Annotated in this window: 33 protein-coding genes (1 of these 33 running past the window's edge); 20 read left to right on the top strand and 13 right to left on the bottom strand. The window is 54.2% G+C overall.

Going from position 1 to position 44707, the window contains the following annotated elements:
• Positions 1–991: 991 nt before the first annotated feature.
• From C5Y83_RS29040 to C5Y83_RS29030, 3 genes are all read right to left on the bottom strand, one after another.
• Entirely contained in the window at positions 992–1681 is a 690-nt protein-coding gene (locus tag C5Y83_RS29040) for a tetratricopeptide repeat protein (protein ID WP_105333315.1), read from the bottom strand.
• 388 nt (positions 1682–2069) lie between these two features.
• On the bottom strand, positions 2070–2732 hold the full coding sequence (locus C5Y83_RS29035) for a hypothetical protein (protein ID WP_105333314.1): 663 nt from the start codon (positions 2730–2732) through the stop codon (positions 2070–2072).
• Positions 2733–3517: 785 nt separating this feature from the next.
• On the bottom strand, positions 3518–4027 hold the full coding sequence (locus C5Y83_RS29030; RefSeq protein WP_105333313.1) for a SecDF P1 head subdomain-containing protein: 510 nt from the start codon (positions 4025–4027) through the stop codon (positions 3518–3520).
• Between the two features lie 199 nt (positions 4028–4226).
• On the opposite strand from C5Y83_RS29030, the gene truB reads away from it, so the two are divergent.
• The 7 genes from truB (at position 4227) to C5Y83_RS28995 (ending at position 16017) form a co-directional block, all read left to right on the top strand.
• Positions 4227–5102, top strand: coding sequence for a tRNA pseudouridine(55) synthase TruB (truB, locus tag C5Y83_RS29025; RefSeq protein WP_105333312.1), 876 nt, complete (start codon positions 4227–4229; stop codon positions 5100–5102).
• A 180-nt stretch (positions 5103–5282) separates the two neighbouring features.
• A complete protein-coding gene (locus C5Y83_RS29020) occupies positions 5283–8114 on the top strand; it encodes a DNA translocase FtsK (protein ID WP_105333311.1) in 2832 nt (943 codons plus the stop codon).
• 479 nt (positions 8115–8593) lie between these two features.
• Positions 8594–10216 carry a citramalate synthase gene (cimA, locus tag C5Y83_RS29015; RefSeq protein WP_105333310.1) on the top strand — a complete coding sequence of 541 codons (1623 nt, stop codon included), beginning with the start codon at positions 8594–8596 and terminating at the stop codon, positions 10214–10216.
• Between the two features lie 132 nt (positions 10217–10348).
• On the top strand, positions 10349–13507 hold the full coding sequence (locus C5Y83_RS29010; protein ID WP_105333309.1) for a valine--tRNA ligase: 3159 nt from the start codon (positions 10349–10351) through the stop codon (positions 13505–13507).
• 185 nt (positions 13508–13692) lie between these two features.
• Positions 13693–14094: a bifunctional nuclease family protein gene (locus C5Y83_RS29005; RefSeq protein ID WP_105333308.1), complete on the top strand. Its 402-nt coding sequence runs from the start codon at positions 13693–13695 to the stop codon at positions 14092–14094.
• Positions 14095–14496: 402 nt separating this feature from the next.
• A complete protein-coding gene (locus C5Y83_RS29000) occupies positions 14497–15426 on the top strand; it encodes a DUF1559 domain-containing protein (RefSeq protein ID WP_105333307.1) in 930 nt (309 codons plus the stop codon).
• Between the two features lie 156 nt (positions 15427–15582).
• A complete protein-coding gene (locus C5Y83_RS28995; protein ID WP_105333306.1) occupies positions 15583–16017 on the top strand; it encodes a carboxypeptidase regulatory-like domain-containing protein in 435 nt (144 codons plus the stop codon).
• An 87-nt stretch (positions 16018–16104) separates the two neighbouring features.
• Here the strand turns inward: C5Y83_RS28995 and C5Y83_RS28990 are convergent, their stop codons facing one another.
• From C5Y83_RS28990 to tdh, 5 genes are all read right to left on the bottom strand, one after another.
• Entirely contained in the window at positions 16105–17886 is a 1782-nt protein-coding gene (locus C5Y83_RS28990) for an aspartate kinase (protein WP_105333305.1), read from the bottom strand.
• A gap of 72 nt (positions 17887–17958) precedes the next feature.
• Positions 17959–19161: a cofactor-independent phosphoglycerate mutase gene (locus C5Y83_RS28985; protein ID WP_105333304.1), complete on the bottom strand. Its 1203-nt coding sequence runs from the start codon at positions 19159–19161 to the stop codon at positions 17959–17961.
• A gap of 157 nt (positions 19162–19318) precedes the next feature.
• On the bottom strand, positions 19319–20626 hold the full coding sequence (locus C5Y83_RS28980) for a homoserine dehydrogenase (RefSeq protein ID WP_105333303.1): 1308 nt from the start codon (positions 20624–20626) through the stop codon (positions 19319–19321).
• A 225-nt stretch (positions 20627–20851) separates the two neighbouring features.
• On the bottom strand, positions 20852–22039 hold the full coding sequence (locus C5Y83_RS28975) for a glycine C-acetyltransferase (protein ID WP_105333302.1): 1188 nt from the start codon (positions 22037–22039) through the stop codon (positions 20852–20854).
• A 227-nt stretch (positions 22040–22266) separates the two neighbouring features.
• On the bottom strand, positions 22267–23295 hold the full coding sequence (tdh, locus tag C5Y83_RS28970; protein WP_105333301.1) for an L-threonine 3-dehydrogenase: 1029 nt from the start codon (positions 23293–23295) through the stop codon (positions 22267–22269).
• A gap of 269 nt (positions 23296–23564) precedes the next feature.
• Between tdh and C5Y83_RS28965 the strand changes: the two genes are divergently transcribed.
• Positions 23565–23966 carry a VOC family protein gene (locus tag C5Y83_RS28965; protein WP_105333300.1) on the top strand — a complete coding sequence of 134 codons (402 nt, stop codon included), beginning with the start codon at positions 23565–23567 and terminating at the stop codon, positions 23964–23966.
• Positions 23967–24059: 93 nt separating this feature from the next.
• On the opposite strand, the gene C5Y83_RS28960 is transcribed toward C5Y83_RS28965, so the two are convergent.
• Positions 24060–24716, bottom strand: coding sequence for a PEP-CTERM sorting domain-containing protein (locus C5Y83_RS28960; protein WP_146117966.1), 657 nt, complete (start codon positions 24714–24716; stop codon positions 24060–24062).
• 574 nt (positions 24717–25290) lie between these two features.
• On the bottom strand, positions 25291–26592 hold the full coding sequence (locus C5Y83_RS28955; protein WP_105333298.1) for a Gfo/Idh/MocA family protein: 1302 nt from the start codon (positions 26590–26592) through the stop codon (positions 25291–25293).
• Between the two features lie 379 nt (positions 26593–26971).
• Between C5Y83_RS28955 and rpsD the strand changes: the two genes are divergently transcribed.
• From rpsD to C5Y83_RS28935, 4 genes are all read left to right on the top strand, one after another.
• On the top strand, positions 26972–27580 hold the full coding sequence (rpsD, locus tag C5Y83_RS28950; RefSeq protein ID WP_105333297.1) for a 30S ribosomal protein S4: 609 nt from the start codon (positions 26972–26974) through the stop codon (positions 27578–27580).
• Between the two features lie 199 nt (positions 27581–27779).
• A complete protein-coding gene (gene lpdA, locus C5Y83_RS28945) occupies positions 27780–29210 on the top strand; it encodes a dihydrolipoyl dehydrogenase (protein ID WP_105333296.1) in 1431 nt (476 codons plus the stop codon).
• Positions 29211–29496: 286 nt separating this feature from the next.
• On the top strand, positions 29497–32199 hold the full coding sequence (gene aceE, locus C5Y83_RS28940) for a pyruvate dehydrogenase (acetyl-transferring), homodimeric type (protein ID WP_409994605.1): 2703 nt from the start codon (positions 29497–29499) through the stop codon (positions 32197–32199).
• A gap of 93 nt (positions 32200–32292) precedes the next feature.
• The gene (locus C5Y83_RS28935; RefSeq protein WP_105333294.1) at positions 32293–33678 is read left to right on the top strand and encodes a 2-oxo acid dehydrogenase subunit E2; all 1386 of its coding nucleotides are present in this window, start codon (positions 32293–32295) and stop codon (positions 33676–33678) included.
• 312 nt (positions 33679–33990) lie between these two features.
• On the opposite strand, the gene C5Y83_RS29535 is transcribed toward C5Y83_RS28935, so the two are convergent.
• Together C5Y83_RS29535 and C5Y83_RS28930 are read right to left on the bottom strand one after the other, a co-directional pair.
• Entirely contained in the window at positions 33991–34167 is a 177-nt protein-coding gene (locus tag C5Y83_RS29535; protein WP_158262583.1) for a hypothetical protein, read from the bottom strand.
• Between the two features lie 20 nt (positions 34168–34187).
• Complete coding sequence (locus C5Y83_RS28930; protein ID WP_105333293.1) at positions 34188–35171, bottom strand: DUF1559 domain-containing protein; 984 nt, start codon at positions 35169–35171, stop codon at positions 34188–34190.
• Between the two features lie 567 nt (positions 35172–35738).
• Between C5Y83_RS28930 and C5Y83_RS28925 the strand changes: the two genes are divergently transcribed.
• The 7 genes from C5Y83_RS28925 (at position 35739) to C5Y83_RS28895 (ending at position 42438) form a co-directional block, all read left to right on the top strand.
• Positions 35739–36110, top strand: coding sequence for a hypothetical protein (locus C5Y83_RS28925; protein ID WP_105333292.1), 372 nt, complete (start codon positions 35739–35741; stop codon positions 36108–36110).
• 215 nt (positions 36111–36325) lie between these two features.
• A complete protein-coding gene (locus C5Y83_RS28920) occupies positions 36326–36916 on the top strand; it encodes a DUF6655 family protein (protein ID WP_105333291.1) in 591 nt (196 codons plus the stop codon).
• A 195-nt stretch (positions 36917–37111) separates the two neighbouring features.
• Complete coding sequence (locus C5Y83_RS28915) at positions 37112–37639, top strand: RNA polymerase sigma factor (RefSeq protein WP_105333290.1); 528 nt, start codon at positions 37112–37114, stop codon at positions 37637–37639.
• Complete coding sequence (locus C5Y83_RS28910; RefSeq protein ID WP_105333289.1) at positions 37623–38165, top strand: anti-sigma factor family protein; 543 nt, start codon at positions 37623–37625, stop codon at positions 38163–38165. Before C5Y83_RS28915 ends, C5Y83_RS28910 begins: the two co-directional genes overlap by 17 nt.
• Complete coding sequence (locus C5Y83_RS28905) at positions 38162–39124, top strand: secretin N-terminal domain-containing protein (protein WP_105333288.1); 963 nt, start codon at positions 38162–38164, stop codon at positions 39122–39124. Before C5Y83_RS28910 ends, C5Y83_RS28905 begins: the two co-directional genes overlap by 4 nt.
• A 459-nt stretch (positions 39125–39583) precedes the next feature.
• Positions 39584–41359 (top strand): sodium:solute symporter family protein, encoded by a 1776-nt coding sequence (locus tag C5Y83_RS28900; RefSeq protein WP_105333287.1) that lies wholly within the window; start codon positions 39584–39586, stop codon positions 41357–41359.
• 317 nt (positions 41360–41676) lie between these two features.
• A complete protein-coding gene (locus tag C5Y83_RS28895) occupies positions 41677–42438 on the top strand; it encodes a rhamnogalacturonan acetylesterase (protein WP_105333286.1) in 762 nt (253 codons plus the stop codon).
• Here C5Y83_RS28895 and C5Y83_RS28890 read toward each other — a convergent pair.
• A complete protein-coding gene (locus tag C5Y83_RS28890) occupies positions 42435–43925 on the bottom strand; it encodes a sodium:solute symporter family protein (protein WP_233207397.1) in 1491 nt (496 codons plus the stop codon). The two genes, C5Y83_RS28895 and C5Y83_RS28890, sit on opposite strands and share 4 nt — an antisense overlap.
• Before the next feature lie 423 nt (positions 43926–44348).
• Between C5Y83_RS28890 and C5Y83_RS28885 the strand changes: the two genes are divergently transcribed.
• Positions 44349–44707 carry the 5' end (the start) of a class I SAM-dependent methyltransferase gene (locus C5Y83_RS28885; protein WP_105333285.1) on the top strand. 373 nt of this gene lie beyond the right edge of the window, so only the first 359 of its 732 coding nucleotides appear in the window; its start codon is at positions 44349–44351; its stop codon lies off the right edge, out of view.

Below are 44707 nucleotides of genomic sequence, written 5' to 3'. Positions count from 1 at the left end.
CCCACTGCTCGTCGGTGAGCAGCACTTCACGTTTACCAGCCATCGAAGGACTCCTTTCGATGGTAGGTGTAACGCAAATCGTTACCTGGCGCAAGCTTATAACGTCAGGGTTTTGAAACAGCCTCTACTCTCTATCTGTTGTGTTGTCGCCATGATAACACCTGGGCAGAGTTAAGGTGTCCTGATTCTTCTCGCTTCTCAGTCGCCGCCCGAAACATACAAGCCCTGCAGTCAGCCCGGAAGCTTGTCTTGGCCAAAAAGCCGCCGATAGGTGTCTTGCGATCTCTTTTCATAGTCCAACATAAACAAAGAATCCTGACACCGTAAATCCTCCGGGCTTGCTTGTTCGGCTATGGCCATTTGGATGGCGGTACTAATTGGAGCGGGCATTGGTGCCATTCTCCTTGGACTTCTTGCAGGGGTTTGTGCGTTAGCGGCGATTGACTATGCTCGCACCTGCAGAGACTGACCATTGCAATTGCGTGAGAGATATTTGATATGCCAAACAAGTTGCCAATAATCTGCTGTTTAACAGCTACATTTGTTTTCTCTGTCAGTGCTGTGTTTTTCGGTATTGCAAGCGTTGATGCGAACCCAGTGAGTCGAAGCATATACATAACAACAGTAGTGTTTTCCGTGACTGGAGTTGCCTATTTATGGTATAATCAGTACTGGCGGTAGCGTCTTGTTTGCATGGGCTTCGAGTTATGGACAGTGTAAACGCTTATGGCAACTATATTCGAAAACACAGGCAAAACGGGAGCTTCTTCACCAAAACCACACACTCGCACGAAAAAATTGGTCCCTCAGGCTCTGTAGGATAAATTTAAGGTGTCAGGACTCTTTGTGTCCGTCTCACGTTTGCCCGGAAGCTTGTCTTGGCCAAAAAGCCGCCGATAGGGGTCTCGCCATCTCTTCTCATAGTCCAGCACAAACAAAGAGTCCTGACATCGTAAATCTTTCTGACACCTTAAAGAGACCCAGCGAGCTACTAAGATGACGACCGTGTCTCGCGAAGTGAAAGGGCTTTCTTCATATAGCCTGCGATTACTAAGTCTAGCCCGTGTTCGAAAGGCAACTTGTTCGCTTGCTCCAAGTAATAGATTGCTTGTTCGGGATTTCCGAGCTTCAAATACGATCTAGCCAAGTCGATAAACAATAACGTAGTGGGGCAGATATCCGAGGCACGTCGAAAGGACGCAATCGCATTTTCAAAGTCATCCATCGAAAAGTACGATTCACCTAGTCCTTTTAGAGCCAATTCACTAGTAGGCGAAAGAGTGACGGCAGCTTCAAAGCTGCTTTTGGCTGCATGAAATCTATGTTGCATTATCATGCAACGCCCCATGCAAATGTGTGACATAAAGTCACTTGGGTCAATCTCAATAGCAGTGTCAGCACTTTCCTGTGCCTGATCTAATTCGTTGAGACTTAAGTACGATAAACTGAGAAGTTGATGTAGTTCACAGCTCCGAGGTGTGAAACGCCTTGCCTCGAGTAAGTCAGCTATTGCTGCGGCGTGGTCTGAAAAGCGAAGTGACAGCAGTCGGCCTCGCATTATCAAATAGTCTGGGTCATAAGGAGCGGACAAAACTGCTTCGTTCAAAAGGTCCAATGCATCATCAAACAGCTCTGCTTCTTCAAGCTCTTCACAGCGATGTAGCGTGTCATCCTTATGCATGTAGCTAATCCTTGAACAAAAAAGGTGTCAGGACTCTTTGTGTCCTTCTCACGTTTGTCCGGAAGCTTGTCTTGGCCAAATAGCCGCCGATAGGGGTCTCACCATCTCTTCTCATCGTCCAGCACAAACAAAGAGTCCTGACACCTTAAATCCCTGACACCTTAAATCTTAAAATTCTCATTTACAGTGGTTCAGTGTTTCGGTTGCAGGTCACGAGCCGGCACGCTGCCAAGCACAAAATAAAGCTTCGGAAACGCCTTTAAGTAAGCTGGCGTGCCCCATCATACGCAGGCAGGCGTACTATTTCTTCGCCACGTCACGACTCCACAGCGTGAAGCTCCTGTCACTAAGAACATACTCCGATGAGCGGGAAAATGCAGGGGGATGATTAATCCAATAAAGCGATGCCAACGCGGCTTAGGTCTTGATCAAATGTTCGCAGCAAATCGAACGCTAACGGAGTGAATAGACAAGAGTTGTGAAATGACTCGTGCACGATATCTTCACCCGACCAACGTGATTTCCCATATCGAAGTGGACCGAATAATGTCGTAAACTTGGGAAGATTGCACTTGGAACATTCGCCGGAGTGCGCGACCACCTCATTATCGTGTAGGATCAACGGTCCTAGGTTACACATTGCCTGCAAGTAGAAATATCTTTCTTGTTGATCAAACGGAAGAAAACACGCTCCGACAAGTGATTCTTCGATTGCGGCTTTTACTTCCGCAGAGACAATCTTGAATTGGCCGTTGACACTGTGAAGTGGCTTCTTTGACTTCACTTCCGAGACACGGACGCTCGTGTCTACCACAATTCGCTTGCGTCCACATTCTCCACAAGTCGAAGAAAAATCAATCTCGTCAATCCAAAGATCGGGGAATAATACCTCCCACAGCGGAGCTCGCTGGTAATCGCTGTCGTCGTACTCTGGCCATATGGTCCGTGATACCTTAACATCCCAATGCTGATCATCGACAATTTCCTGAACCTTACTCAGGCGTGTCGGCTCATACGAACCAGTGAACTTAACACTTCTCTTGTTGCCCATGTCCTCGAAATAAAGGCCATGTTCGGAAAATATTCTCCGGAGTAATTCCAACGGCACCGGCAATGGCTTAGGAAAAGGCATTCCCTCAATGCGAATGGATTCTCGAATATCCATAGTTAAAGCCCTTGTCGAAGGATATCGCAAAGTGCATCATCTGCCATGCTCGGATAGCGAGCCTTATAGAAGTCAAACAATGCACCAGGAACAAAGTAAGGTGTCAACTCTTTGTGTCCTTCTCACGTTTGTCCGGAAGCTTGTCTTGGCCAAATAGCCGCCGATAGGTGTCTCACCATCTCTTCTCATCGTCCAACACAAACAAAGAGTCCTGACACCATAAATCTACTCCAGCGATAATAATACAGCACAACAGCAGACACGGCGAATATCGCAATGGCTGTGCCGACCAATCGACGCTTAGTTGTATCTGTTATTAGATTCCGAAACACTATGTCCTTCACCTTGATAGAATGTTCGTGTCACGGCCACTCGTGCCAACACATGCGTTATTACTAAGTGAGCAATTGTCATCTGGTGATGCATTGCAGGCACCCATCGGTGCAATCTGTGGTTCTCTTCACTCCCTCAGCATCGCATGGAAAACGTGAAACGCTTCCGCCCCAGTGGGCGGATGTAAACTTAAGAAAAAGTTTTTCACGGCCGTAAGCCTGCTGCCTGTACAGGCTTATCTCTGGCGTGCTCAAGAAAATGCTCGCAGGGCGTTTGAAGTTTGAAGCGCCTGGCTGGGATGCTTGAGGGAAGTCAAACGCGAAGCTTGCTGCGAGTGGCTATTTGCCGCCGGTGAGCATGCCGATTTGACGCTGGAATTCCCCTGTGTCGTTACCTCCCTGGATGACCATTTTATCACTGATTTGTGTCCGTACTTGGGCAACTGCGACGGTCACGCCATTGACGACGATGGCCAGCTCTTGCCCGCTCGGTGTGGCGGTCGCGGTGGCCATATTGGTGGCGCCGGTCGGGTTCAGGTTGATTTGCAGCGTGGCCGATTCGGAGTGAAGCGGGGGCGATTCGGAGTGAAGCGGGGGCGATTCGACCACCTCGGCGATGGTCGCGACATCGCTGGTAGCAATCAGCGGGGGCGTTTTCAGGAAGATCGGCTTGCCCGTCTCGGGATGCACGGCGGTGAGGCTGCTGGGGTCTTGCGTGGGATCAAGTTCGTAGATCTCGACCGTCATGCCTGGCGGCACGGCAACGGCGACTGGTTGTGGGGGAGGCGTTTTCCCACAGCCAGAGATCACGAACAGTGAAAACGAAATCATCAAAACAATACGAATCATGAAGTTCACAGGAAGATGCCTACAATGTTAGTTCTTAAGCAGTTCAATCGAAGTTTGAAGGGGCTCATGCGGCGGGCCAAGATTTATCAGTGGCGACGCGGCGATCGGAAGCGAACGTTGATTCAGACCCCTTGTTGTCTTCGGATATTGCGAGGAATAATTGTTCCTCGCCCCACAGTTTCGCACGAATTAGAGTCGCATGCACGGAATTCTGAATCTCAACAAGCCAGCCGGCAAGACCTCACGCGATATCGTGAACATCGTCCAGCGGTTGATTCGCCCAGTAAAAACAGGGCATGCGGGCACACTCGATCCCTTGGCAACCGGCGTGCTGGTTTGCCCTGTGGGGCACGGAACGAAACTAATCGAGTACATCCAGCGGCTTCCCAAGACGTACGTCGCGAAGTTTATTCTGGGAAAGAAGAGCGAAACGGAAGACATCGAAGGGCACGTCGAGACGCTCATCAATCCGCCCCAGCCATCGCGCGAGCAGATCGACGCGGCGCTTCCCTTGTTGCATGGCAAAATCATGCAAGTTCCGCCTGCCTTCTCGGCTTTAAAGATCGCTGGGAAGCGGGCGTACGATCTGGCTCGACAAGGAAAGAAGGTCGAGCTTGCAGCTCGCGAGATCGAAATCTATTCGATCGAAGTCCTGGCCTATCACTATCCCGATCTCTGGTTAGAGATCCGGTGTGGAAGTGGAACCTATGTCCGATCGCTCGGGCGCGATTTGGCCCAACAATTGGGGACCGAAGCGGTCATGGCCGAACTTGCCCGAACTGCGATCGGCAATTTTCGGCGGGAAGATGCGGTGAATCCATGCGAAGGGTTCGATCGCGCGACGATCGAACGATCGCTCTTGCCCACAGTGCAAGCCGTGCAGGGCCTGTCTCAAGTAACCGTTGGGCAGGAGGATATCGTGCGACTGGTGCACGGCAAGCTGATTTCGATCGACGTGGCCGAGGCCCGGGAAGCGGCTGTGGTCGATGCGGCCGGCAACCTGCTTGCCGTGGTCCAACCCGGCAAAGAGGGTGGTTGGCGATCGGTGCGGAACTTCGCCAACGACTACTTGTAGCGGCTGTAACGATGGTGCCATGCTTGTGGGATATGGCTTCTAGAGAATCGTTTGCGTGGGAAAAAAACGCATTGTGGCTTTGTCGCTAGCAAAGCCGAAGGAGGACAGTGGAGCGCCGGCTTCCGAGTTTTGGGTTCGGACTGGCTTCCATCGATCTCCCCGTTTTCCTGATAGCATCGCATGTTCGAAGAGCGAAGTATCCAGCGAGATTTGATCGCCATAGGATTGTCCGCGCTGACAATCTTCCTGGCGTTGTCGCTGTTGTCGTATCGCGCCGACGATGCGATCGGAGAACTTCCTGCTCCGCTGGCAAATTTTTATCAGCCTGATCAAGTTGTTTTTCCTCAACCGCAAGTCGTGCATAACCTGTGTGGTGGCATCGGCGCGTTGGCGGCTGACTTTCTGTTGGTAACGCTGGGGATTGGGGCTTACTTCGCCGTGGTTAGCCTCGGCACGCTCGATGTGGTCCTTCTCATGCGGCGCGAGATTACGTCGCCTGCGATTCGCCTGGCGGGTTGGCTGGCCACATTAGCTGGCATCACGACTCTGGTGACCATCGTCGTCCCTGGGGCTTCGCCAGGGCCGATCAGCGGTTCGGGTGGCAAGCTTGGTTTGGTCGGCCAGCAATTCCTCAGCGAGCACTTCGCCACAACCGGCAGCGTGATTCTTTGCCTCACGGTCATCGCTTGCGGGCTGCTGCTTTGTACCGAGTACGAACTGGTCCGCATTACTGTTTGGGGCCTCGTGAAGGCGAAGGAAAAGACTCAGGCCGGTGCGGCCGCCTGGAAGAGTCGTCGCGAACGCCTGGCCGAAGAGAAGCGTGCCAAACTGCGGGCTGAATTCGGTTTAGATGGCGAAGAAGATGAGTACGAATACGAAGAGGAAGAGGTCGACGAGAAGGGGGTTCGCATCAAGATCGGCGGTCGCCAGATCAAGACCGACGTTGACGAAGAGATTCCGTTTGAGGATGGCGAAGAAGTCCTAGGCGGCGAACAGGAAATCGACGAAGAAGAAGTCGACGAGGAGGAGCCAGAAGAGGAAGAAGAGATCGACGAAGAAGTCGAAGAGGAACTCGAGGAAGAGGAAATCGACGAGGAAGTTCCGATCACTCGCGTCGACAAGCCTCAGGAAACGTCACCTCTTTCGGTCAAGTCGCGCAAGAGCAAGAAGGAGAAACAGGACGAAGACCGCAAGTCGGTGATGAGCGAACTGGACAGCGCTGCCGATGGCCGATCGAATCCAAAGAACTACGAATTGCCGCCGATCGAACTGTTGATCGAGAGCGACGACTTCTCGTTCGAAGAACAGGAACGTGAAGTCCGCCAGAAGGCGAAAGTTCTCGAGAAAACGTTCCTCAACTTCGGCTTCAACGTGAAAGTGGTCGAAATCGAAACGGGCCCGGTCATTGCGCAGTACGAAGTCGAGCTCGAAGCAGGGCTGCGTTTGTCGAAAATCACCGGCCTGGCCGACGACCTGGCAATTGCCCTGCGAGTGCCCAGTGTGCGTATCGTGGCACCGATCCCCGGCAAGAACACCGTTGGTATCGAAGTCCCGAACGAAGAACGCCAGATGGTGCGTTTACGCGAGGTGATGGAAGAAGCCAGCGGTCGCATGAACAAGATGAAGGTGCCGATCTTCCTCGGTAAGGACGTTTCGGGGAACTCGTTGGCGGTCGACCTCGCAGCGATGCCTCACCTTCTGATCGCCGGTCGTACGGGTACCGGTAAGTCGGTCTGTTTGAACGCGCTAATCACCTCGATCTTGATGACGCGCCGTCCCGATGAAGTTCGCATGCTGATGATCGACCCGAAAATGGTCGAACTCTCGTGCTACCGCACACTGCCGCATTTGATGCACCCGGTGGTGACCGACATGAAGAAGGCCGAAGCGATCCTGGCTTGGGCCGTCGAAAAGATGGAAGAGCGTTACCAACTGCTTGCCCAGGTTGGTGTGCGTCACTTGAGTGCGTTCAACGCACTTGGTGAAGAAGAAATCTGGGATCGCATGGGCTGCGAAGATGAGGGGGAACGGAACAACGTCGCGACGCACTTGCCCTACATCGTGATCGTGGCGGACGAAATCGCCGACATGATGATGACTGCCGGTAAGGAAGTTGAACAACACATTATTCGATTGGCCCAAAAGTCGCGAGCGGTCGGTATCCACCTGATTCTCGCCACGCAGAAGCCGACCGTGGACGTTATTACCGGTTTGATCAAATCCAACTTACCAGCACGTATCTCCTTCCAGGTCGCCAGTCGTACGGACAGCCGCGTGGTTCTCGACGAAATGGGGGCCGACAAGCTGCTGGGCAATGGTGACATGTTATTCCTCTGGCCAGGCACGTCGACGCTGATGCGTGGTCAAGGTACGTACCTGAGCGACGAAGAGATCAACCGCGTCGTCGAATTCGTCAGTACGGGCGAGCAAGACTTCGTGAAAGAGCTCGTCCAACTGAAGGTCGAAGACGGCGCGACCGCCGACCCGGCCAAGATGAAGAAGCGAGACGAACTATACGAAGCAGCCGTCGACGTGATTGTCGCCGAGCAACGCGGAAGCGTGTCGCTCCTGCAGCGGGCATTAGGCGTGGGCTATGGTCGCGGAGCCCGCCTGATCGATTTCATGGCGGAAGACGGGATCGTTGGTCCCTATAACGGCTCACAGGCGCGCGAAGTGGTCATTACACCAGAAGAGTGGGAACTGATGAAATCAGGCCAGTCCGCCCCGACGGAAGTCGAGCCGGAACCGGTTGCCGCCGCGCCAAAGGCAAAACGATCGAACAAGATCAAGCCGCACATTCCTGAGGAGGAAGAGGAAGAAGAGGAAATCGACGAAGAGATCGAAGAGGAGTACGAGGAAGAAGAATACGAAGAGGAAGACGGCGACGGCGAAGAGTACGAATACGAAGAGGACGAGGAAGCCGAGTACGAAGAAGAAGAGTATGAGGAGTCGGACGAGGAAGAAGAGGAATACGAAGACGACGATGAAGAGTACTTAGAGGAAAGTGCTTAAATGCCAGTTGGCCATGTTCGTTGAAGCCTGCTGACGCGATGGGAGTACCCTTCCGCAGATTTCAGGCAGCTCCGATTCCCGCACCCCTCAGGGGAGAGGGGAACGTAATGGGCGAACCAGGCAACGGGTTACGAAGTCTCTAATTCAAGAGTTTGAAAAACCAACGGCCGAAAGCGGAACGGAGAAAACGTCCAACCACGCCTCAAGGGCGTCCCAACTTGACAGTTCTCATTGCCACTTCTAAACTTACGTCTTCAAATCGACCATTATGTGTCCCCTGGGACCCACCATGATTCAGCCCATCGTCAACCCTATCGTAATTCACATTGTGGGAGTACCTCCCATTTCGGCGTAGGGTCTGCGAACACGAATGATTCAAAGGTAAGCCCTGACGCCCCAACGGTTTCAGGGCTTTTTTGTTGAACCGCCTTTGTCTTGCCTGATGGCCGGCAAACGGTAGCACCCAAGCGGATCGCCCCATGAAGAAGATTGAAATTTACGACACGACCCTGCGTGATGGAGCCCAAGGGGAAGGCGTTAGCTTTTCTTTGCAGGACAAGCTGGCAATCACACAGCGTCTGGACGAAATTGGCGTCGACTTCATTGAAGGGGGCTACCCTCTTTCTAACGAGAAAGACGCCGAGTACTTCCGTCGCGTGCAAGAGCTCGACCTGAAGCAGATCAAGGTCTGCGCTTTTGGTATGACACGCCGCAAGGGGATGGAAGCCAAGGACGATCCCGGCATGCAGGCTCTGCTGAACTCCGGAGCACCTGTGGTGACGATTGTCGGTAAGACGCACGACTTCCATGTGACCGATGTGCTGCGGGTCTCGTTGGAAGAAAACCTTTCGATGATCGCCGATTCGATTGGCCTGATGGTCGCAGAAGGACGGGAAGCGATCTATGACGCCGAGCACTTCTTTGACGGCTGGAAGGCCAACCCTGACTACGCCGCTCAAACCATACAAGCTGCCGCCAAAGCTGGCGCCAGGATGGTCGTGCTGTGTGATACCAACGGGGGCAGTCTTCCGGAAGAAGTCGCCGAGTTGGTGAAAGCCGCAATCGATGCTTTGTCGGAATACAACGTGCCAGTCGGCATCCATACCCACAACGACGGCGAACTTGCCGTGGCCAATGCCTTGGCGGCTGTCGATGCGGGCGCGTTGCAGATCCAAGGAACCATTAATGGCTTTGGCGAACGCTGCGGTAACGCCGATCTGATTTCGTGCGTGGCGAACCTTGCATTAAAGAAAAAAGGTTACGAAGTGCTAGGCGGGGATGGGCTCGATCACCTGACCGAGTTGTCCCGATTTGTTTACGACACGGCCAACGTCAATCGCCGCAACAATCAGGCATTCGTCGGACAAAGTGCGTTCGCTCACAAAGGGGGAATGCACGTACACGCGGTGAATCGAGCTGCTTCCAGCTACGAACATATTTCGCCCGAGTTGGTTGGCAACGAACGTCGCGTGCTAGTCAGCGAACTCTCCGGTCGCTCGAACATCATGGCTCTCACCACCAAGATGAATATCGAGCAAGATCGCGAAGTGATGGATAAGATCCTCGCCCGCGTGGTCGAACTGGAAAACAAAGGCTTTCAGTTCGAGGCAGCCGAAGCGTCGTTCGAGCTTTTGGTACGCAAAATACTGGGAACGTTTACCTCGCACTTCGAGACGCTCAAGTACCACGTCGAGATCGAAGACTTCGTCGATCGACAAGACATGGAGTTGACCACCGAGGCAACGATCAAGCTGAACGTCAACGGCAGCCAAAAACATGAAGTGGGCGAAGGGGACGGCCCGATCGATGCATTGAGTGCCGCCCTGCGTAAAGCGCTCGACGTCGCTTTTCCGAACCTGAAACGTATGAAGCTAGTCGATTACAAGGTACGCGTGGTGAACAGCGAAGCAGGTACCGCCGCTCGCACTCGCGTTCAGATCGAATGCAGCGACGAGCACGACGTGTGGGGGACAATCGGCGTGAGTGAGAACATCATTCAGGCCAGCTGGAATGCCCTGGTCGACGCCGTGGAATACAAACTACATAAAGACGAGTCCGCCGCCAAAGCTTCCACGAACAAGGAAGTCGCCGCGACAAACTAGTCTGGCAACATAAATGTCGATGGAGCTCGAGAGATCGGTCCATCGAAACACTTCCGTTTCCTTTCCCCGGCAAGTGGGGCGAGGAGACAAGCTACTGAAACACTAACAATCATTCGTTCATAGCGAGTCATACTGGTGGCGTTTTCCGCTCAGGACATTCCAAATCGTTTTGATTTCTCGATCTCGCCCAAAATCTACGAGTATTGGGAATCGAAGCGTTTCTTCCATAGCGAGCCCGATCCTAATCGCAAACCCTTCACGATTGTGATTCCCCCACCCAATGTGACCGGGGCGTTGCATCTGGGGCACGCGCTCAACAACACATTGCAAGACGTGTTGATCCGTTACAAGCGGATGAAAGGTTTCAACACCCTCTGGATTCCTGGTACCGACCATGCCGGTATCGCCACACAGGCGGTGGTCGAGCGTCGCATCTTCGAGCAGGAGAAGAAGAGCCGGCACGACCTGGGCCGCGAAGAACTGGTCCGCCGTATCTGGGATTGGAAAGATCAGTACGAGGCCCGCATTCTTGGTCAGCTGAAGCGTCTAGGAAGCAGCTGCGACTGGGAGCGAACGCGTTTCACGTTAGACGAACGCTGTGCCCGCGCGGTGCGACGAACCTTCTTCGACTTGTTTGCCAAGCAGTGGATCTACAAAGGCAAACGTCTGGTCAACTGGGATACGTTCCTGCAAACGGCTGTGAGCGACGACGAAGTGTTCGACGAAACGACCGATGGTCATTTCTGGCACTTCAAATACCCGGTGATCGATCCCAAGCCGGGTGAACCCAAGTACGTGACGATCGCGACGACTCGTCCTGAAACAATGCTTGGCGATACCGCTGTGGCCGTCCATCCGAATCCGGAGAAGGCGCTCAACACGATCGAAGCGGAATTGAAAGAAAAACTGAAAGAAGCCGCTGGCAAAGACAAGCCGGCGATCCAGGAACAGCTCGATCAAATTGCGGAACGTCGCGAGACGATGCTCCCGCAATTGATTCAGCTACGCGACATGGCCCTCGATGGTCGCAAACTGATGCTGCCGCTGGTCGATCGCGAAATTCCGCTCGTGGCCGATCAATGGGCGAAGCCGGAACTCGGCTCTGGCTGCGTGAAAATCACGCCGGCTCACGATCCGAACGACTACGAGGTGGGACGTCGGCAAGACTTGCCGATGATCAACATCTTGAATCCTGACGGCACCATGAACGAGGTGACCGGCGAATATGTGGGGCTCACAATTCCGAAAGCTCGCGAAGCGGTGGTGCGCGATCTGGAAGCATTGCAGCTGATGGAGAAGGTGGAAGATCGCAAGATCGAAATGCCGTACTCCGATCGCAGTAAGACACCGATCGAGCCGTACCTGGCCGACCAGTGGTTCGTCAAAATGGACGACCTCGCCCAAAGCGCGATGGACGCGGTGAAAGATGGCCGCGTGAAGATCTTCCCGCAACGATACGCCAACGGCTATCTCGACTGGCTGAGCGAAAAGCGAGACTGGCCGGTCAGTCGCCAATTGTGGTGGGGACATCAAATTCCGATCTGGTCGCAAGAGTGTGCCCACAAGGAAGATCACGACGCGCTGGTGGCCAAGTTGGATGCTGATCCGGATATTCAAAGCCATAAGGTGAACTACCAGATCGAACGCGATGTCGAACTGGAAGCTGCTGAGAAGACTGGGACGATTCAAGGTGCCGCTCGGGCCGCGATGCCGTACAGCCAGGTGCATGTGTGCATCGCCGACGAAGACGACACGTTGGCTGCCAAGTACGAAGCGATGGGCTTCGTCCGCGAAGAAGATGTGCTTGATACCTGGTTCAGCTCGGCTCTGTGGCCGCATTCGACACTCGGTTGGCCAGAGCACACTCCCGAGCTCGAATATTACTATCCCACCAGTACGCTGATTACCAGCCGCGACATCATTACGTTGTGGGTGGCTCGCATGGTGCTGGCCGGTATCAACAACATGGGTGAGATTCCGTTCCGCGAAGTCTTCATTCACCCGACCATCTTAGATGGCCTTGGCGAACGAATGAGCAAGTCGAAGGGGAACGGTGTCGACCCACTTGATGTGATCGATCGTTTCGGCGCCGACTCGTTACGCTTCGGATTGGCCTATCTGACCACCGAAACGCAAGACGTGCGCATGCCGGTGCAGTTCGAGTGCCCGCATTGCAACGCGTTGCTCGATCAGACAAAGAAGAATCGCCAACAGCCGCGCATCGAATGCAAGAAGTGTGGTAAAGCGTTCAGTACCCAATGGGCGGAAAGTGAAGAAGACAAGGCGTTGCCTCGCGGCTCTGTCGTGAGCGAACGGTTTGAGCTGGGACGGAACTTCTGCAACAAGCTATGGAATGCAGCTCGCTTCACGATGATGAACCTGGAAGGTTACACACCAGGTACCGTCTCGGACGACGAACTTCAGCTGGAAGATCGTTGGATTCTATCGCGGCTGCATACCGTGACCAAGGAAGTGGAACGTTGCTACGAAAACTACGGCTATGCCGACGCGGCGCGGGCTACGTATGATTTCGCTTGGGACGAGTTCTGCAACTTCTACGTGGAAATCTTGAAAGAGCGTTTCCAAGATGAGAAGCAGCGTCCAACGGCGCAGCGCGTGATCACTTACGTACTCGATAGCATGCTGCGACTGCTGCATCCGATCATTCCATTCATCACCGAAGAGATCTGGCAGACCCTCGGCAAGATTGCACCGATGCGTGGTTTAGAGCAGGTCACCGAAGCGACCGAAAGCATCATGGAAAGCTCTTGGCCAGAGATCGCTGCCAAGTGGGAAGATGGTACGATCGAGACACAGTTCTCGGTCTTCCAGGAAACCCTGGGCAGTTTGCGTGAAATTCGTAGCCGGCAAAACATTGGTCCTAAAGACACGATGGAGTTCGTCATTCGCTGCGACGACGCCAAGGCCAAGCTGCTAGGCACGATGTCTCCTTACTTCCTGTCGATGAACAATGCTCGTAGCTGTGGCTTAGGAAACGCGGTGGAGGTTCCCGAAACCAACGCCACGATCACCGCGGGCGACATGGAGATTTTTGTCGACCTCAAGGACTTCATCGATGTCGAAGCGGAGATTGAGCGAAATGAAAAGCTGAAATCGAAGCTCGTCCAACTGGTGACAACCAAGGAGAAGAAGCTGAGCAACGACAGCTTCGTCAGCCGTGCCCCCGCCGATATCGTGGCGAAAGAGCGGGAGAGTCTGGAGCAAGCTCGCCAGGAACTCGAGCGCGTCATATCCGCACTCGCTCGCTTACGGGAGTCGGCTGCAAAGTAAGTCCCCCGGGGTGGGACTGTTCCCAGATAAAATTCCCCGAGATATAATCGAATGAGAACGTTTCTCGGTCATCACGTTCGTCGTGGCAAGCTCGTATGAGCTGATGCATAATGCCCAGACGGCTGCGTGACGACCGAGAAGGTATGCTCGTTCATCGAGAATCCCTGCGGAAAGCTGCACCTCCTATGCCGATCCAGATGGAACTCTCGCGGATCATTATCAGCGAGATCAACGACCAGCAGGTTATTTATTTGAAGGAAGTGGACGGGGACCGTCAGTTCCCGATCATGATTGGTATCTTCGAGGCGACCAGCATTCATCGTCGTGTGAAAGAGTTCATCCCGCCTCGCCCACTGACCCACGATTTAATCGTAAGCATTGTCGAGCGATTAGGGGGAGAGCTCGATAGCGTCATCATCAACGATCTGAAAGAGGGAACCTACTTCGCTAATCTGCGGGTAAAGGTTGATGGTGAATTGATCTCGGTCGACGCTCGTCCGTCCGATGCGATCGCAGTAGCTGTCACTAGCCAGCCTCACCTGCCTATCTACGTCGAAGAGCATGTACTCGAAGAGTCGGAAGTTTAATCCAATCTTCGGAGTGCCTGATCGAACTTTTCGCGTCCGGTATAGTTAGGTTGGACGTCAGGAATGAATTGATCGCAGTCCCCCTAAGAGGGCATGCTGAGATTGCGGTCTGACCGCAAATTGACCACCTGCCTCAAAATAGGCTCGTACGGCTTGGTCTAAAAAAGATTCCCCCTCTTGTGGAATTGTGACTCTCCTGGTTTTCACCCCTTGCTTCTCTTAATTCCATCTTAGTGGTGCAATGTATTCCTGTGAGGCGATCTGATGAAGGCCTGATGCGCCAAAATTCTCAATTTGGATGACATTCTGTTCGACAAAAAGGTTGACGGGTTCTATGCGAACCCCTAGATTAAGCCCCTGTCCTGTAAAAATCTCATCTTTTCGCAAAAAAGGGACTTGTCTATGGCTGTGCGAATCAACCGCGGTTTTACCCTTGTAGAACTGCTTGTCGTCATCGCGATCATCGGCGTACTGATCGCTTTGCTTCTACCCGCCGTTCAACAGGCTCGCGAAGCTGCCCGAAGGATGCAATGCACCAGTAATCTCCGCCAGATGGGACTCGGGTTGCACAACTATCATGACACGTACGGCGTGTTTCCGCCTGGGAAGATTACCGAAGGAAATTGTTGTGGAACGAAGAGTCGTTCGAACTGGGCGATCATGATTCTGCCGTTCATCGAGCAAGGCAATCTGGCCGATCGCTACAACAACAGTGTCTACAACGAAGACGCTCCCAATCAGTTCGTGCGAGAGTCTCAGGTCGATATCTATATGTGTCCCTCTGATCCCGAGGCTGGCAAGCTCGAGAAGCCCGGTAGCGGTCCGGGTAGTGGTTTGGCTTACGCACACGGTTCCTATCGCTGCATGGGCGGTCGGAGCGATGGCTCTGGCTGGTGGGACAATAATCAGGCATCGTCTTTGCCGAAACAGTGGAAAGGTCTACTACATGCGGTGGGGACGCTTGGGCTCGATACCGAACGGATGGCCAGTGTCGTCGATGGAACTTCCAACACGCTCGTGATTGGTGAAATGAGCACGCGAACGGAAACCCGCCGTGGTACGTTCTGGGCCTACAGCTACACGTCGTACAATTCTTCCGATGCCCATGATCAGCCTCGTACATTGATCAGCGATTACAACAAGTGCGTCGCCATCGGTGGATCCGGTGGATCGAACTCCTGTAAGCGAGGTTGGGGTAGCTTCCATGCTGGCGGCAACTTGGATTTCCTGTTGGCCGACGGTTCCGTGAAGTTGGTTCCACTGACGATTGATATGCAGGTCTGGGTGAACGGTGCCACGATCGCCGGAAGCGAGGCAACGACACTTCCTTGATCGATCTTGTAGTCAAACCAGGAGCGTGCAGGTTTTGTTGAGATTGGACGTGGGCAGCGACGCAGTTTGCGACTGGTCCAATCTCAACAACTTGTGGCTCCGACCGCTTACCGAGACTTCTCATCTTTTCATCTGGAACTAGGAGCAACGTGGACGATGCGCTCGTTTGGTATGGCATTGAGCATAATCGGTCTCTTGGCCGTCGGCGCCCTGGGATGTGGATCCCAAGGAAATATCGCGCCGGTAACCGGAACAATCACTCTGGATGGCGCTCCTTTGGAAGGAGCAGCCGTTAGTTTTCAACCGATTGCGTCGGAAGGGGAATTGACCGTCAGTGGAATGGGTTCGTACGGTAAGACCGACGCCCAGGGCCATTATTCCCTGAAGTTGATCGAGACCGATGGTGAAGGGGCTTCGGTCGGTTCGCATCGTGTTCAAGTCAGCGTTGCCGAGGAACAAGCTGGCGACGCGTTAACAACTGACAAAGTGCCTTCTCGGTATCGGGGCTTTGACTCGGAGCTAACCTTCGACGTTCCTTCCAGTGGCACCGAGACGGCCAACTTCGATCTCACTACGAAACGGAAGCGATAAGTACGATACGGATCGGCGATACCCACAAAAAAAGGCCATCCGTAGATGGCCTTTTCTTTCTTAGGCTTTTTGAACCGGCCGACGCATTCACGAGTCGGCTAAGACATCGGCGAATGCCTCCTTGAGAACCTTCAAGCCAGGCTCGCCTTCATGTTCGTCGACGATCACGTTCACGCGCACTTCCGAGGTACTGATCAAATCGACGTTGATGCCAGCATCGCTGAGGGCTTTGAACATTCGCACACCTACGCCAGTGTGGCTACGAAGTCCGATTCCGCTGACGCTTAGCTTGGCCGCTTCACGGTTTCCTTGGACTTCGCCGTTGCCCATCTCCTTGACCACTTCCTCTAACGCCGCAAACGCTTTCTCGTAGTCGGCAACTGGGCAAGTAAAGCTGACGTTCGCGCAATCATCGCGACCGACGTTCTGAATGATGACGTCGATGTTAATGCCCTTGGCGGCGACAGCGTCGAAAATTTTGGCGGCAATACCAGGGTGATCCGGCACGCGACGAACGGCCAGAAGCGACTGACTACGATCCAGTTCGATATCGTCGATCGCCAAGTCTTCCATCTCGCGCAGACGCTGGACCACAACGGCTGGATCGGTGACATCCCGCACGCGGACATCGCTGACTTCCGCCGGCGAGTCTTCCGGCGTGACGTCGAGTTGGAAACCATTGTGAACCGCTTGCAGGGCACGCTGGGCGTCGGAGCGACTCACCAACACGGAGATCTTGATTTCAGAGGTCGAAATCGCTTGGATGTTGATTCCTTCGTCTGACAAGACACGGAACATCTTCTCGGCCACGCCAGGGATGGTGGCCATGCCTAAGCCGACGACCGAAACCTTCGAGACATGATCGTCGTATGTGATATCTTCTGGCTGCAGCAATTCGGTGGCTTGTTTGACGGCATCAAGCGTGACCTTCAGCTCTTCCTGCGGCACCGTGAACGAGATATTCGCTTTACCGTCAGAGCTGATGTTCTGCACGATCATGTCAACCGAGATTGCTTTGGCGGCAATTCGGCGGAACAGCTCCAGTGAGATGCCCGGCTCGTCGGGAACGCCTGCCAGGGTGATGCGAGCTTCCTTCTTGGTGATCGCCGCACCGCTTACCGACCGAGTACGCGACTCCGGATCTTGTACGATGAGCGTGCCTGGGATGTCGGTAAAGCTGCTTCGGACATGGATCGGTACACCAAACTTTTTGGCGAACTCGATCGAGCGACTGTGCATCACGCCGGCACCTAGGCTGGCAAGTTCCAGCATTTCGTCATAAGCGATTTGCGGGACACGACGGGCTTCTGGCAACACGCGCGGGTCGGTTGTGTAGACGCCATCGACGTCGGTGTAGATTTCGCAGGTATCGGCATCCAACACGGCAGCCAGGGCGACGGCGGTTGTATCGCTGCCGCCTCGGCCGAGGGTCGTGATGTTGAGGTTCTCGTCGATCCCCTGGAAACCGGCTGCGATGACAATGTTGCCGGCATCAAGCAACTGTTTCACACGGGAAGTCTCGATCGAGCGAATACGCGCTTTGGTGTGGGTACTGTCGGTGCGAATGCCGATTTGGGCGCCGGTGAGGCTGACCGCCTTCGAACCGAGGGCATCGATCGCCATCGCCATCAGGGCCACGCTGACTTGTTCGCCGGTGGACAGCAACATGTCCATTTCACGCGCGGGTGGACTATCGCTGACTTGTTGAGCCAGGTCGACTAACACGTCTGTGTTTTTGCCCATCGCACTGACGACCATCACAACTTGATGGCCTTCTCGCTGAGCGCGAATCGCTTTTCGCGCGGCAGAGACGATTTTCTCGCAATCGGCTACACTCGTTCCCCCGAACTTCTGAACAATTAGTGACATGGGATTAAATAATCCGTAAAAAATTAGCACTTGGCAATGAGGCCGACCGAAGCAACCACTCCGGCCGCAAGACTAAACGCCGAGGAAGTAGGGCATCATCTTCCATCCCTCGTCGAAGCTTAGCGACGAGGCGTCGGCATTCAGTTCATCAAATGTGTCAAACGCATCAGCTTCCACATCGCTGCCACATAGGGCAAGCGGCACGAAGCCGTGACTATGCGTTTTGGTACGGCAGAATGTCGGATGGTCCGGAAGGACGATGATCCGATACTCGCCATGTTTCTTGAGGGCTGCGTGCAGCGGACCGACGATTTTCTCGTCGATTGCTTCGAGCGCCTTAATTTTCTCCGGGATGTCGCCTTCATGCGAAGCTTCGTCGGTTGCTTCGACATGCACGCAGATGACATCGGTAGAGTCTAGCGCGTCGATCGCGTACTGCCCCTTGGCGGCGTAATCCGTATCAAGGTAGCCGGTCGCTCCAGGCACTTCGATTCGGTCCCAACCAATCAGGGCAGCTAAGCCGCGTAACAGATCGACGGCAGTAATCATCTTACCAGTCTTGCCGTACAAGTCAGCGAACGGAGTCAGGGCCGGTTGTTTGCCAAGGCCCCAAAGCCAGACGTTGGTCGCCGGTGGCTTCCCTTCGCTGACTCGCTTCACGTTAACCGGATGATTCGCGAATAGCTCAACACTGCGGCTCATCATTTCCGAGAGCCAGCCGCTGCCGAGGCCTCGCGGGTAGCTATCAGCGACCGACTTGTCGCTTAAGTCGTGCGGAGGCGTCGTACGCGTTTCCATGCTGAATGGCGCCGAGCCAGGCTGACCACGATAGACCAACAAATTGCGGTAGCTGACACCAGGATGGAACTCGATGCCTTCTCCGCCCAGTTCGGCTTGGGCAGTTTCTAAGAGGGCTTTTGCCTCATCCGAAGAGATTTGTCCCGCGGTAAAGCTCTTCATGATTTGATCTTGTATCGTCACCAGGTTGCAACGAATAGCCCAGTCGTCCGGTCCAAGCTGAATTCCTTGGGCGGCCGCCTCTAAGGGAGCCCGACCCGTGAAGTATTCTAGCGGGCTGTAACCCAATAGGCTCAGGTTGGCCACGTCGCTGCCAGCCGGTAGGTGAGCTGGCACGTTGTCCGCACGACCGACGACACCCGCTTTGGCGATCGCGTCCATGTTCGGCACATTGGCTGCTTGCAGGGGAGTCTTACCACCGAGCGACTCTTGCGGTTCGTCGGCGCAGCCGTCGGGAATGACAATCGCGTACTTCATATTTCCCGAATCTCCTTGTTTCGTACCGACGTTTGGGTACTTCTTGTTGACTGAGCGTTTGATTGAAATGTTCGTCCGCTCAGGCAGTTTGGCTTACCAAGCGGCTTGCTTCGTCGAAGGGGTGAAACGCCTTCGACTCCATGCGTTGCAGGATCTCTCAGTCCTGAACCAGCATCTTTCGGGCGCCTGATTTGACCGAGTCCATCTTGCTGATCTTCTCCAAGGCGCGACCAGCCTGACCTTGGGTGGCGGTGTGCGTCATGATCACCAGCGGCACGAACGAGCGAGTGTCGCCGTCGGCATGCTCTGGCTCGTGTTGAATGACCGAGGCAATCGAGATTCCTTGATCGCCCAAAACGCGCGTGATATCGGCCAGTACACCCGGGCGGTCTTCGACACTGAAGCGGAAATAGTGTCGTCCCTGAATCTGATCAGGCGAACACATTTCGACGTCGCTGTGGTTCTCGGTGAACAGCTTAAGCGTGCGGAAGGTGAGGGCAGTGCGACCCACCGCCATATCAATCATGTCTGCCGCAACCGCCGAAGCTGTTGGCTTCTGACCGGCCCCCTGTCCGTAATAGAAGAGAGGGCCGACTTGATCCCCTTCGACACTGATCGCATTGAAAGGTCCGCGAACTTCCGCCAGCGGTCGCCCTTCTCGAATCAGCGAAGGCGAGACGTGCAGTTCGAGACCAGCATCGCTCAATTGCGCCGAGGCCAGTAACTTGATTCGATAGCCAAGTTCTTTTGCGAAACGGATATCAACCGCTTGCAGCTTGTCGATCCCTTCCCGCGGGATGCTCTTCCAGTCGATTTTTACGCCGAACGCAATGTGAGCCAGGATTGCCAGCTTTTGGGCGGCATCGGTACCGTCGACGTCCATGGTCGGATCAGCTTCGGCATAGCCCAGTCGCTGTGCTTCCTTCACGGCCCATTTGTAACTGGAATCTTGCTCTTCCATCGCCGAAGCAATGAAGTTGGACGTACCGTTTAGAATCCCGCTGAGCGAACTGATACGGTTCGCGGTGAGGCATTGGCTGAGGTTGGTGATGATCGGAATACCACCAGCCACCGCCGCGTCGAACGCGATGCTGCGTCCCAGTTCGCGAGCGCGAGCGAAAAGCTCGGCACCATGGGTAGCAATGAGTGCTTTATTGGCCGTGACAATATCTTTGCCACTTTCTAGCAACTCGAGCATGATCGTGCGGGCGGGTTCAAGGCCCCCGATCAATTGGGCGACCACCTTGATCTCTGGGTTCTTCGTCACTTCTGACAGGTCGTCCGTGAGCACGCCGTCAGGTAGTTCACAGTCCCGTGGGCGACTCAAATCGCGGACGACGGCTTTCTCTAACCATAGAGTAGTCCCTGCGTTACGTGCAGTACGGTCGCCGTGATCGAGCAGGATTTTGGCAACGCCAGCTCCGACAGTTCCCAAGCCGACGATGGCGACCTTCGTTTTGTGCATGGTTGCGAAGAACGGTAGATGGATGAACGAAATTGGTGGTCAAAGGGATCATCCTAGGTTGCCGCGGGGCGAACCGTCAACTGGGCTAAAGTCTTTGCCCAGGAAGAGGTTCGGCCATGCGCCACGCAATTTTGCACACTTGGGCGAAGGCCCACCGTCGGGTGGGCCCGTTATCCATTGTTACTAGATTCGATCAAGCGGTCCAATCGAGCAAAGCTCGTTCGCTTACAGACCGAGCTCCTGCTTTACGGCCGCGAACTGTTCGACGGCGAATTTCAGCTCTTCGATCGAGTGCCCGGCCGAGACCTGGGTTCGGATGCGAGCTTTGCCTTGCGGAACGACCGGGTAGGAGAACCCAATCACGTAGATACCACGCTTCAGCAAACGTTCTGAGAAATCGGCGGCGACTTTGGCGTCGTAAAACATCACCGGCACGATTGGGTGTTCTCCAGGTAGCACATCGAGTCCCAACTTCGCGATCTCTTCCCGGAAGAACTTGGTGTTCGTTTCCAGCTTATCACGCAGGGCGGTGGAACCCTGAATCAGCTCCAACGCTTTTAGCGAGCCGGAAACAATGGGCGGGGCCAACGTGTTGGAGAATAAGTAAGGTCGCGAGCGTTGACGCAGCAGATCGACGATTTCTTTACGGCCACTGGTGTAACCGCCTGAGGCACCACCCAGGGCCTTGCCGAGCGTACCAGTAATGATGTCGATTCGCTCGATAACTTCGTGATGTTCGTGCGTGCCACGCCCCGTTTTTCCCATGAAGCCGACGGCGTGTGAGTCGTCGACCATGACCATCGCATTGTATTTGTCAGCCAGGTCGCACAGGTCAGGCAAGTTGCAGATATATCCGTCCATGCTGAAAACACCGTCGGTGGCGATCAGACGCACGCGGGCATCCTTCGCTTCCTTCAGCTTTTCTTCCAGATCGGACATGTCGTTGTTCTTGTACCGGAAACGCTTCGCCTTGCAGAGTCGAACGCCGTCGATGATGCTGGCGTGGTTCAACTCGTCAGAAAGGATCGCGTCTTCCGGGCCAAGAATCGTTTCGAACAACCCACCGTTCGCATCGAAGCAGGAAGAGTAGAGGATGGTGTCCTCCATTCCGAGGAACTTGCTGATTTCGTCTTCCAGTTGCTCGTGCGCGGCTTGGGTGCCGCAAATGAAGCGAACGGACGAAAGCCCATAACCCCAGCGATCGAGACCTTCCTTCGCAGCCGCGATGATTTCGGGATGATCGGACAGCCCGAGATAATTGTTGGCGCACATGTTGAGGACTTCGGTCTGTTGCGGCAGGTCGATCTTCGACTTCTGCGGCGACAGGATGGTCCGCTCGTTTTTATAGAGACCCGCTTCCTTGATATCGTTCAGGATGCTGGTGTACTGCGATTGGGTTTCCGAATTCCACATGGCTCTGTCACCTTATTTCCCCTTCCGGTCCCTTCGCCCCTCCGGGGACAGGGCTAGGGTGAGGGGAGAAGCTATACCGATGTTGTTACTGTGATGTTGGGGGCTACCAATGCGTTGTCGTTTGTACGTTTTCTAGGATAATGCAACGCTTGTTGATTGGCCCTTAGCCTAACCCTCTCCCCTCAGGGGCGAGGGGACAAGATTGGTTGGAGACTTACTACCGAACGTTACTCGGTCCAATCGAGCACGACCTTGCCCGATTGACCAGAGAACATCGCTTCAAACCCTTTTTCATACTCGCGATAATTAAGGCGATGCGTGATGATTGGTTCGATGTCGAGTCCGCCTTGTAAGAGAACGGTCATCTGGTACCACGTTTCGTACATCTGACGACCATAGATTCCTTTGATCGTCAGCATGTTGAAGATCACGTCATTCCAGTCGATCGAGATGTCCTCAGGCGGAATCCCCAGCATTGCGATCTTACCACCGTGACACATGTTGGCGATCATGTCACGGAAAGCGGCCGCGTTGCCAGACATTTCCAAGCCGACGTCGAATCCTTCGACCATCCCCAGTTCCTTCTGGACGTCGGCAAGTTTTTCGTTGCGAACGTCGACTACGCGAGTCGCGCCCACTTTCTTGGCAAGTTCTAAACGCCAGGGATTCACGTCGGTCACGACGACGAAGCGAGCCCCCGCATGTTTGGCCACGGCAGCCGCCATGCAGCCGATTGGCCCGGCCCCGGTGATCAACACATCTTCGCCCAATACAGGGAAGGTGAGAGCGGTGTGAACCGCGTTGCCGAAGGGATCGAAGATGGAAGCGACGTCGAGTGGAATACCGTCGGCATGATGCCAAACGTTGGTCATTGGAACGGAAATGTACTCGGCGAAGGCACCCGGACGGTTGACACCAATGCCCTTCGTATCGGCACAAAGGTGTCGGCGACCGGCCATGCAGTTCCGACAGTGACCGCAAACGACGTGGCCCTCGCCACTGACGATCTGCCCTGGTTCAAACACGCCGACGTTCGAACCAACTTCGACAATCTCGCCTACGAATTCGTGACCAACGACCATGGGGACCGGTACACTTTTCTGAGCCCAGGCGTCCCACTTATAGATGTGGACATCGGTCCCACAGATGCCTGTCTTAAGCACCTTGATCAGAACGTCGTTGATCCCAATGGTTGGTTCCGGGACGTCTTCCAGCCACAACCCTTTTTCCGCGTGCCGCTTGACCAGCGCCTTCATAAATCGGTCCTAAGAGAACTCTGCGCAAAGTTGAACATTTGGTTGCCAAGCTTTGATTGTAACGTCGCATCGCGAAACGCGAATGGCAGACGAGCGATTCACGCGAACAAAGATGAGCGTAGATCGAGAAAAATGGCTAACAGCTAAACAACCGTTTGGTGACAGTGGCAACTGTAACCACGATCTCGCGTGGCTGCGTTTCGCCCGGAGGGGCATTCCACTATGTTGGAATCGTACGAGACACCCACTTTGACGAAGGAATCTTGAGCATGCCCCGTCCGCTCCCCATCCTTGGATTGAATCACTTAGCCCTGGCCGTTCGTGATACTAAGACCAGCACAGCGTTTTACCGCGATGTACTTGGCTTTCGTGAGGTCGAACGTCCCCCATTTGATTTCCCTGGGGCTTGGCTTGTCGGCTACGGTATCCAGATCCACATCTTGGAAACGGAGTATGCCTACGAAGGAGGCGACCAACCGAACTCGCGGGCCGATCATTATGCCTTTGCGATGGCCGATACCAGCGAACTAATCGAGATCCTCAACGAGCATGGCATTCCTTTCATTCAGCGGGTCAATGCTGGCAATATTCATCAGACGTTCTTTCAAGATCCCGATGGACACTCGATTGAAGTCGCCGTTTATCCCGCCGATCCCCCTTTTCTCGATTAGTCGCATTCGCCGGCGGAGTGCCGTCCACGAATAAGGCCGCAACGAACGTCGTTTCATTGCGGCCTTTTGTGAATCTGAACGTCTGGGCGGAAACTATCGATCCAATTCCCGTTTCTTGCGTCGTCGGTAGCGCGTGACGGCTCCCATCCCTAAAGCACCGAGCCCAAACAAGGCAAACGATGTGGGTTCAGGCACGGTCGTGGGGCATTCTGGCGGAGGACAATAAGGAGGTGGGCAGAACGGTGGCGGACAGAATGGGGGAGGGCAATATGGCGGGAATTTGTGGCCTGGTTTCGGGTATCCAGGCTTAGGAAATCCGGGGTGGGACGGGAAGCCAGAGCCGAAGTCATCGCACCAGTCGGAAGAGCCAGGCCCCGGCTTGGGGCTTGGCGTCCATGGAAAAGGGAAGCAAGTGAAGTCGCTTGGTTTGTGACCGGGGAATGCAAAATGCTTGCCTGGTCCTTCCATCTTTTTCCAGGCGTGTGGATCGACTTTTGGGATAGAAGGTGAGTAATGATGGCCGCTGGTGGCTACCTTCTTGGGATTCCAACTCATCGGGTTGGACGATGGCTTGCTACGAGGTGTGAAGGACGACGGAGGACCGAACGGGAATTTAGTCGATCCTGGGTCGTAATCTTGAAAGTGAGATGGTATCGAGAATTTGTAGGGCCCCATCATCCCAGCCGTTAATTGCCCTGCCGCAATTCCGACAACTGCCAGGCATAGAAATGCCCATTGAATCTGCCTCATCTGTTCAATCCCTTGCAATTGGCTCTTACTCTGTAAGCTGGCATCCGAAATCAAATTGTTTTGATGCATCCCGGTTCCGCGATTGATGATATACAAATCGCAAGCGGGTAGTCACACGAATTTCGGTATAAGCCGCATGTTTGCGCAAAGTTATGTGAACTATTCAGAAGGATAATTCTCCCCTGTTTGTCTATTGTTCGCAGGTTGACGGTCAGCTGTTTCGCTGCGGAAAAAATGCATTGCCCATCTCGTGGCGTGAAGTCCATTTGAGTCTAGAAATTAAGGAGGAAATGGTGAGCCAGCTTACATTTCCCAACCTTTGTCAGAAGCGCGCCCATAAGTTGTAAGTTCGAGATTGGCCACGCGACAGTTCGACTAATGTTTTCTCGTTCCTTGTCATTTTGCAGTCTCCATATGCTATTTCATGTCATATGCCATGGCATAATAGGCGGATTGGTTTGCATGGGGTGTATGGTGTATATGCGTTCTATGGGAGGCGTGAGGCATAAAAAAAGCCCAGGCAAGCGAAGTGGCTGGCCTGGGCTCTCGATTTGTCCTGCGAGCAGAAGCTCAATTAGATTCGCCAGCCTTCGCGGTACTTGCGTTCGATGAACTGATTGGCGCTCTCGTTGTTCGTAACCTTCAAGTTCTCGGCGTCCCATTTAATCGGGCCACCGCTACGGAATGCGACGTTGCCCAACAGAACGGTTTCCGTTAGCGGACCGGAATACGAGAAGTTACACGTGGTTGGCGTACCTTCTTTACAGCCCTTGATCCATTCTTCGTAGTGACCGATCGAGTTGGGGATCGATTCTTCTGGAGCCTTCCAGTCGGCGTACTTGTCCTCTGGATAAAGCTTGAATCCACCATAGTCGGCGAACATCTTGCCTTTCGTGCCATGGAACATGACGCCGGAACCTGGCACTTTGTGACCGCCGACTTCTTTCGGCGTGTGGTCACCATCGCGCCACGTCATCTCAATTGCAGGAGCAACGTCGGTCTTGGGGAACTTGTAGTTCACGGTCAAGCCCAGCGGTGCGGTATTAGGATCTGGCTCTGGCCCTTCTGCACTGATTTCAGTTGGATACTTAAGCTTTAAAGCCCAGAAAACCAAGTCGATGTAGTGGCAGCCCATATCACCGAGCGTGCCGCCACCGAAATCCCACCAGCGACGCCAGTTGGCTGGCATGTACACAGGTGAATAAGGACGGTATGCGGCTGGGCCGAGCCACAAATCCCAGTGAACATTCTTGGGAACCGGTGGCTTGTCGGTCGGGATCGTACCGCCACCCCAGCCTTTGCCAACCCAAACGTCGACGCTGGTCACATCACCAACGGCGCCGGCCTGAACGGCTTCGACAACGCGACGATAGTTATTCCCGGCGTGGATTTGCGTGCCCAACTGCGTGGCGAGCTTGTTTTTCACGGCCAGCTTGGTCATTTCGCGGGCTTCGTGAACCGTATGGGTCATGGGCTTTTCGCAGTAGCAATGCTTGCCGAGTTGCATTGCCCACATCGAAGCGGGGGCGTGCGTGTGGTCAGGCGTGCTGACAACCACCGCATCGATGTTCTTTTCCTTGTCCAGCAGAACGCGGAAATCGTTGTACTTATTTGATTTCTGGGAAGCATATTGCTGCAGAGCTTTATCCAGATATTTGTCGTCGATATCGCACATCGCGACAATATTCTGACCGCTCACGCCACTTACGTTGGCCGAAGCTCGGTTTTGGACGCCGATGCAGGCCACATCGAGCAGTTCGTTGGGGGATTTCGATTCCGCGGCACTTGCCAGGCGATGAAAGCCGGTGCCAGCGATCGCCGCCGCCGTCGCGGTGGATTTCAAGAAAAATCGACGATTAATCTTCGGGTTGCTCATAGAGGGAGGTCCTTGTCAGTGGAGCAGAAGGTGGAAAGAGCGAAGAGGGGGTGGGAAACATTAGGATAACGCGTGGAATCACTGCGTCACACGCTGAAATTTCAAAATTACAGCAGATGTCTCGGAATATCTCCCCATTTCCGGATAGTTTTTCCTTGTTATTTCACGAGTGTATCTAAAGTTTTTCACTCCAACGAAAGCAATTTTGTGGCAACCTGTCGTAACCCCTTGTCAAAGGATGCAAGCTTCGGCACAATGTGTGGTTTCCACCCTGACCGAGTATCTGATCAGGGGAACAATCGTGGATGTAGGAATCGATATTCCCGCTGCGATCGACAGTTGGTGATTCCTGGGAAAGTAACGTAGGAGTTAATCGTTCATGGGCCATTACACCGGTCCGAAGGCCAAAGTTAATCGTCGTCTCGGTGCAGTCATTTACGAGAGCCGCGGTGCAATGCGCGCTGCCGATCGCCGGCCTTCCCCCCCAGGTATGCACAACCGTCCGAAGCGCCCGTCTAACTACGGTGCTGCGTTGATGGAAAAGCAGAAGATCAAGCACTATTATGGCATCGGTGAGAAGCAGCTTCGTCGCTACTTCGACCACGCCAAGCACAGCAAGGGTAACACCGGTGAAAACCTGCTGACCCTGTGCGAGCGTCGCTTGGATAACGTGGTTCGTCGTGCCGGCTTGGCACTGACTCGCTGTCAGGCTCGCCAGGGGATCGTTCACGGTCACTTCCTGGTCAACGGCCACAAGGTCGACAAGCCCTCCTATCAGCTACGTCCTGGCGACGTGGTCAGCGTCCGCAACCGTGAAAAGCTGCAGATCCTTTATCGCAGCATCCACGCCGACGCCTCGGGAGAACAGGCTTCGTTCCTCTCGGCCGATCCAGAAACGCTCTCGGCAACGTTCGACAGCGTCCCAGGCCCTGAAGACATCAGCCTGCCGGTCGACGTGAACATGGTGGTCGAATTCATGTCGCGTTAATGTTCGCGAGCCATTTCATGGCAATTCTCACCAAATCGTAACTTCAAAGGGATTCCGGCACGTTGGCCCGTCGCGGAATCCCTTTTTTTTTGGTTCAATATGCCTCTGTTACGCTAGGACTTGCCGCGCATCTCCCCACTTTCGCGTCGCAAGAGCGTAATCTCAATCAATGCCTAAGAAAGTTTGCTAGAGAGACATCATGGCTCATACCCAATTGGCGGTCATCGGTGGTGGTCCCGGGGGCTACGCGGCGGCGTTTCTGGCTGCCGACGAAGGAATGGAAGTCACCCTCATCGAGAAGGAACCTCGCCTCGGTGGGACTTGTCTTCTGCGGGGATGCATCCCCTCTAAGGCCCTGTTGCACGTGGCTCGCGTTATCGACGAAGTGCACGAGTTGAACAAAGACTGGGGCGTCACGTTCGGCGAAGCCCAGATCGAACTCGACAAACTGCGCGCCCGCAAAGAAGGCGTGATCAAGTCGCTGACAACTGGTCTGGGGCAACTCGCGAAGAAGCGAAACGTTACCGTCATCAAAGCGAAAGCGACCTTCGTTGATTCCAGCACTTTGGAATTCGAAGGTGACGATCCTTCGATTCCGGAAGGGGGCAAGCTAACTTTCGATCGGGCGATTGTCGCGACCGGTTCGATTCCTGCGATGCCGCCTGCGTTTCAGATCGATTCGCCACGCGTCATGGACTCGACCGGTGCTCTCGATCTGCAAGACATTCCAGAAACCATGCTCGTGATTGGTGGTGGTTACATCGGACTCGAGTTAGGTTCCGTCTACGCTCACTTGGGTACCAAGGTGAGTGTCGTCGAACTGACCGACGGCCTGCTCCCAGGTGCCGATCGTAATCTGGTTAAACCGCTGCAGAAGAAGCTGACCGAACTGTTCGAGGATCGCATTTTCACGAATACCAAGGTTGGTTCGCTTGGCGACCGCGACGGTAAGGTGGAAGTTGCTTTCGAGGGACCAGCGAAATTCGGTACCTTCAAGTACGATCGCGTCCTGGTTTCGATCGGACGTTGGCCGAACACAAAGGGTATCGGTCTGGAAAACACAGGTGTTGTCGTCGACAAACGCGGCTTCATTGAAGTCAACAAGCAGCTGGAAACCGCCGATCCCAAGATTTCCGCGATTGGCGACGTAACGGGCAACCCGATGTTGGCCCACAAGGCCACCCACGAAGGCAGGGCTGCCGTCGAAGCGATTTTGGGTCATCCAGTCTCGTTCGAGCCTGCTGCGATCCCCGCCGTTATCTTCACCGATCCTGAAATTGCTTGGGCTGGGTTGATGGAAGAAGATGCTAAGCGGTTAGGTAAGAAGGTGGATGTCGCCATCTATCCTTGGGCTGCCAGCGGTCGTGCTCAGGCTTTGGGCCGCACCGAAGGAATGACCAAGTGGGTGATCGACCCCGAAACCAACCGAGTTCTCGGTTGCGGTATCGTTGGTCCTGGGGCTGGCGAGATGATTTCCGAAGCCGTTTTGGCGTTGGAGATGCGTGCCGAAGTCTTCGATTTGACCTCCACGATCCATCCTCACCCGACTTTGAGCGAAACGGTCATGAACGCGGGCGAGGTATTTTTCGGGACGGCCACCGAGATTTACAAGCCAAAAAAGAAGTCGTAAGCTCGTCTAAGCAAACGACTTGTGGTATAAATCAGGCTTCTGCTGAATTTAACGTTTGCAGAAGACGGGAGGGGTTTGCCTCCCACTCGCTGACAAACGCCGCCTGCGCGGTAGAATTCAAACTCGAAGCCTACCTCGGACATAACCGAGTTCGATCTTTGAGATAAGTTATCGAGGGTTGCTTCGCCAGTGATGGCCTTGCCACGAAGGTATGGTCAAGATATTCGTCTTTTCCTGGCGTGAAGCAACGGACTGAAAAAAGGGAAGTTGCATGGCGAACGCCAAAATGATGCCAGCCGAAGAGAATCTGATGCGGAACAACCCGTCGACTTTCGCAGCCGACGTCGACCCAGCAGAGACTCAAGAGTGGCTCGACTCACTCGATTACGTATTGGAAGGCAAAGGGGAGGATCGGGTTCGGTTCCTTCTTTCCGCTTTAGAAAACCGAGCACATGCTCGTGGCGTCGATATTCCATTCGCCGCCAACACGCCGTACATCAATACGATCCACTCTTCGGATCAGCCTGCTTACCCAGGCAATCGCGAATTTGAACGTCGCATCAAAAGCATCATTCGCTGGAACGCGATGGCGATGGTGACGCGGGCCAACAAGAACTTTGAAGGTCTCGGTGGTCACATCAGCACTTTCGCTTCCAGTGCGACCCTCGTGGAAGTTGCTTTCAACCACTTCTTGCGTGGTCGCGGCAGCGGCTACGAAGGGGACCAGGTTTACTTCCAAGGCCATGCTTCGCCAGGTATCTACTCGCGAGCCTTTGTGGAAGGTCGTCTGACGGAAGAAAACCTCGAATGCTTCCGCCGCGAACTGCAGCCGGTGATGGGGCTGTCGTCGTACCCGCATCCTTGGTTGATGCCCGAATTCTGGGAATTCCCAACGGTCAGCATGGGCTTGGGACCGATCTGTTCGATCTACCAGGCCCGTTTCAACCGCTATTTGCACGATCGCGGCTTGAAAGACACCAGTAAGACGCGTGTGTGGGCATTTATCGGTGACGGTGAGTGTGACGAACCAGAAACGCTAGGTGCGATCAGCCTGGCTTCGCGTGAACAACTCGACAATCTGACCTGGGTGATCAACTGCAACTTGCAGCGACTCGACGGTCCGGTTCGTGGTAACGGTAAGATCATCCAGGAACTGGAAGCGGTCTTCCGCGGTGCCGGTTGGAACGTAATCAAAGTGGTTTGGGGTAGCGACTGGGATCCGCTGTTGGAAGCGGACAAATCAGGTTTGCTCGTCAAACGCATGGAGGAAGTGGTCGACGGTCAGTACCAGAAGTACGTCGTCGAAAGTGGTGACTACATCCGTAAGCATTTCTTCGGCAAATACCCTGAGCTGTTGGAACTGGTCAAAAACTACTCCGACGAACGTCTGCAGAAGATGGTCCGTGGTGGCCACGACCCTGAAAAGGTATACGCCGCATACAAGGCTGCCACGGAATGCAAGGGCAAGCCGACCGTCGTCATTGCCAAGACGATTAAAGGTTACGGACTGGGCGAAGCGGGCGAAGGCCGTAATGTCACCCATAACCAGAAGAAGCTCAACGAGGAAGAACTCCGAGAGTTCCGAACTCGCTTCAGCATTCCGATCTCCGACGAAGAAGTGGTCAAAGCACCGTTCTACCGTCCGCCGGAAGATAGCGCCGAAATGCGTTACCTGAAGAAGCGTCGCGAAGAATTGGGTGGACCTGTTCCTTCCCGTCCGAAGAACGTGCCGACTTCGAAGGTTCCTTCGATTGACGAGTACAAAGAATTCCTCGGTGGAAGCCGCGGCAAGGAAATGTCGACCACGATGGGCTTCGTCCGCCTGCTGACCAAGCTGTGCAAGGACGAAAACATCGGTAACCAGATCGTGCCGATCGTCCCGGACGAATCGCGGACGTTTGGTATGGAAGGTATGTTCCGCCAAGTCGGTATCTATGCCCACTCCGGTCAGTTGTACGAGCCGGTCGACTCCGATCAGCTGATGTACTACAAGGAAGCCAAAGACGGTCAGATTCTGGAAGAAGGGATCACCGAAGCGGGCTCGATGTCGTCGTTCATCGCGGCAGGCAATGCCTACTCGCAGCACGGCATCAACATGATTCCGTTCTTCATTTACTACAGCATGTTCGGCTTCCAACGCATCGGCGATCTCGTCTGGTGTGCGGCTGACACGCGTGCCAAGGGCTTCTTGATCGGTGGTACCGCCGGTCGTACGACCCTCAACGGCGAAGGGCTTCAGCACCAAGACGGCCACAGCCACCTGAATGCGATCGCATTCCCAACGGTTCGTTCTTACGACGTTTGCTACGCTTACGAAACGGCGGTGATCGTTCTCGACGGTATGAAGAAGCTGTACGCCGAGGGCGAAACGGCGATCTACTATATCACCGTCGGTAACGAAAACTACGTCAACCCTGAGATGCCTGCTGGTGCCGAGGAAGGCATCATCCGCGGTATTTACAAGCTGAGCAACCAAGCTGCAGAAAAGCCGCGAGCAACGGTTCAGCTCATGGGAAGCGGTACGATTACCCGTTGCGTCCTCGATGCAGCCCAGATTCTGGCCGAGAAGTACAACATCGCCAGCGACGTGTGGGCTGTGACCAGTTACACCGAACTTCGTCGCGACTCGCAATCGGTTGAACGATGGAACATGTTCCACCCAACCGAAGAGCCGAAGAAGTCGTACCTGGAAACGGTCATGGAAGGGGTTGAAGGTCCCTTCATCTCTGCTTCCGACAATGTCCGAGCATGGGCCGAACAAATTCGTCCTTACCTGCCTGGCCAGATGGTGGCTTTGGGTACCGATGGGATGGGCCGTAGCGAAACCCGCGAGGCCCTGCGTCGCCACTTTGAAGTCGACGCCGAATCGGTCGTCATTGCCACTCTTTATGAATTGGCTCGTACCGGAAAGATCGAGCGATCCGAAGTGGCCAAGGCGATCAAGGATTTGAACTACGACGCCGACAAGCCGAATCCCTACTTCGCATAATTGCGGTAGCGTGGGCGGCTGCCGAATGGGCCAGCCGCCAGCGGCTTTCACTGGCGATAATGAAGATAAGCACCTCTAGCAAGGTTATTCACCATGGCGATAGACGTACAACTTCCTGACTTGGGCGATGGAATCGAATCAGGCGACGTGCTGGCCGTCCATGTTTCGGTGGGCGATACGATCGAAAAAGGGCAAACCCTGATCGAAATCGAAACCGACAAGGCCACCGTCGATGTTCCGAGCACCCAAGGGGGCAAAGTCACCAAGATTCACGTGAAGGCGGGAGATACGGTCGCGGTTCACGCACCTCTGGTTTCCCTCGATGCAGCCGCATCCGGCGGTTCCGCACCTGCTGAAGAAGCACCACCAGCGGAAAAACCGGCACCTCCCGCTGAAGAACCGAAAGCTGCTGAGCCTGCTCCTGAACCTGCGCCCGAGGCACCAGCCCCGGCTCCGGCCAAGCCTGCTCCGCCGAAGCCGGCCCCGGTTAATGTGGCTCCTCCTAAGCCAGCTCCGGCCCCGGTTGCCGATGCCCCTGCAGCCGATGAAAGCGTTCCGGCTGGACCGGCCGTTCGTCGCTTCGCTCGTGAAGTCGGTGTCGACCTGCGAAATGTTCAGGGCAGCGGCCCCAATGGACGCATCGAACGAGAGGACGTTTTACGTACCGTACGTGATTTGAACCAAGGAACGTCTTCCGCTGGTAAGGGCGAAGCCGCAGCTCCGGCTGCTTCCGGTTCATTGCCATCGCTGACAGGCGAAGCTCACACCGACAAGTACGGTCCGGTTCGCATCGAGAAGATGAAGAAGATCCGTAAGGTGACGGCCGCTCAGATGACCAAGAGCTGGACGACCGCCCCACGCGTGACCAACTTCGACGATGCCGACATCACCGCGCTGGAAGAACTCCGTCAACAGTCGAAGGACGACTACGCCGAAGCAGGCGTCAAGCTGACCACGATGCCGTTCCTGATCAAAGCGGTTGCGGTTGCCCTGCGAGAGCATCCAGAACTGAATGCTTCGATCGATATGGAGCAGGAACAGGTCATCTACAAAGATTACGTGAACGTCGGCATCGCTGTCGATTCCGATCGCGGTCTGTTGGTTCCGAACATGAAGAATACCGACCGCATGTCGATCCCTGACATCGCTCGCAGCTTGCAGCAGACGGCCTCTGATATTCGTGGCAACACGTTCGAGATGTCGACTCTGCAGGGCGGTACCTTCACGATCAGTAACCTGGGCGCGATTGGTGGAACTTACTCCACGCCAATTATCAACGTCCCAGAAGTTGCGATCTTGTTGGTCGGTCGCTCGCGTAAGATGCCGGTCGTCGTCAAGGACCAAATCGTGGCCCGCTTGATGATGCCACTAAGCCTGTCGTACGACCATCGCTTGGTCGACGGAGCCACCGCCGGTCGCTTCCTGAACGAAGTGAAAGGCCTGCTGGAGAACCCCAGCAAGTTGCTGATGGCCCCGTAGTTCGACTGCAATATTCGATCAAACCAATAAGCCCCTCACGTCTTGACGATGTGAGGGGCTTTTTTTTGAATGTCGGTAAGAGCTCAGCGGACGTCTCTCAACGATCGCATCTTACGGAGAGGGTTGATCATCTCACTAGGTTTTTCGCGGGAAAACAACGCAACTCCGTCTACATTTGGAGATTCAGGCGAATCATCGGCGAGTTATGGCGAAGCTACGAAAAAAGCGTCCTCACTCATCTAAGAGCAAGGACGCCTTTATGGTTTCAGATTCTCTTACCCGTGATTCACGAGTACTGCTCTAGCTCGAGACTTACTGCTTCTTCGAGCTGCCGAGAGCCGATTCGGCTTCTTCGACGGCGGCGTCGTTGGCTTCGATTTGAGCTTCGGCTTCTGTGGTTAGGTCGCCAGACGGAGCTTCCGAAGAGCTTCCGCAACCAACCGTTGCTGACAGGGCCGAAAGGATCAATAGGAATGCTGCGTACTTCATAGCGGTTATTCTCTCTGCTCTTACGGGAGTTCGACTGTCAGGCCGTCGTTGGCGATGGATAGACGACGCATGGTTTCGGCGTCGACATTGAATGGAACGTGATGGACGGAACCGTCACCGAGGACGAATAAAGCGCCCGCTGGGTGAGCCGATCCGAAGAAGGTGTGCCAAGCGGTGTTCGGGAACCAGGTGTTGGCATTAGGAACCGAAGGATCAAACCCCCACTTGCCAGCCGAATCCTTCTGGTTGCTCTTCTTGTCCGGAATCGGAGGAACACCGTAGTTGGTGCTGGAGTAGATCAACGCACCGTAACGGACGATGTCTTGGTCCCAACCGGCGTTGTTCCAAGGTTCGTTATCACCACCATCCGAACCCCATGAATTGTCGTTCAAAGCCTTTTCGCCAAACATGATCGTGTTGGACGATCCGTCTTTGATCCGTTCGATGGTGTTTTTCCATCCGGTCGATTCGGTTTGACGAATAACGCCAGCTGGACCACTGGTCAAGCTGTTCGGTTTGCTCGACTCCCCACCGCTCGCGGCGTAGTCCGCACGGTACGAACCGTTGATCGCTTGGATGCCACGGCGCGACGGGCAGTTGAAAACAGGCGTGAACGTCGCGGCCACCTTCGAATGATTCGGGTTGGCAACGTTATCGGAAGAGTCACCCGACTTGCCGAGTTCGTAAATGGCATTTTGCTCGATGTAAGGAAGCAGTTGGAACATCCAGCTCCAGCCGGACGAGTGCCGCGAGTTGCAACAGTTCCAATCGTAGGTGGTGTGGCCGTCGCGAGCACCACCTGGGAGGTAGCCGTATGTGTCTTGGAAATTGTGGGCAGCCAGACCGAGCTGCTTCAGATTGTTGCTGCACTGCATGCGGCGGGCAGATTCGCGAGCCTGTTGAACGGCCGGCAGTAGCAAGGCAATCAACACACCAATGATCGCGATTACAACCAACAGTTCGACGAGGGTGAAACCACGTCGATAGGACGAAGTAATGGGCACAGAAAGGGCTCCGTTTGAAAAAAGTGGAAGGAGGGGGTGAGGAATTCGGGCGGGCGAGTGGAACCGCGCACCTGCCTGGCCCGAGCAAGCCCGTATCCAATGGGCTCGGTTCCAATTCGTTGGCGAGAGCACTTCTGATGCTGGCCGGCCTCAGAGAATGCATCGCCTGGATGCCCGTGGTTATAAGTGCGTTTGGCTTTCTCACAAGGAGCGGCCGAATGGCCGAATGAATGTCTGTCGAAAGCCCTTCTGGCGAAACCTTACTACGCTAAGTGATTCGCAGTGATGCTCTTGCCGCCGTTAATGTACGAAACTAGCTAGTGCACACAGGGCCCAGATTTGGCCAAATTCATCGACACTTCACATGGCACTATCGAACTCCACATTATTTCTTCGCGGCGTCTTTACAATGCGCTTGAACCCCTCGAACGCGGCTTGGACATAAAGATAGTGAGTGGTCGATTGAAGTTAGAATGCTCCTCGAAGGACCAGGATTGCTAAGATAAATTGCTCAGTTGGTTTGGATCGAAAGCAACACGCATCGGCAAATGGACAGGAGAATCGTTGATGGCCAACTTTCGAGCGGAAAGACTTTATCTTCGCGTCGCAGGATCCCTCGATTTCGATCCGAACGAAGGAATCGATGCGGCTGAGTTCGCATCGATCATGGTTACCGATTCTGGTGCGTACGATCGTCATTCCCTGCAAGACTTCACGTTCGCTCCATTCGACAACCCACGCTGGTTTTCTGCCGCAGACGGTTTGAAGGTAATCAGGTTAGTCATTGAAGAGTTGAAGAACGAATTAGTCATCGCTGACGAATCCAAGAAGTCGCGGATCGAAAAGAGGATCGAAGTTCTCCACGCCGTGGAAGATCGGCTTGATTTGATCGATCTGAAGGACTTTCGATTTCACCTTCTCGCGCGAGACCTTGGCTGATAGCGACTTGCTTCGCGTTAGGAAGACTTTGCGGGCCGCGGCGAATCGTCTGGAAATGCCAGGAAAGGAGTGTCGAAGGAGTGTTTGGGGCTTTGCCTCTTATGCTGCCAAAATTGATTAGGCCAGCCCAAATTAGTCGAGTCTTGCAGTCTGCCCACTACCTTGGCTGTCGAGGATCGGAACCGAAGTCGTAATGCAGTGGGAGGAGTTGCCGTATGAAGAACCAGTGGAAGCATCGAATTGTTTGCCTGGCACTTGGTACGGCGACGCTCGTTTTTGGTGGTTGCCGTTCGACGGTGCGTGTTACTGATTCCGCGGAGTCAGGTACGCAACAACTGCTGATGAATTCCTCTGCCGATGCCGTTATCTGTTCCTTCGATTTCACACTTTTGGCGGATCGACGTTGCTATTTAGACACCACCGGCCTCGGTAAAGCCAATAGCGGATATCTGACCTACCGTCTCCGCGAGCAGATGGGGAGTTTTGGCGTTCGCCTGTCCGAGACACGGGACGACGCGGAAGTCATCGTCGAAGCAGGCCTGGCGGCTTACGGGACCGATTCGCGCAGAGACACCGTCGGCATTACCGATGTCGATCGGTTGCCAGATCTTTATCTCTGTGTCGACGATGTACAATACGGCGTCGCCAAGTTGTCCTTGTTTGCTCGAGAGAAGGAAACGGGCTTAGTGATTTGGCACTCTGGGGCGATGCGAGCCGATTCGTACCAAGATATACGCAAGGTTCTGGGAAGTGGGCCCTATTACACGGGCACAATTCAGCATTCGGGCACGCGGGTTGGCCATTAAGACCAATCGCTCCTCTTAAGGTTCGCAGAATCAACAGCTGGCGACAAAACGGTAGTCAACGGCGCGCCGATTTCGGACAATCTTGGTTGAAGTCTCGAAAAACGTTTTAACCTTTTGTGGGGTTAAACGTTATCTCTATGTCCTGTATTCGTACGACAGGCAAACGACCAAAACTCCTAAGTCGACAACAATGCTGTGGATCGGATACGCCCAGATCAAGTCGATCGTGCCCACGTTTACCGATTCGCGGTCAGCTTGTGTCGTGACCGTTGGGTGGCGGACGACCTGGCGCAAGAGGCGATTTTGCGGGCCATGCATTTCAATGGAACGTTTGTCGATCGGATTGAGTTGCGAAAGTGGCTGTTTCGTGTGACGCATAACTTATGGATCGATGGTATCCGAAAGTCAGCGGCAGATACGAATCATCCATTGCAACTTCACGATGTGGTGGACCACGGTGATCTTCCGGAGCAGATCCTGGAGATAAACGAACAATTAGAAACAGCGTTCGAGGAAATGCAGCGTCTGCCTGCCACCCAGCGACAGGTCTTGCATTTGCGTGTGGTCGAAGGACTGAGCGTGGACGAGGTTGCAGAAACGCTCAGCATGACTCGCGGCGCGGTGAAGACGAATCTTTCACTCGCCCGAAAACGCATGCGAGAAATGATTCCAACGAACGACGAACCATGCTCTGCGCGGAGAGATCATGAAGAACTGCTGTAACCGAATCGACGATTATTTGGATGGCGATCTCAGCGATGAGGAGCAGGCAGATTGGATCGCGTTGGCTCGGGAGTGCCCTGATTGCCAGGAAGTGCTCCGCCAACAACAGCAAGTCGATCGTTTGCTGAAAACAGCCTGCGAGTTGATCGATACGCCAGAGAAGGAACTTCCGGCTGTCGATGCTGTCGCTCCGGCGAAATTGTCCGCGCGTTCGCTCGTCGTTGCGTTGTTGGCTTTGGCAGCGAGCGTGGGATTTTTTTTCGTTCTTCGAGAAACATTCATCGAAAGAAAAGAGCCGACGCCAAGACCGCCGGTTGAAGTTGTTTCGGTTGAACCGATTTCATCCAAACGCGATGTTCCTGCGATAGAAGCGAATGCGTCAGAGACGATCGTCACCTCTCGTTCGGGACTCGTCGTTCCGATCGCTAGTAATTCTGAATTCACGATCGTCAAAGTTGTTCCAGAGTTCGTTCGTACGATTCCCCTTCCAATAAGTAGTTCTTCTCGAATTGGAGAATCACGATGATTCGAGTTTGCTTGACATTGTTTTCGATTTGCTTAGCCGTGAGTGCGACTCAGGCCCAGGAACCTGAGAATAGCTATTCGGGGCAGATCAAAGTCTTCCAGCTGGAGAACCTCGACCCCGAGGCGGCTGCAAGAATGCTGAAAGACGTCTTGGGAAAGTCGGATGGCGAGACGCTCACCGTCAATCCAGAGCAAAAGAACCTGATCGTCAATGGTTCGCCCAAGCGTCTTGAATTGATCGAAGCCATTTTGCTGAAGCTTGATGAATCGCCGAAGAAATCTCCAGGGACATTACGGGTCTATCAATTGAAGTTTGCGAAAGCTCTTGAACTGGTGGGCGTTTTGTCAGATGTTTTTTCTGGCCGTGACGATTTGAATAGTATTCGCTTAGGCGTAGATGACAAGACGAACTCGGTTGTCGCATACGGATCGACAAAAGCCCACGAGGAGATTGTCCAATTGATCGAAAGTCTCGATCGTGCAACAAGCCCAGAAGTACAGCAGGTCGCGAAATCGATTCGGTTTGAGGTTTACTGGATCGCCGAGGGAGTGAAGGGCAGGGAAGTTCCCGAGGAAGTAGAAAAGGTATTAAGTAAGCAGGGAGATAAATTAGGGATCCAGATGCCGAGCCTCGTTGCGAGCGCGTCGACTGCTTGTTATCTGGACGGTACGAATCGAAGCGGGATGATCTCGTTCAGAAACATCAAAGGGGCCGAAACGTTGGAACTGGACTGCGAGGCGATGGTCACTCCGCTGAGCGACAAAACATTCAAGCTCGATTTACGCTTGTCGGCCGGTGGAGCATCGAAGACTTCGATTCAAACAATCGTCCGTACGCAAATCGATCATCTCGTGTTCGTCGCTTCCACAACAATCAGCGGTGAGACCGTGAAGCCGACCGTCTTTGTTTTGAAGGTATCTGAAGAACAAGATTCTACGCCGGTCAAAGTGGCCAAGTAGCAGCGAAGATGGATTACTGCCATGCCCCTTCTGGTGGTGGCATGGCGATCTGTTCCAGGAACGCCGAAACGATTCTTGCGGACGGCGTGCGTCTCCGCTACGATTGGCTCGGAATTGGACATCCGAACGATGTCTTGCGAGATCGCAACCATGCCAATCGCCCCCTCGATTGTGGTTGTTGACTTCCACCTTATCCCCACCTCATTTCCCTCCTCCTATCGTGCCAATGCCGGGCAAACCATCGACCGTGATCGTTGAATGGAATGTTGCGGAGAACGGATTCATCGTCAGGCGTCCAACGTCGAGTGATCGAGCGGCCCCAACTGGCGGTGGAAGAAACACCAGAGAGTTAGCACCAAAGGCAAGGTTACGCGAACCGCGAAGCTAGTTTGTTTCTCGATCATGTGAAACGTCCCTTGCCTCGAGTTGAGCGTGCTATTTACTTCCTTGAGGTTATCGATGCTACTTGGGTTTTGGGATTGGCTGTCGATCGTCGCGTTCTTCGTGTTTTCGCTTGTGGTCGGCGTGGTCGTGGCGAGAAAGGCGGGGACGAATACCCAGGAGTACTTCACCGGTGGGCGAAGCATGCCGTGGTGGCTGCTAGGGATTTCGATGGTCGCGACCACGTTCTCGGCAGATACGCCGAATCTGGTGACCGACATCGTCCGTAACCATGGTGTTGCTGGAAACTGGATGTGGTGGTCGTTCTTGCTGACCGGCATGTTGACGGTTTTCGTTTACGCTCGATTGTGGCGACGATCGGGCGTGTTAACCGATATCGAATTCTACGAGCTGCGTTACAGTGGAAAGTCGGCGGCTTTCCTACGCGGCTTTCGGGCGATTTATCTGGGGATCGTCTTCAACGTGTTTGTCATGGCCTCGGTTTCGTTGGCGGCGATCAAAATCGGTAACGTCCTATTAGGAATTGAGCCGATCTATACGGTGCTCATCGCGGGAATCGTGACCGTGATCTACAGTTCGCTCGGCGGTTTACGGGGTGTATTGATCACCGACTTTGTCCAGTTCATCCTGGCGATGATCGGATCGGTAGCAGCCGCGTACGTTGCTTTGCAGCAACCAGAGGTCGGTGGCTTGTCAGGACTGCTTGCGCACGAGAACGTGCAGCAGTCACTCTCCTTTTTTCCGAGCACGGAAGATCCTGATTGGTGGAGCATTGCCGTCATTCCGTTAATGATCGCGTGGTGGAGCGTATGGTATCCGGGAGCCGAACCAGGAGGTGGTGGCTATGTAGCTCAGCGAATGTTAGCCGCCAAGAACGAGGACAATGCCGTTGGCGCTGTGTTCCTGTTTAATGCTGTGCATTACGCGGTGCGGCCATGGCCTTGGATTATCGTCGCACTTTGCTCGATGATTGTCTTTCCCAACTTAGAGTCGCTGCATGCCGCGTTTCCAAATTCCACAGAGCTAGTTGGCAACGACATGGCCTATCCGGCGATGCTCACGTTTCTTCCGCCAGGCCTTTTGGGGTTAACGGCCGCCTCGTTGATTGCGGCGTACATGTCGACGATTTCGACTCACTTGAACTGGGGGTCGTCTTATGTCGTGCACGACTTCTACAAACGTTTTGTGAGGGAAAAAAGTAGCGAGAAAGAACAGGTCATGGTCGGACGTCTTTGTACGTTCGTGCTCATGTTGCTTTCCGGGGCACTGGCCATCAGCATGGAGACGGCGCTGGGCAACTTTCAAATCATCCTGCAAATCGGCGCTGGGACCGGGCTAATCTTTATCTTGCGATGGTTCTGGTGGCGGATTAATTCCGCGAGTGAAATCGCTGCAATGGTGTTTTCGTTTCTCGTCGCGATCTACTTCCGATTGGTTCATCCGCACACCGGCTTGCCACAGTTTGATGCTTCGCAGGAGTTAGTCCTTGGGGTCTTTCTCACGACGGTTGGCTGGATGATCGTGACGTTTCTGACGAAGCCCACCGACCGAGAAACGTTGATCGAATTTTGCAAAATCGTTCGGCCTGGCGGGCCAGGTTGGAAAGCCCTTGAATCTGATCTGCCAGAGATGGGGCCCGAGGCGCCACCAGCCACGTGGCCAGTTCCACAAGAGTTGTTTTGTATGGTTTTAGGATGCGTCTGTGTTTATAGCGTACTCTTTGCGACCGGCTATTTAATCGTGCAGAACGTCCTTGGAGCTGTGATTGGTTTTGTCGTGGCTTGCGTCACCGGCTTACTTCTGGTCCGATTCTGGCGAAGTCTGCCACGATAAAAGAATACCTATTGTGGGTGTGTAGTTTCGCTAATGGATACTTGCTGACGCTTAATCGTGCAGTTTGCTTATTAGAGGCGTGGTATTTTCATAGCGTCAGGGACGTTTCGTATAGTAAGCTTGGTTAACGCGTAAGGATGGTTCCTTATCGGCCTGATTCATTCTCGGTTCGCCTCTTCTCGCTACCCCACCGCGAGGCGTACGGTCGATGTCCGTCCTGACCCTTTGGTCCCGCGACAACACCCTTTCTCGTTTCTTGATCCACGTTATCGTGGTAGTAGAGAAGCGTCTGTGAAAACACCGAAAGGAGCACCCCCATGAAAATGCTTCCCCCCATCGTAACGCTCGCGTTTGTGCTTTCTCCCGTTTTTGCCTGGTCTGACGAGCCGACCTCGAATTCGGATGAAGAGGGCCCTGTTCGAGTGGTCATCATTGGTGATTCGACGGTTTGCGAATACCCGGCTGAACGACCTGATCGTGGCTGGGGACAGTTTATCGCTGAGGCTTTTCACAATGGATCGGTCGAGGTCTCGAATCTGGCGAAGTCTGGCCGCAGCACGAAAACGTTCATTGCTGAAGGTCGCTGGAAGAAGGCCTTGGCAAAGAATCCTCATTACGTGCTGATCCAGTTTGGTCATAACGACTCGCACGATGCCGATCGGCCAGAGTCAACCGATTCCCGAACCGACTACCAAGAGAACCTCCGACGCTATGTAGACGATGCTCGGATGATCGGCGCGGATCCGATTTTGGTTACGCCGATGGTTCGTCGCACCTTTGATGCCGAAGGGAAGATCGCCGAAACTCAGCTCGATATGAACAAACGTCTTGGTTCGTACGCTCAGGCCATGCGCACGGTCGCGAAACAAAAGGGTGTTCCGCTGATTGACCTTTACGCGGCGAGTAAAGAATTGGCCGAGAAGCTTGGGCCGGAAGCGAGCGCGAGGATGTCACCTAAGAAAGGGGACCGAACGCATTTCAACAAAGAAGGCGCACGGGCAATGGCCGTACTGGTCTTAGAACCACTTCGTGAAGCGGCACCTGGGTTGGAAAAGCACTGGAAGCCGTCAGAGAACTAGCTGGGATGAGGAGGCTCGGCATTTGTCGATGTACGCTCTGGCGATTCCCATTTAATTCGCCAGGGTGGTTCCACCGCGAAGTAAGCGAGTAACGAACAGCCGGTGGCAGCCAAAGATAACGGAAGTTCCCAGCCGCCAATAAGCGGCACGCCCTGTAAAAACGTTTCGAGTCCGGATACAAAGTGAATCCCCCAGACTCCTGTCCCCACGATCATGCTGGCCAGAGCAGGGCGACCATTTTGGGGTCGGCTGTAGATTCCAATCGTCAGTGGAATGAAAAGGCCCACAAGCGTCAGGACGTACGCTGCTTCTAACAACGCATAGGCATCTTGGCCAGCGTAAGCGAGTGCCAAGCTACACAAGGCAACGCCCAGCACGGAGAGTCGATTCAGCGTCAGCGAGTCATGTCCTGAAAACTTGGCCAAGACGTTCTCGGCAAGCACACTCGCGGGGGAAAGAATTGCGCTATCGATCGTGGACAGCACCGCGGACAAAAGTGCCACGACGAATACCACAGCAACCGCAGGATGCAGGAAGGCATGGGCCAGGGCTGGCAAAATCTCGGAAGTAACGTCGTCCGGAAACAGAAGATTGCCCACCAAGGCCAGCAGCAGGGGAATCAAACCGAATGAGAGGTAGCATAGCCCGGCGACGATACAGGCCCAACGAGCCGTGGCCGCGCTCTTGGCGGCAAACACGCGCTGCATCAAATCTTGACCAGGTAGATTACCCAAGGCACCGGTCAAAAAAACGCCTAGCCAACCTAAAAATGCCGCCACATTTTTTGTGGGAAATGGTTCGAGCATCGCCGGATCGGTTTCTTTGCTAATGCGGGCCAAGCCAGTCCAGATGCTGCCACCCCCCAATTCGCCCAGCGATACGGCAGCCAGAATTAGAAGACCGATCAGCACCAGGGCGATTTGAACCGCATCAGTCAGGGTGACCGACCACATGCCTCCCATCAGCGTATAGCCGGTTCCGATGACGGCGACGAGCGTCAATCCGATCATCGGATCGATTCCGAAGAACAGTTGTAAGACACCTGCCAATGCGACAAACTGGGCCGCGACCCAACCAAAGTAGCTGGGGACCATAATGCACGACGAAAGCAACTCAGCGGAAACGCCAAATTTACGGCGAAAGAACTCAGGCACCGTCAAGAGTTCCATCCGCCACAAGGGACCGGCAAAGAACATCCCGGCCAATAGCAGGCAAACACCAGCGCCGAAAGGATCGAGTGCGGCTGCTTGCAGGCCTTCACGGCGAACTTCGTCGGCCGATGCCAGGAGAGTGCCTGCCCCAAACCAAGTCGCGAGCAATGTCATCCAGGCAAGCGAAAGCGGGAGCTTCCTGCCCGCTACGAGGAAGTCTACCGTACCATGAATCTTGCGTTGGGCGTAGTATCCGATCAGATACATGCCGACTACGTATAGAATCATCGTTGTCGCCAACAACCACTTGAGAGACGGATCAATTTCCAGGTTCATCGGCGAACCAATCCTAAACCAAGAGTGATTCCACGGACGCGTGGATGCGAGTGGTGACTTCCAAAATCGAGTAAGCTAGGTGGCCCTTGTTACCCTCGAAACGTCGCCACGTATCATAATCTTCGCCTGGCAGACATGCCTAGAGACTGGCCGAGAACGCGATAATCGATGGGCAAACAAGTTCCTAGAAGCTGAGGGTTGTCGACCTTCGCCTGTCTAGCAGTATGCTTTTCGACGTTTCTGGGTCGTACTGACCGATATCAGGTCTTGGAAAAGAGGTTTGTATTAGTCAAAATCGAATTTGTCGAGGATGATAGTCGTCGACCGGTTTTCGAGAGATTCGGACAAGTCAGATCTGGTAAATGGCTCGTACCATAGCCTGAAGCCCCATTAGAATCGTGATCAACTGACGAAAAGGCCTCGATGGATTCTCTGCGACGTGCTCAGCTATACGATCTGCGGACTCGCTACATTGTCGATGACTTGCCGGCGATCTCGTCGCTAATTGGTTCCGTCACGAGTGCGTTGGAAGTGGGTTGCGGCACGGGACGAATTCTTTCGTACTTGGCACGCCAGCAGCCCAACGTTCAGTGGTGCGGGATCGACTTGGATGCCTCCAAGATCTCGGTGGCGAGGCAACGGCTCGCGGTGGAAGGCCCGGGCGTGAAATTGGTCCAGGGTGACTTTCTCAGCACCGAGGAACTGCCGAAGGTCGATGCGATCCTATTCGGGTTCAATGTCCTCGCGGAATTTCTTGGAGTCGCGACGCGCATCGCCGCTTT

Origin of the sequence: Blastopirellula marina (assembly GCF_002967765.1) — a bacterium.
GTDB lineage: Bacteria > Planctomycetota > Planctomycetia > Pirellulales > Pirellulaceae > Bremerella > Bremerella marina_A.
This window is presented reverse-complemented; position numbering and strand designations above follow the sequence as displayed.

Excerpts from the sequence above, each read along its gene's own strand:
- C5Y83_RS29040 (WP_105333315.1), bottom strand. The coding sequence starts at position 1,681 with ATGCATAAGGATGACACGCTACATCGCTGTGAAGAGCTTGAAGAAGCA.
- C5Y83_RS29035 (WP_105333314.1), bottom strand. The coding sequence starts at position 2,732 with ATGGGCAACAAGAGAAGTGTTAAGTTCACTGGTTCGTATGAGCCGACA.
- C5Y83_RS29030 (WP_105333313.1), bottom strand. The coding sequence starts at position 4,027 with ATGATTCGTATTGTTTTGATGATTTCGTTTTCACTGTTCGTGATCTCT.
- truB (WP_105333312.1), top strand. The coding sequence starts at position 4,227 with ATGCACGGAATTCTGAATCTCAACAAGCCAGCCGGCAAGACCTCACGC.
- C5Y83_RS29020 (WP_105333311.1), top strand. The coding sequence starts at position 5,283 with ATGTTCGAAGAGCGAAGTATCCAGCGAGATTTGATCGCCATAGGATTG.
- cimA (WP_105333310.1), top strand. The coding sequence starts at position 8,594 with ATGAAGAAGATTGAAATTTACGACACGACCCTGCGTGATGGAGCCCAA.
- C5Y83_RS29005 (WP_105333308.1), top strand. The coding sequence starts at position 13,693 with ATGCCGATCCAGATGGAACTCTCGCGGATCATTATCAGCGAGATCAAC.
- C5Y83_RS29000 (WP_105333307.1), top strand. The coding sequence starts at position 14,497 with ATGGCTGTGCGAATCAACCGCGGTTTTACCCTTGTAGAACTGCTTGTC.
- C5Y83_RS28995 (WP_105333306.1), top strand. The coding sequence starts at position 15,583 with ATGCGCTCGTTTGGTATGGCATTGAGCATAATCGGTCTCTTGGCCGTC.
- C5Y83_RS28990 (WP_105333305.1), bottom strand. The coding sequence starts at position 17,886 with ATGTCACTAATTGTTCAGAAGTTCGGGGGAACGAGTGTAGCCGATTGC.
- C5Y83_RS28985 (WP_105333304.1), bottom strand. The coding sequence starts at position 19,161 with ATGAAGTACGCGATTGTCATTCCCGACGGCTGCGCCGACGAACCGCAA.
- C5Y83_RS28980 (WP_105333303.1), bottom strand. The coding sequence starts at position 20,626 with ATGCACAAAACGAAGGTCGCCATCGTCGGCTTGGGAACTGTCGGAGCT.
- C5Y83_RS28975 (WP_105333302.1), bottom strand. The coding sequence starts at position 22,039 with ATGTGGAATTCGGAAACCCAATCGCAGTACACCAGCATCCTGAACGAT.
- tdh (WP_105333301.1), bottom strand. The coding sequence starts at position 23,295 with ATGAAGGCGCTGGTCAAGCGGCACGCGGAAAAAGGGTTGTGGCTGGAA.
- C5Y83_RS28965 (WP_105333300.1), top strand. The coding sequence starts at position 23,565 with ATGCCCCGTCCGCTCCCCATCCTTGGATTGAATCACTTAGCCCTGGCC.
- C5Y83_RS28960 (WP_146117966.1), bottom strand. The coding sequence starts at position 24,716 with ATGAGGCAGATTCAATGGGCATTTCTATGCCTGGCAGTTGTCGGAATT.
- C5Y83_RS28955 (WP_105333298.1), bottom strand. The coding sequence starts at position 26,592 with ATGAGCAACCCGAAGATTAATCGTCGATTTTTCTTGAAATCCACCGCG.
- rpsD (WP_105333297.1), top strand. The coding sequence starts at position 26,972 with ATGGGCCATTACACCGGTCCGAAGGCCAAAGTTAATCGTCGTCTCGGT.
- lpdA (WP_105333296.1), top strand. The coding sequence starts at position 27,780 with ATGGCTCATACCCAATTGGCGGTCATCGGTGGTGGTCCCGGGGGCTAC.
- aceE (WP_409994605.1), top strand. The coding sequence starts at position 29,497 with ATGATGCCAGCCGAAGAGAATCTGATGCGGAACAACCCGTCGACTTTC.
- C5Y83_RS28935 (WP_105333294.1), top strand. The coding sequence starts at position 32,293 with ATGGCGATAGACGTACAACTTCCTGACTTGGGCGATGGAATCGAATCA.
- C5Y83_RS29535 (WP_158262583.1), bottom strand. The coding sequence starts at position 34,167 with ATGAAGTACGCAGCATTCCTATTGATCCTTTCGGCCCTGTCAGCAACG.
- C5Y83_RS28925 (WP_105333292.1), top strand. The coding sequence starts at position 35,739 with ATGGCCAACTTTCGAGCGGAAAGACTTTATCTTCGCGTCGCAGGATCC.
- C5Y83_RS28920 (WP_105333291.1), top strand. The coding sequence starts at position 36,326 with ATGAAGAACCAGTGGAAGCATCGAATTGTTTGCCTGGCACTTGGTACG.
- C5Y83_RS28910 (WP_105333289.1), top strand. The coding sequence starts at position 37,623 with ATGAAGAACTGCTGTAACCGAATCGACGATTATTTGGATGGCGATCTC.
- C5Y83_RS28905 (WP_105333288.1), top strand. The coding sequence starts at position 38,162 with ATGATTCGAGTTTGCTTGACATTGTTTTCGATTTGCTTAGCCGTGAGT.
- C5Y83_RS28900 (WP_105333287.1), top strand. The coding sequence starts at position 39,584 with ATGCTACTTGGGTTTTGGGATTGGCTGTCGATCGTCGCGTTCTTCGTG.
- C5Y83_RS28895 (WP_105333286.1), top strand. The coding sequence starts at position 41,677 with ATGAAAATGCTTCCCCCCATCGTAACGCTCGCGTTTGTGCTTTCTCCC.
- C5Y83_RS28890 (WP_233207397.1), bottom strand. The coding sequence starts at position 43,925 with ATGAACCTGGAAATTGATCCGTCTCTCAAGTGGTTGTTGGCGACAACG.